Annotated in this window: 62 protein-coding genes (2 of these 62 running past the window's edge); 19 read left to right on the top strand and 43 right to left on the bottom strand. The window is 50.8% G+C overall.

The window, feature by feature from the left end:
* The 14 genes from purF to leuC all read right to left on the bottom strand — a co-directional run.
* On the bottom strand, window positions 1–590 hold the start of the coding sequence (purF, locus tag IR195_RS08425; RefSeq protein ID WP_089038171.1) for an amidophosphoribosyltransferase. Its footprint begins 934 nt before the window's first position; only the first 590 of its 1524 coding nucleotides appear in the window; it begins with the start codon at window positions 588–590; its stop codon lies off the left edge, out of view.
* A 167-nt stretch (window positions 591–757) separates the two neighbouring features.
* Window positions 758–1357, bottom strand: coding sequence for a CvpA family protein (locus tag IR195_RS08420; protein WP_125747437.1), 600 nt, complete (start codon window positions 1355–1357; stop codon window positions 758–760).
* Window positions 1358–1360: 3 nt separating this feature from the next.
* The gene (locus tag IR195_RS08415) at window positions 1361–2008 is read right to left on the bottom strand and encodes an SPOR domain-containing protein (protein WP_125747435.1); all 648 of its coding nucleotides are present in this window, start codon (window positions 2006–2008) and stop codon (window positions 1361–1363) included.
* A gap of 42 nt (window positions 2009–2050) precedes the next feature.
* Window positions 2051–3391 (bottom strand): bifunctional tetrahydrofolate synthase/dihydrofolate synthase, encoded by a 1341-nt coding sequence (gene folC, locus IR195_RS08410; protein WP_206049311.1) that lies wholly within the window; start codon window positions 3389–3391, stop codon window positions 2051–2053.
* Window positions 3384–4403 carry an acetyl-CoA carboxylase, carboxyltransferase subunit beta gene (gene accD, locus IR195_RS08405; RefSeq protein ID WP_206049310.1) on the bottom strand — a complete coding sequence of 340 codons (1020 nt, stop codon included), beginning with the start codon at window positions 4401–4403 and terminating at the stop codon, window positions 3384–3386. The genes folC and accD overlap by 8 nt, the downstream gene beginning before the upstream one ends.
* 90 nt (window positions 4404–4493) lie before the next feature.
* On the bottom strand, window positions 4494–5297 hold the full coding sequence (gene trpA / locus IR195_RS08400; protein ID WP_206049309.1) for a tryptophan synthase subunit alpha: 804 nt from the start codon (window positions 5295–5297) through the stop codon (window positions 4494–4496).
* Window positions 5298–5305: 8 nt separating this feature from the next.
* Window positions 5306–6544, bottom strand: a complete 1239-nt coding sequence (gene trpB / locus IR195_RS08395) for a tryptophan synthase subunit beta (protein ID WP_206049308.1) — start codon at window positions 6542–6544, stop codon at window positions 5306–5308.
* Window positions 6545–6629: 85 nt separating this feature from the next.
* Window positions 6630–7265, bottom strand: coding sequence for a phosphoribosylanthranilate isomerase (locus tag IR195_RS08390; RefSeq protein ID WP_206049306.1), 636 nt, complete (start codon window positions 7263–7265; stop codon window positions 6630–6632).
* Window positions 7262–8224 carry a tRNA pseudouridine(38-40) synthase TruA gene (gene truA, locus IR195_RS08385; RefSeq protein ID WP_206049305.1) on the bottom strand — a complete coding sequence of 321 codons (963 nt, stop codon included), beginning with the start codon at window positions 8222–8224 and terminating at the stop codon, window positions 7262–7264. The genes IR195_RS08390 and truA overlap by 4 nt, the downstream gene beginning before the upstream one ends.
* 24 nt (window positions 8225–8248) lie before the next feature.
* Complete coding sequence (locus tag IR195_RS08380; RefSeq protein ID WP_206049303.1) at window positions 8249–9877, bottom strand: type IV pilus assembly protein FimV; 1629 nt, start codon at window positions 9875–9877, stop codon at window positions 8249–8251.
* A gap of 168 nt (window positions 9878–10045) precedes the next feature.
* Window positions 10046–11158 (bottom strand): aspartate-semialdehyde dehydrogenase, encoded by a 1113-nt coding sequence (asd, locus tag IR195_RS08375; RefSeq protein ID WP_125747420.1) that lies wholly within the window; start codon window positions 11156–11158, stop codon window positions 10046–10048.
* A gap of 128 nt (window positions 11159–11286) precedes the next feature.
* Window positions 11287–12366: a 3-isopropylmalate dehydrogenase gene (gene leuB / locus IR195_RS08370; RefSeq protein WP_038483705.1), complete on the bottom strand. Its 1080-nt coding sequence runs from the start codon at window positions 12364–12366 to the stop codon at window positions 11287–11289.
* Between the two features lie 42 nt (window positions 12367–12408).
* A complete protein-coding gene (gene leuD / locus IR195_RS08365; protein WP_206049302.1) occupies window positions 12409–13056 on the bottom strand; it encodes a 3-isopropylmalate dehydratase small subunit in 648 nt (215 codons plus the stop codon).
* 3 nt (window positions 13057–13059) lie between these two features.
* Entirely contained in the window at window positions 13060–14511 is a 1452-nt protein-coding gene (leuC, locus tag IR195_RS08360) for a 3-isopropylmalate dehydratase large subunit (RefSeq protein WP_206049300.1), read from the bottom strand.
* 158 nt (window positions 14512–14669) lie between these two features.
* Here leuC and IR195_RS08355 point away from each other — a divergent pair, with 158 nt between their 5' ends.
* Complete coding sequence (locus tag IR195_RS08355; protein WP_206049298.1) at window positions 14670–15569, top strand: LysR family transcriptional regulator; 900 nt, start codon at window positions 14670–14672, stop codon at window positions 15567–15569.
* Between the two features lie 90 nt (window positions 15570–15659).
* On the opposite strand, the gene bla is transcribed toward IR195_RS08355, so the two are convergent.
* The 3 genes from bla to IR195_RS08340 form a co-directional block, all read right to left on the bottom strand.
* On the bottom strand, window positions 15660–16556 hold the full coding sequence (gene bla / locus IR195_RS08350) for a class A beta-lactamase (protein ID WP_241006819.1): 897 nt from the start codon (window positions 16554–16556) through the stop codon (window positions 15660–15662).
* A 73-nt stretch (window positions 16557–16629) separates the two neighbouring features.
* Complete coding sequence (locus tag IR195_RS08345) at window positions 16630–17196, bottom strand: GNAT family N-acetyltransferase (protein WP_146943747.1); 567 nt, start codon at window positions 17194–17196, stop codon at window positions 16630–16632.
* A gap of 69 nt (window positions 17197–17265) precedes the next feature.
* The gene (locus IR195_RS08340; protein ID WP_125747410.1) at window positions 17266–18123 is read right to left on the bottom strand and encodes a LysR family transcriptional regulator; all 858 of its coding nucleotides are present in this window, start codon (window positions 18121–18123) and stop codon (window positions 17266–17268) included.
* Between the two features lie 149 nt (window positions 18124–18272).
* Here IR195_RS08340 and IR195_RS08335 point away from each other — a divergent pair, with 149 nt between their 5' ends.
* Together IR195_RS08335 and IR195_RS08330 are read left to right on the top strand one after the other, a co-directional pair.
* Entirely contained in the window at window positions 18273–18875 is a 603-nt protein-coding gene (locus tag IR195_RS08335; protein ID WP_206049296.1) for a glutathione S-transferase family protein, read from the top strand.
* A 358-nt stretch (window positions 18876–19233) separates the two neighbouring features.
* Window positions 19234–19692: a MerR family transcriptional regulator gene (locus IR195_RS08330; RefSeq protein WP_089038152.1), complete on the top strand. Its 459-nt coding sequence runs from the start codon at window positions 19234–19236 to the stop codon at window positions 19690–19692.
* A gap of 311 nt (window positions 19693–20003) precedes the next feature.
* On the opposite strand, the gene IR195_RS08325 is transcribed toward IR195_RS08330, so the two are convergent.
* From IR195_RS08325 to IR195_RS08310, 4 genes are all read right to left on the bottom strand, one after another.
* Window positions 20004–20987 (bottom strand): M23 family metallopeptidase, encoded by a 984-nt coding sequence (locus IR195_RS08325; RefSeq protein WP_206049294.1) that lies wholly within the window; start codon window positions 20985–20987, stop codon window positions 20004–20006.
* Window positions 20987–21493: a DsbA family protein gene (locus tag IR195_RS08320; protein WP_206049293.1), complete on the bottom strand. Its 507-nt coding sequence runs from the start codon at window positions 21491–21493 to the stop codon at window positions 20987–20989. Before IR195_RS08320 ends, IR195_RS08325 begins: the two co-directional genes overlap by 1 nt.
* Complete coding sequence (locus tag IR195_RS08315; RefSeq protein ID WP_206049292.1) at window positions 21450–21665, bottom strand: hypothetical protein; 216 nt, start codon at window positions 21663–21665, stop codon at window positions 21450–21452. Before IR195_RS08315 ends, IR195_RS08320 begins: the two co-directional genes overlap by 44 nt.
* Window positions 21666–21775: 110 nt before the next feature.
* Window positions 21776–22690 (bottom strand): cation diffusion facilitator family transporter, encoded by a 915-nt coding sequence (locus tag IR195_RS08310; RefSeq protein ID WP_206049291.1) that lies wholly within the window; start codon window positions 22688–22690, stop codon window positions 21776–21778.
* Window positions 22691–22944: 254 nt separating this feature from the next.
* Between IR195_RS08310 and IR195_RS08305 the strand changes: the two genes are divergently transcribed.
* The 7 genes from IR195_RS08305 (at window position 22945) to IR195_RS08275 (ending at window position 29616) form a co-directional block, all read left to right on the top strand.
* Window positions 22945–23445, top strand: coding sequence for a cupredoxin domain-containing protein (locus IR195_RS08305; RefSeq protein WP_206049290.1), 501 nt, complete (start codon window positions 22945–22947; stop codon window positions 23443–23445).
* 14 nt (window positions 23446–23459) lie between these two features.
* Entirely contained in the window at window positions 23460–24125 is a 666-nt protein-coding gene (locus IR195_RS08300) for a response regulator transcription factor (RefSeq protein WP_206049289.1), read from the top strand.
* Window positions 24112–25446: a sensor histidine kinase gene (locus IR195_RS08295; RefSeq protein ID WP_206049288.1), complete on the top strand. Its 1335-nt coding sequence runs from the start codon at window positions 24112–24114 to the stop codon at window positions 25444–25446. Before IR195_RS08300 ends, IR195_RS08295 begins: the two co-directional genes overlap by 14 nt.
* A gap of 68 nt (window positions 25447–25514) precedes the next feature.
* Window positions 25515–27338, top strand: a complete 1824-nt coding sequence (locus IR195_RS08290; protein WP_206049287.1) for a copper resistance system multicopper oxidase — start codon at window positions 25515–25517, stop codon at window positions 27336–27338.
* 9 nt (window positions 27339–27347) lie between these two features.
* On the top strand, window positions 27348–28118 hold the full coding sequence (locus IR195_RS08285; protein ID WP_206049285.1) for a copper resistance protein B: 771 nt from the start codon (window positions 27348–27350) through the stop codon (window positions 28116–28118).
* A 125-nt stretch (window positions 28119–28243) separates the two neighbouring features.
* Complete coding sequence (locus IR195_RS08280; RefSeq protein ID WP_206049283.1) at window positions 28244–28660, top strand: hypothetical protein; 417 nt, start codon at window positions 28244–28246, stop codon at window positions 28658–28660.
* A gap of 197 nt (window positions 28661–28857) precedes the next feature.
* The gene (locus IR195_RS08275; protein WP_206049282.1) at window positions 28858–29616 is read left to right on the top strand and encodes a glutaredoxin family protein; all 759 of its coding nucleotides are present in this window, start codon (window positions 28858–28860) and stop codon (window positions 29614–29616) included.
* A 150-nt stretch (window positions 29617–29766) separates the two neighbouring features.
* Here the strand turns inward: IR195_RS08275 and IR195_RS08270 are convergent, their stop codons facing one another.
* Together IR195_RS08270 and IR195_RS08265 are read right to left on the bottom strand one after the other, a co-directional pair.
* Complete coding sequence (locus tag IR195_RS08270) at window positions 29767–30267, bottom strand: P-loop nucleotide/nucleoside kinase family protein (protein ID WP_206049281.1); 501 nt, start codon at window positions 30265–30267, stop codon at window positions 29767–29769.
* 21 nt (window positions 30268–30288) lie between these two features.
* Window positions 30289–31407, bottom strand: coding sequence for an FAD-dependent monooxygenase (locus IR195_RS08265; protein ID WP_206049279.1), 1119 nt, complete (start codon window positions 31405–31407; stop codon window positions 30289–30291).
* Between the two features lie 104 nt (window positions 31408–31511).
* Here IR195_RS08265 and IR195_RS08260 point away from each other — a divergent pair, with 104 nt between their 5' ends.
* A complete protein-coding gene (locus IR195_RS08260) occupies window positions 31512–32420 on the top strand; it encodes a LysR family transcriptional regulator (RefSeq protein ID WP_206049277.1) in 909 nt (302 codons plus the stop codon).
* A 144-nt stretch (window positions 32421–32564) separates the two neighbouring features.
* Here IR195_RS08260 and IR195_RS08255 read toward each other — a convergent pair whose 3' ends face one another.
* The 7 genes from IR195_RS08255 to IR195_RS08225 form a co-directional block, all read right to left on the bottom strand.
* Window positions 32565–32930: an SH3 domain-containing protein gene (locus tag IR195_RS08255; RefSeq protein WP_206049275.1), complete on the bottom strand. Its 366-nt coding sequence runs from the start codon at window positions 32928–32930 to the stop codon at window positions 32565–32567.
* A gap of 244 nt (window positions 32931–33174) precedes the next feature.
* On the bottom strand, window positions 33175–33798 hold the full coding sequence (locus tag IR195_RS08250; protein WP_206049273.1) for a peptidase E: 624 nt from the start codon (window positions 33796–33798) through the stop codon (window positions 33175–33177).
* Window positions 33799–34053: 255 nt separating this feature from the next.
* Window positions 34054–34488 (bottom strand): glyoxalase superfamily protein, encoded by a 435-nt coding sequence (locus tag IR195_RS08245; protein ID WP_125747382.1) that lies wholly within the window; start codon window positions 34486–34488, stop codon window positions 34054–34056.
* Window positions 34485–35882 carry an MATE family efflux transporter gene (locus IR195_RS08240; RefSeq protein ID WP_206049271.1) on the bottom strand — a complete coding sequence of 466 codons (1398 nt, stop codon included), beginning with the start codon at window positions 35880–35882 and terminating at the stop codon, window positions 34485–34487. The genes IR195_RS08245 and IR195_RS08240 overlap by 4 nt, the downstream gene beginning before the upstream one ends.
* 412 nt (window positions 35883–36294) lie before the next feature.
* Window positions 36295–36912 carry a LysE family translocator gene (locus IR195_RS08235; protein WP_241006818.1) on the bottom strand — a complete coding sequence of 206 codons (618 nt, stop codon included), beginning with the start codon at window positions 36910–36912 and terminating at the stop codon, window positions 36295–36297.
* Between the two features lie 90 nt (window positions 36913–37002).
* The gene (locus tag IR195_RS08230; protein ID WP_206049269.1) at window positions 37003–37404 is read right to left on the bottom strand and encodes a GFA family protein; all 402 of its coding nucleotides are present in this window, start codon (window positions 37402–37404) and stop codon (window positions 37003–37005) included.
* A 210-nt stretch (window positions 37405–37614) separates the two neighbouring features.
* On the bottom strand, window positions 37615–38337 hold the full coding sequence (locus IR195_RS08225) for a DUF4336 domain-containing protein (protein WP_125747377.1): 723 nt from the start codon (window positions 38335–38337) through the stop codon (window positions 37615–37617).
* Window positions 38338–38720: 383 nt separating this feature from the next.
* Between IR195_RS08225 and IR195_RS08220 the strand changes: the two genes are divergently transcribed.
* Both IR195_RS08220 and IR195_RS08215 read left to right on the top strand, forming a co-directional pair.
* On the top strand, window positions 38721–39587 hold the full coding sequence (locus IR195_RS08220; RefSeq protein ID WP_206049267.1) for an SUMF1/EgtB/PvdO family nonheme iron enzyme: 867 nt from the start codon (window positions 38721–38723) through the stop codon (window positions 39585–39587).
* The gene (locus IR195_RS08215; protein ID WP_206049265.1) at window positions 39580–40122 is read left to right on the top strand and encodes a carbapenem self-resistance protein CarG family protein; all 543 of its coding nucleotides are present in this window, start codon (window positions 39580–39582) and stop codon (window positions 40120–40122) included. Before IR195_RS08220 ends, IR195_RS08215 begins: the two co-directional genes overlap by 8 nt.
* A 188-nt stretch (window positions 40123–40310) precedes the next feature.
* Here IR195_RS08215 and IR195_RS08210 read toward each other — a convergent pair whose 3' ends face one another.
* The 7 genes from IR195_RS08210 to IR195_RS08180 form a co-directional block, all read right to left on the bottom strand.
* Complete coding sequence (locus IR195_RS08210) at window positions 40311–41084, bottom strand: class I SAM-dependent methyltransferase (RefSeq protein ID WP_146943778.1); 774 nt, start codon at window positions 41082–41084, stop codon at window positions 40311–40313.
* A 132-nt stretch (window positions 41085–41216) separates the two neighbouring features.
* The gene (locus tag IR195_RS08205) at window positions 41217–41720 is read right to left on the bottom strand and encodes a P-loop NTPase family protein (protein ID WP_146943780.1); all 504 of its coding nucleotides are present in this window, start codon (window positions 41718–41720) and stop codon (window positions 41217–41219) included.
* Between the two features lie 110 nt (window positions 41721–41830).
* Window positions 41831–42427: a class I SAM-dependent methyltransferase gene (locus IR195_RS08200; protein ID WP_206049263.1), complete on the bottom strand. Its 597-nt coding sequence runs from the start codon at window positions 42425–42427 to the stop codon at window positions 41831–41833.
* Between the two features lie 122 nt (window positions 42428–42549).
* Entirely contained in the window at window positions 42550–42864 is a 315-nt protein-coding gene (locus IR195_RS08195; RefSeq protein ID WP_206049261.1) for a YdeI/OmpD-associated family protein, read from the bottom strand.
* Between the two features lie 6 nt (window positions 42865–42870).
* Window positions 42871–43083 carry a hypothetical protein gene (locus tag IR195_RS08190; RefSeq protein ID WP_206049259.1) on the bottom strand — a complete coding sequence of 71 codons (213 nt, stop codon included), beginning with the start codon at window positions 43081–43083 and terminating at the stop codon, window positions 42871–42873.
* A gap of 117 nt (window positions 43084–43200) precedes the next feature.
* Window positions 43201–43689, bottom strand: a complete 489-nt coding sequence (locus tag IR195_RS08185) for a GNAT family N-acetyltransferase (RefSeq protein ID WP_125747369.1) — start codon at window positions 43687–43689, stop codon at window positions 43201–43203.
* 31 nt (window positions 43690–43720) lie between these two features.
* Entirely contained in the window at window positions 43721–44218 is a 498-nt protein-coding gene (locus tag IR195_RS08180) for a GNAT family N-acetyltransferase (protein WP_206049257.1), read from the bottom strand.
* A gap of 537 nt (window positions 44219–44755) precedes the next feature.
* Here IR195_RS08180 and IR195_RS08175 point away from each other — a divergent pair.
* Complete coding sequence (locus IR195_RS08175) at window positions 44756–46069, top strand: hypothetical protein (protein WP_206049255.1); 1314 nt, start codon at window positions 44756–44758, stop codon at window positions 46067–46069.
* 20 nt (window positions 46070–46089) lie between these two features.
* Here the strand turns inward: IR195_RS08175 and IR195_RS08170 are convergent, their stop codons facing one another.
* Complete coding sequence (locus tag IR195_RS08170) at window positions 46090–46608, bottom strand: zinc ribbon-containing protein (RefSeq protein ID WP_125747363.1); 519 nt, start codon at window positions 46606–46608, stop codon at window positions 46090–46092.
* A gap of 163 nt (window positions 46609–46771) precedes the next feature.
* Between IR195_RS08170 and leuS the strand changes: the two genes are divergently transcribed.
* The 5 genes from leuS (at window position 46772) to IR195_RS08145 (ending at window position 52454) form a co-directional block, all read left to right on the top strand.
* Complete coding sequence (gene leuS / locus IR195_RS08165; RefSeq protein ID WP_125747361.1) at window positions 46772–49357, top strand: leucine--tRNA ligase; 2586 nt, start codon at window positions 46772–46774, stop codon at window positions 49355–49357.
* Complete coding sequence (locus IR195_RS08160) at window positions 49354–49866, top strand: LPS-assembly lipoprotein LptE (RefSeq protein ID WP_125747359.1); 513 nt, start codon at window positions 49354–49356, stop codon at window positions 49864–49866. Before leuS ends, IR195_RS08160 begins: the two co-directional genes overlap by 4 nt.
* The gene (holA, locus tag IR195_RS08155) at window positions 49863–50930 is read left to right on the top strand and encodes a DNA polymerase III subunit delta (protein ID WP_172420626.1); all 1068 of its coding nucleotides are present in this window, start codon (window positions 49863–49865) and stop codon (window positions 50928–50930) included. Before IR195_RS08160 ends, holA begins: the two co-directional genes overlap by 4 nt.
* Window positions 50931–51088: 158 nt before the next feature.
* Window positions 51089–51502: a PA2779 family protein gene (locus IR195_RS08150; RefSeq protein WP_125747355.1), complete on the top strand. Its 414-nt coding sequence runs from the start codon at window positions 51089–51091 to the stop codon at window positions 51500–51502.
* Between the two features lie 10 nt (window positions 51503–51512).
* Window positions 51513–52454: a PA2778 family cysteine peptidase gene (locus IR195_RS08145; protein ID WP_241006817.1), complete on the top strand. Its 942-nt coding sequence runs from the start codon at window positions 51513–51515 to the stop codon at window positions 52452–52454.
* Window positions 52455–52494: 40 nt separating this feature from the next.
* Here the strand turns inward: IR195_RS08145 and sthA are convergent, their stop codons facing one another.
* The 5 genes from sthA to IR195_RS08120 form a co-directional block, all read right to left on the bottom strand.
* The gene (gene sthA / locus IR195_RS08140; protein ID WP_125747351.1) at window positions 52495–53886 is read right to left on the bottom strand and encodes a Si-specific NAD(P)(+) transhydrogenase; all 1392 of its coding nucleotides are present in this window, start codon (window positions 53884–53886) and stop codon (window positions 52495–52497) included.
* A gap of 100 nt (window positions 53887–53986) precedes the next feature.
* Window positions 53987–54241 carry a (Na+)-NQR maturation NqrM gene (gene nqrM, locus IR195_RS08135; protein WP_009723507.1) on the bottom strand — a complete coding sequence of 85 codons (255 nt, stop codon included), beginning with the start codon at window positions 54239–54241 and terminating at the stop codon, window positions 53987–53989.
* 203 nt (window positions 54242–54444) lie between these two features.
* The gene (gene nqrF / locus IR195_RS08130) at window positions 54445–55677 is read right to left on the bottom strand and encodes an NADH:ubiquinone reductase (Na(+)-transporting) subunit F (RefSeq protein WP_125747349.1); all 1233 of its coding nucleotides are present in this window, start codon (window positions 55675–55677) and stop codon (window positions 54445–54447) included.
* A 68-nt stretch (window positions 55678–55745) separates the two neighbouring features.
* Window positions 55746–56363 carry an NADH:ubiquinone reductase (Na(+)-transporting) subunit E gene (gene nqrE, locus IR195_RS08125; protein ID WP_009723509.1) on the bottom strand — a complete coding sequence of 206 codons (618 nt, stop codon included), beginning with the start codon at window positions 56361–56363 and terminating at the stop codon, window positions 55746–55748.
* Window position 56364: 1 nt separating this feature from the next.
* Window positions 56365–56376, bottom strand: partial view of an NADH:ubiquinone reductase (Na(+)-transporting) subunit D gene (locus tag IR195_RS08120; RefSeq protein WP_125747345.1) — the 3' portion only. 657 nt of this gene lie beyond the right edge of the window; only the last 12 of its 669 coding nucleotides appear in the window; the start codon falls outside the window, past its right edge — the gene reads right to left on this strand; the stop codon is at window positions 56365–56367.

The following is a 56376-nucleotide window of genomic DNA, read 5'->3' as shown; positions in this document are numbered from 1 at the left end:
TCACTTTGGCGAGTACCAAACACTACAGGACGAATGCCATGATGATCCCGAAATGCCACCATACCAAAACCGTTAATGATCGCGACCGCCGCGTAGCCGCCTTTGCAGCGCCGGTGCACTCTACGAACGGCATCAAAAATGTCCTCGGCTTCCAGGTGCAAACCCTGTTTACCCAACTCATGGGCAAATACGTTTAGCAACACTTCGGAGTCAGAGCTGGTATTGATGTGACGAAGGTCCGTCGAGAAAAGTTCTTGCTTTAACTGATCAGAGTTAGTCAGGTTGCCGTTGTGAGCCAGCGCAATACCGTAGGGAGAGTTGACATAAAACGGCTGAGACTCAGCTTCGCTAGAGGAACCTGCGGTTGGATAACGCACGTGACCAATGCCAAGGTTACCTTTTAGGCGAGCCATGTGGCGGGTATGGAACACATCTCGAACCAGCCCATTACTCTTGCGCAGTAGGAAGCGTCCCTCGCTCCAAGTCATCATGCCGGCAGCGTCCTGACCCCGATGCTGAAGTACGGTCAGAGCATCATAGATTCCCTGATTTACCGCCTGCTTGGCCAGAAGGCCCACTATACCGCACATTCAAGTTACCTCGCTTTAGTGCCATGGTTCACCGTAGCAAACCCGTACGTTCATCAAACGAATGTAAGCCACTGCCTATTTCTCGGTCGCAAAAGCGGGCATTGGTAGACAGCAGCTAACTGTATTACTAACTAAACATCACGTCGCGCCATCATTAAACAGCGCACTCACTGGCCAGCATTTTCAGATGTTGGCGTAAAAGGCTGTGGAACTCGCTCTTCCTGAGCGTCCTGAGCGCGGAGGTCAGGCAGCGAAATATCGCGAAGCGAGTCAGGCGCCTGTGGCAGCTCCCGTTCCCATTGATCTAACTGGCTTACCGCCCAGTCGCGCAGCTCAATAAACGTCGGCCGAAGCTCAGCCTCTTGCCAAGCCTGTAGCTCAGCTAAGGGCGTTAGAGTAATCAGCACGGTTGCCACCAATAAAATAACAGCGCCACGCGCAAGCCCAAAAGCAGCACCGGCAAAGCGGTTAAGCAACCCCATACCGACCCACTCAACTGCCGCATGAACAAGGCGGATCACAATCCCACAGAGCAAAATGACCGCAAATATCACCAAAATAAATGCCAACACTAAGCGCGCATCGAAGCTGTCGATGAACCCACTCATTAAGTCCGCCACCGGTTCTGCCAGAACGCGCGCTACCAACAATGCGACTACCCAGGCGGCTAGACCAAGAGCTTCCCTGACGAACCCGCGCATAAAGCCGGCCAGCATGGAAAGTGCCAACACCGCCAGGAAAAGCGCGTCTATCCAAGTAAGTGCCATAAGTTAATTTCTCACTCGCACTAACAAGCCCTGTACATTGGCACGCTGCTTAATAATCGCCATCGCAGACTCACCGTCTTCAGACGTGGCATAAGGGCCAACATAAACAGAGGTAAGGTTATTATCGCGCTCACGTAAGTAGGCGCTAAACCCCGCCTGAGTAAGCTGATCGCTTAGTCGCCTTGCGTTACCCGCATCACCAAAGCTGCCCACTTGAACCGCCCACTCGCCTTGGGAAGAAGATGTTGGGCCAGCAGCATTCGATGATGTGCTTGAAGAGCTGGTAGACGCGTTATTACGGTTATTCGCAGCCATTAACTCAGCGATTGGATCATCGGCTCCAGCACTCTGAGTATTAGAGCTACTGGCTTGACCGGTTTGTGGCTGCCTTGGATTGGCATCAATTGGCACACTGATCGCGCCATCTACAGATCGACCTTCACTTGAAGATGAGGATGTGCTGATGGACGACGGCATTTCAGGATTCGGAACATCTTGCTGTGTTGCCTCAACAGGTCGCTCAATCACAAACGTAGGCTGAGGGCGCTCTTCTCGGGGAGCAGGATCACTCATCAACCACGGCACGAAAATCGCCAGCAACGCGAGCAAGATGACAATACCACTGATGCGTTCCGTTTTACCGTATTTCATATCCCTCTCCATCAAGCTTAGCGAGCACAACGGTTAGGCCGATTAAGCTTGCGGCAGTGTTATTTCCAACAAGGCCGCAACTGTAAAAAACGAGCCAGTCACTAACACCCGGTCGGAGGGTGTCAGCTGCTCAGCTATTATCTGCACTCCGGCCTCTGGGGAACTGGCGCAACCATGCACACGCCCACCCAGAGATGTGATACGCCCCGCCAGTTCGTCAGCTGACCGACCACGCTCCCCTTCCAACGTCACGCATACCCAGTCAGTAATGCGGGGTAGCAAAGCGCTAATAACACCATCAGCGTCTTTATCATTTAGCATGCCGATCAGCGCCCACTGCCGACCACCTGCAGGCACCAATGGGAGTCGTCTAGCGACATAACCGGCTGCATGAGGATTATGCCCAACATCCAGGCACCACTGTCCTATCCACTGCATACGCCCTGGCACTTGCACCTCATGAAACGCCCGGCGACATGCGTCTGCATTCACCACTAACCCACTAAGGATCAGTGCTTGGAGGGCCGTTGCGGCATTGTCAATCGGCAAACCAGGATCAGGAAGGTCAGCGATGGAAATAGCATCTCCCTGACAGCTCAGCCCACTCCAGCTCCATTCAGACGGACTATCTGCGGCATCAGCAGCATTATCATCAATGGAGTGACTAAAAGCCTCACCAAGGCAGTAAACAGGAGCGGCAATCGCATCGGCAGCCGCTGCGACACTACTGGGAAGCAGTCGACTGCCTAATACCGCGGGCTTTGCAGCACGAAAGATGCCGGCCTTTTCGCGGCCGATCTGGGCAATGTCAGATCCCAAAAAATTGGCATGATCCTGAGCAATCGTGGTCACAATAGCAACGTCTGCGTCAATAATATTAACGGCATCTAATCGCCCACCCAGACCAACTTCGAGCAGCGCTAAATCGAGGTCTTCCTGTGCTAGACACCAGAGGGCACAGAGCGTGCCCGCCTCAAAATAGGTCAAGCTAATTTCAGGCGCTTGTAGCCTCGCGTGCTCTACGCAAGAGAAGCCCGTCATTAGCCGCTGGTCGTCAGCGTAGCTACCATTGATCGTGACACGCTCGTTATAGCGCACTAGGTGGGGCGAAGTATAAGTCCCCACATGTAAACCGTGACTGCGAGCGATAGCATCCATCATGGCAAGGGTCGACCCCTTGCCATTGGTACCAGCCACCGTAATTACCTGTGTTGCAATCGGTCGGCTTAGCAACCCCATGCGTTTGGCAACTTCTGCTACGCGCTCAAGCCCCATATCAATCCCTACAGGATGTAGGGTTTCAAGGTAGTGCAGCCATTCGGCTAAAGACCCTGGAGTTACAGCGTCAGAAGCTAAAGAGTCAGGGGCTATAGACTTAGACATTGCGGTTCGAATCGTCGCTCTGAACAGTACTGGCTTCGCTATGCGTTTCAGGCGTATCCGCACCTGCTACATCTACAGCATCGGCTATTGGCGCTTCATCAACCAACGGCTCGTCAATCGATGCATCGTCACTGATATCGCTCTCGGCAGGCAGCGCGATATTATGCGTCAGCTTACGCAGCACACCACCAACACGAGCACGCATATCATGGCGATGCACAATCATGTCAACAGTGCCGTGCTCCAGTAGAAATTCACTGCGCTGAAAGCCTTCCGGCAGCGTTTCACGGACGGTTTGCTCAATAACGCGCGGGCCAGCAAAGCCAATCAAGGCGTTGGGCTCGGCGATGTTAAGATCGCCCAGCATCGCAAGCGACGCGGATACTCCGCCAAACACTGGATCTGTCAGAACAGAAATGTAGGGCACACCCGACTGCTTAAGCTTTTCAAGCGCTGCCGAGGTTTTAGCCATCTGCATGAGTGAAAACAGTGCTTCTTGCATCCGAGCCCCACCAGAAGCGGCAAAGCAGATCAACGGAAGCTGTTCTTCAAGGGCTATGGTTGCCGCGCGGACAAATTTTTCGCCAACAACCGCGCCCATTGAACCGCCCATGAAGGTAAATTCAAACGCAACAGCAACAACCGGTAGCCCGTCTAGCTCGCCACGCATAGCAACCAGCGCATCTTTTTCACCGGTTTCTTTTTGGGCAGCCGTTAAGCGGTCTTTGTATTTTTTAGAGTCGCGAAATTTCAAGCGATCATTAGGCTCAATCTCAGCCGCAATCTCTTGGCGATTCTCTTTATCCAAAAACCAGTCCAAACGTTTACGCGCGGTCAACCGTAAATGGTGGTCGCACTTGGGGCAGACGCTGTGGTGCTTCTCAAGCTCAGGGAGATAGAGAACCGCTTCGCACTTGGGACATTTACGCCAGAGGCCATCGGGCACGCTGGCGCGACGGTCTTTACGCTGGATACGCCCCATGGAGGGCACAATCTTGTCTAACCAGCTCATATCAAAAAGTTTCCGTATACGTCATGCTTAGCAACGCCAAGCTTGATGAGTGTCGTCAGTCAATTCAGTGTAGACGATGAGGGAATGCGCTTAGGCATCCATCGCGTTGCGCATGTCGCCCAACACGCTTTTAAGCTGACCAGCAATGGTTTCAGGTGCGTCAACGCTCTCTGCAATGCGGTTCACTAGCGCACTGCCAACAATCACACCATCAGCAACTTTCGCCACTTCAGCGGCGGTCACACCATCGCGGATACCGAAGCCAACACATAATGGCAAATCGGTCATTTCGCGTAAGGGGGCAAGATGCTCAGCCACATCCTCAGCATTGAGTGTAGCAGCACCGGTAACGCCCTTAAGCGAAACATAATAGAGATAGCCCTCACCGTGGGCGCATATTGTAGCGGCACGCGCATTGGAAGTGGTAGGCGCAACCAAGAAAATCGCTGCTAAATCGCGAGCTTTTAACAGCGGGCCGAGCTCATCAGCCTCTTCAGGCGGCATATCTACCACGAGCACGCCATCAACGCCAACGCTTGCCGCTTTATCTGCAAACGTTTCATAGCCAATCCGCTCTATCGGATTGAGATACCCCATCAACACGATAGGCGTTGTAGCATCCGCTTGGCGGAACTCAGCGACCATATCCAGCAGGTCAACCAAACGAGTACCCTGCTTAAGCGCGCGCTCACAGGCCTTTTGAATCACCGGGCCGTCGGCCATTGGGTCTGAAAACGGCACGCCAAGCTCAATAATATCAGCTCCTGCCTCTACCAGGGCATGCATAAAGCCCACGGTGTACTGAGGCGCAGGGTCGCCGGCGGTAATGTAAGGAATCAGGGCCTTACGACCCTGCTCTTTTAATTCTGAAAAACGCTGGTCAATACGGTTCATGCTAGCCCTTAAAACTCGATGCCATCAATGTTCGCCACGGTCATGATATCTTTATCACCACGACCAGAAAGGTTGACCACGATATGCTGGTCAGGGCGCATGGTCGGTGCCAGCACCTTCGCATGAGCAAGCGCATGGGCGGATTCCAATGCGGGCATAATCCCTTCCATATGCGTCAGTTCACGGAATGCTTCCAGCACTTCTTTATCGTTTGCGGCTACGTAGTTAACTCGCCCAACATCTTTCCATAGCGCGTGCTCAGGCCCAACCCCTGGGTAGTCGAGGCCAGCAGAAATTGAGTGCGTGTCTGACACTTGCCCCGCTTCATCAGACATCAAGTAAGTTCGATTACCATGCAAAACACCACGCGGCGCATTGGTCGAAAGCGGCGCAGCATGTCGGCCTGTTTCGATACCATCACCACCGGCTTCGACACCATACATCGCTACCGCATCATCTTCGACGAAGGGATAGAATAGGCCCATGGCGTTAGAACCGCCCCCCACGCAGGCAATCAGCGCGTCCGGCAGGCGTCCAATTTGCGCTAACGACTGTTGGCGAGCTTCACGCCCCACGACCGCGTTAAAATCACGTACCAACTGCGGGTAAGGGTGCGGCCCCGCCACGGTGCCAATAATGTAGAACGTGCTATCAACGTTGGTGACCCAGTCACGCAAGGCTTCATTCATTGCGTCTTTAAGCGTACGAGTACCTGATTCAACCGGAATTACACGTGCACCCAACAGACGCATACGATAAACGTTCAGCTTCTGGCGTTGAACGTCTGCCGCCCCCATATAAACGTCACACTCCAGTCCTAAGCGCGCTGCCACAGTCGCCGTGGCCACACCATGCTGGCCTGCTCCGGTTTCAGCTATAACCCTGGGCTTGCCAGTTTTTTTGGCTAACAGCGCTTGGCCGATAGTGTTATTAACCTTATGAGCACCGGTGTGATTTAAGTCTTCACGCTTCAACCAAATTTGCGCGCCACCTAGCGACTGAGACCAACGCTCTGCATGATAAAGCGGCGACGGACGCCCGACATAATGGGCAAGGTCACGGTCAAACTCAGCCTGGAAATCGGGATCATCACGCAAACTCGAATAGGTCTGCTCTAACTCTTCCAGGGCAAAGCTCAGGGTTTCCGACACAAACCGGCCGCCGTAGGGACCAAAATGACCACGGGCATCCGGCATTCGGGTCAGGTCGCTGAACTTGGTTTCAGTCGCGGAGACAGTCACAGGCATACCTCACAAGATCGCCAGAACAGGCAAACAATAAATGAACGAACAAAGAGGCGTAGACACCCCGCGGGCACGCTACGCAGTGAGCTTAATGGGCGCTAGCTAACGCCACATTTTGAACAAAAGATGCCATTAACTCGGCATCTTTTATGCCATGAGATATTTCTATACCACCAGAAACATCAATAGCATAAGGCATTACTTGGTTAACCGCAGAAGCCACATTATCAACCGTTAACCCACCAGCCAGGATAACAGGTTTTTCTAAGGTTGCGGGGATTCTAGACCAATCAAACGTCTCTCCAGTTCCCCCTGGGATACCAGGTCGATAAGCATCTAATAGCAGCGCCTGCGCGAGCGAGTAGTCAGCCGCCGCCTGGTGCAGGTCGATATCATCATGCATGCGCAGTGCTTTTATCCAAGGCCGCCCAAACTGCTGACAGAAAGAGGCAGGCTCGTCACCATGAAACTGAATTAAATCCAAGTAAGGTAAGCACTGCTCAATGAATTCAGCAGGCTGATTAACAAACAATCCCACCCGTGTCACAAAAGCAGGCACTGCCACTGCTAACTCTTCCAGCACCGCAGGCGTTATGCTGCGGGCGCTCTTAGGCCACATCACGAAGCCAAGCGCGTCCACACCCAGCGATGCTGCCAGCGCGACATCCTCATGGCGAGTTAAGCCACAAAATTTAATCCGCGTACGACCAGAACACGCGTTCATAATGGGGTCTCCTGCTGCTCTGAAGGCGCTGGCTCTGGCTGATTTAAGGGCGCTTGGCTGTTAAACGTCAGCTTGCGCCTTGCAGCGATGCGTGGATTATCTGGCAACTGACGCTCACCAGTCCACTCACCGGTAAATGCGAGCAAGTTGGGGCCTAACGGCTCTTTTGGCAGATCAAATCGTTCATCATAAAGCGAGTCTACGAAATGAAGGCCGCAGGCTGGCGCTGTGACATCGCCTTTTCGGCGATTCTTCAGTGCCAGCAGGCGCTCAATGTGCCCTTCATCCTGCGAACCGCGCCCTACGCTAACCAGTGCCCCCGCAATATTGCGAATCATGTGGTGCAAAAAAGCATTGCCCTGAATATCAATGACCACTATTGGCCCATAGCGTTTCACTTCTACGAAGTGCATTTGCCGCCAAGGGGTTTTGGACTGGCAGCCCGCCGCTCGAAAGCTGCTGAAGTCATGCTCGCCTACCAGAGCCTGTGCAGCCCGATGCATGGCATCGGCATCTAGCGGATCTCGACACCAGGTTACGTTGTGGCGCTCTAACACCGGACGACTAAGTTGATTCAACAAAATATAACGATAGCGACGCCCAAGTGCGCCCAGGCGAGAGTGAAAGTCATCGGACACAGGTTTTACCCAGCGCACCGCGACATCTCTAGGAAGGTTGGTATTGCTGCCAAAAATCCAGGCTTTTTCAGAACGCTGAACAGGCGGGTCAAAATGGATGATCTGTCGGGTGGCATGCACGCCAGAATCGGTTCGACCACTGGCATGAATACGCACTGGCGCGCTGGCCACTTTCTCTATCGCATCTTCCACCGCTTGTTGAACAGAAGCTGCGTGTTTCAAACGCTGAAAGCCGCAAAAGCGCGTACCATCATATTCAATGCCCATCGCTAGGCGCCCTGTTAGGGGCTTTGTTTCGTCAAAATGGTAAAACAGCGTCATGAAGCCACGTCACATAGAAGATAGTTAGGGTGCACCATTATCCCGACGTCGAGGCTCAAATGCCACCTCTTCGACTTCCCAGCGTTCCTCGACGCTCTTCCCTCCATATTGGTTGCGTCCCACGCCTGGAGGTGAAGACGTCTCCTGCCGTTCGGCCTCAACTATCGGCCCTGGCTCACTGTTAGCAGGTACTGTATCAACCGTCGGTGAACCCCGCATTGGTGCCTCAGTAGTAGAAGAAGGCGTGGTAGTTGAAAACGTAGTAGGTGAAAACGTGGTAGGTGGAGGAGAAGTAGGTGAAGGTTTAGTAGTTGAAGGCTTAGCAGATGAAGGCGTAGCAGGTGAAGGCGTAGCAGGTGAAGGCGTAGCAGTTGGCATCGTGTCAGCGTTATAAGCCGAGGAAATGGGTGCAACATCTTCCCACTGCCGTTCACGACGCCTACGCGACCATACTAGCGCTCCCAACAAAAGCGCTAACGCACTACTAGCGAGCGGCCACTGATAGGCGGCCATGCGCTCAACAATTGTGGCTGACGCACTCTGTGAACGGTTCAGGTTAGGCACCTCGTTAGCCGGACGACTGTTTGCCATCAGCGCGGCACTCCCCGCCAGCATATCTGATAGCTCTTGAGCTTGCTGAAGCTCGCGCTGAGAGGCGCTTAATGCTTGCGTTAGCGAAGCCACCTCTTGACGCAGCACAGCTAGCTGATCATGCATTTCTTCGCGCTCGTCAAGCACCGCAAGAAGCCTATCCTGGCCCTCCAATAACTGTTCAGCGAGCTCTTTTTCGATGGCGACAACACCGGGTGTTTGCAGAGATAGAGCAGCCCCTTGGTCGTCACTTTGCCTAGCTGGCTCGACCACCTGCTCTACGCTCGAACCACTAAGGCCTTCTGGCTTTTCTTGAGACTCAACCTGGCGGCCTACGGGTGAGCGCACCGCCTGAATCGCCTGGGCAGCATTGCTGGACGTTCGTGACGTAATCTGCTGACGGGTAGGGATATTGAGTGTCTGGCCCGCACGGAGTTCATCTATATTGCCAGTGGGAAACGCAGCGGGATTAGCGACTAAGAGTGCCGTCATCATTTGTTGAATGGTTACATCGTCTGGCTTCACCCTTGCGGCAACGCTCCAAAGAGTATCGCCACTGGCTACGTAGGCTATATCACGTGAAGCATCGCGTGCAGCCGATAACACAGAAGCAGATTCCCTACTGGGCGATTCAGCCGATCCGGTGGCGTCAACCGGGCTGTCTAATGCGTAGTCGGGTGGGTCAAACAGCAGCGTTAAAGCGCGTGTCTGTCGCCCTTCTGGTGAAGAAATCGTTAACAGTAGATCCAACCACGGCTCATGAACTGCTTGGGAAGAGCGCAGCAAAAGCCGGTGCCCAGCAGGCTGCTCTTGAACCTGAACACTGATACTTGCGGTAAGGGATGTCCACTCCAACCCCAGAGCCCTAAACGCCGATTCGTTTGCCAGCTCGACACGTAAATCACTCAGCGCGAAACCCTCGCTTTCCTGAAGCGGCACCGTGGCCTCAAGCGGCGCATCTAATGGTGAGTTTACCGTTGCCTGCCCCAACCCCAGCGCCACTGCCAGTGGACTAATAGCGCTTAGCGACAGTCCCAACATCCCTGTTAATTGTTTTCTCATAAAGGCCTCTGCTGCCTTTTATTTGATTGCGGCTAAGCCACACTTTCTTACATTTACTTAGCAAAATCACACTCTGCATCCTTTTTACCACACCCAGAGAATAAAAAAACGGGAAGCTGCGAACAGCTTCCCGTTTTTATCAACGCTTTTATTTAAGCGTGGCGAGCTCTACTGCTCGCGTAAGATCTTCAGCATACGCTTGAGCGGCTCGGCAGCACCCCATAACAACTGGTCACCAACACTGAAGGCTGATAAGTATTCACCGCCCATATTCAGCTTGCGTAGACGACCGACCGGTACTTGCAGCGTGCCAGTCGCAGCAGCGGGCGTTAGGCCAGCAACCGTAGCGTCTTTGTCGTTCGGGATCAGCTGAACCCACTCATTGTGCTTAGCGATGCGATCTTCGATCTCGTCAAGCGGTACATCCTGCTTCAGCTTAATAGTGAATGCTTGGCTGTGAGAACGCATTGCACCGATGCGTACGCAAAGACCATCAATGGGGATCGGGTTATTTTGCAAACCTAAGATCTTGTTAGTCTCAACGCTGCCCTTCCACTCTTCACGGCTTTGGCCGTTATCAAGCTTGGTATCGATCCATGGCAGCAAGCTACCCGCTAGCGGTGCACCGAAATTATCCGTGGGGAAGTCACCACTGCGCATCGCAGCCGTCACTTTACGGTCGATATCCAGAATCGCGCTAGAGGTATCTTTAAGCTCTTCACCTACGCTATCGCGTAGCTGCCCCATCTGGTTCAACAGCTCGCGCATGTGCTTAGCGCCTGAACCGGAAGCTGCTTGATACGTCATGGAGGTCATCCACTCGACCATGTCTGCTTCGAACAAACCACCCAAGCCCATCAGCATCAGGCTCACGGTGCAGTTGCCGCCAACAAAAGTTTTAGCACCCTTCGCTAACTGGTTATCGATCACCTTACGATTGACCGGGTCCAGAATAATGGTCGCTTCATCTTCCATGCGCAGGGTGCTGGCCGCATCAATCCAGTAGCCTTTCCAGCCCGCCTCACGCAAGTCTTTATAAACCGGCTTGGTGTAGTCGCCACCTTGACAGGTAATCACCACGTCCAGTGCTTTTAACGCATCAATATCAAACGCATCTTTCAGTGGAGGCACGTCCACGCCGATATCGGGGCCAGGCTGACCAACTTGGGAGGTGGTGAAAAATACCGGTTCAATACCGTTAAAATCACCATCTTCCTGCATGCGCTGCATCAGCACTGAGCCAACCATGCCACGCCATCCCACGAAACCGACTTTCAACATGTGAAGTCCTCCAACTAAGAATGAGAGCGATATTATACACAAATATTAGACACAACGTCGGCCACCCCCAGGGTGGCCGACTGTTAATACCTTTCAGCGTCAATTAGTTAGCACGCTTTATACATAATTTAATTTTTTGCAAAGGCCGCCAATACGGCATCACCCATCTCATCGGTAGAGACACGGCGCGTCCCTTCAGAGGCGATGTCAGCAGTACGCAAGCCATCATCTAACACACTGCCAACAGCGGCTTCAATGCGCTCAGCCATGGCGGTTTCATTCAATGAATAGCGCAACATCATCGCGACCGACAGCATCATTGCTAATGGGTTAGCAATATTCTGCCCAGCGATATCCGGCGCGCTACCGTGGCAAGGCTCGTACATGCCCTGGCCACTCTCGTTTAGCGACGCTGAAGGCAACATGCCGATAGAGCCGGTAAGCATGGCAGCGGCATCGGAAAGAATATCGCCAAACATGTTGCCCGTCACTACCACATCAAACTGTTTCGGCGCGCGCACCAGCTGCATGGCGGCGTTATCCACGTACATATGGGAAAGCTCAACATCCGGGTACTCCGGTGCCAAACGCTCCATCACTTCACGCCACAGAATAGTGACTTCCAACACGTTGGCTTTATCCACCGAGCAGAGTTTTTTGCCACGCTTCTGAGCCATTTCAAAGGCGACGCGACCAATACGCTCAATTTCGCTTTCAGAGTAGATGTAGGTGTTAAAACCCACCCGCTCGCCGTTGCGCTCTTCGATGCCACGTGGCTGGCCGAAATAGATGCCACCGGTAAGCTCGCGGACAATCATAATATCCAGCCCAGCCACTAACTCCGGCTTCAAGCTAGAGGCGCTAGCCAACTGCGGATAAAGCATGGCCGGACGCAGGTTGCCGAACAAACCTAAGTTTTTCCGCAGACCTAACAGGCCTTTTTCAGGACGCTTGGAAAGGTCTTCGAGTGTATCCCATTTAGGGCCACCAACAGCGCCCAGCAAAATAGCACTGGCTGCCTTGGCTTTTTCTAGCGTTTCAGCAGGCAGTGGCTCACCGTGAACATCGTAAGCAGAGCCACCGACAAGGCCTTCTTCGACGTCGATATCCAAACCAGCTTCCTGGCAGGCCTTCAGCAAGCGGGCCGCCTGAGCCGCAATTTCAGGGCCAATACCATCACCCGGCAGCAGTAATACCTTATGAGTCATGCAATTTCCTTAGCATTTCAAACGTTAAAGGTGAATGAACACTTACGCAGGCTGGCGGAACAACCAAGGACGCTGCTGGCGGTGTTTTTCTTCAAACGCACGAATTGCGTCTTCGTCCTGCAGGGTAATACCAATATCATCCAAGCCGTTCAGCAGGCAGTGCTTACGGAACGCATCCACCTCAAATTCGAGAATTTCGCCACTGGGCGTGATGACCCGCTGGTTCTCTAAATCTACGTCTAATTGATAGCCTTCGCTGCCTGCCACTTCAGCAAACAGGCGGTCAATAACGTCTTCTTCCAAGATAATCAGCAGAATGCCGTTTTTGAAAGCGTTGTTGTAGAAGATATCGGCAAAGCTTGGCGCAATCACCGCTTTGAAACCAAAATCTTCCAGCGCCCACGGGGCGTGCTCGCGGGAACTACCACAGCCAAAGTTGCGACGCGCCAGCAACACTTCAGCACCTTGGTAACGCGGCTGATTCAATACAAAATCCGGGTTCAGCGGGCGCTGCGAGCAGTCTTGTCCTGGCTGGCCTTCATCCAGGTAGCGCAGTTCATCAAACAGGTTCACGCCAAAGCCAGTACGCTTAATCGACTTCAAAAACTGCTTCGGAATAATCAGGTCGGTATCGACGTTAGCACGGTCAAGCGGCGCGACGATTCCTTCTAAACGTTCAAATTTATTCATGGCTTAGGCCTCCTGCGCGTGGCTAGTATCGTTAGCGGGTAAGGAACGTACATCAACAAAGTGACCAGCAATCGCTGCCGCCGCCGCCATTGCAGGGCTCACCAAATGCGTGCGTCCGCCGTAACCCTGACGGCCTTCAAAATTGCGGTTAGACGTTGATGCACAGTGCTCACCAGCGCCCAACTTGTCGGCATTCATTGCCAAGCACATTGAGCAACCCGGCTCACGCCATTCAAAGCCTGCTTCAATAAAGATTTTATCCAAGCCTTCTGCTTCCGCTTGGCGCTTCACCAAACCAGACCCCGGCACCACCATGGCAAGCTTAATCGAGTCCGCGACTTTATTGCCTTTCGCCACTTTGGCCGCTTCGCGTAAATCTTCAATACGCGAGTTGGTACAGGAGCCGATAAATACTTTATCGAGCTTAATATCGGTAATTTTCTGGTTTGCCTGCAAGCCCATATATTCGAGGGCGCGCGCGTGGCTGCGCTGTACGGTGTCATCCAACGCGGCTTGGGGGTCTGGCACTTGGCCGGAAATACCGGTAACCATTTCCGGGCTAGTCCCCCAACTGACCTGCGGTTCGATCTCTTCAGCTTGCAGTGTAACCACTTTATCGAACTGCGCGTCAGCATCGGAAACCAGATTGCGCCAGTCAGCGACCGCGGCTTCCCACTGCTCTGCGGTGGGCGCAAAGGGACGCTCGGCCAGGTAATCAATCGTCGTATCATCGACAGCAATCAGGCCCACACGGGCGCCAGCTTCAATGGCCATATTGCATACGGTCATGCGGCCTTCCATAGAGAGCGACTCAATCGCACTACCGGCAAACTCAATGGCATAGCCCGTACCACCAGCGGTGCCAATCTTGCCAATAATCGCCAACACCACGTCTTTAGCGGTCACGCCCAGGCCAAGTTCGCCTTCCACACGCACTTGCATGTTCTTCATTTTTTGCGCCAGCAAGCACTGGGTCGCCATAACGTGTTCAACTTCTGAGGTGCCAATACCATGAGCCAGGGCGCCAAACGCACCATGGGTCGCAGTGTGGGAATCGCCGCACACCACGGTCATGCCGGGTAACGTTGCGCCCTGCTCTGGGCCTACCACGTGCACGATACCCTGGCGCGGGTCGTTGATTTTGAACTCTTCAATGCCGTACTCAAGGCAGTTATCGTCCAAGGTTTGTACTTGGATTAACGACACCGGGTCTTTAATACCGCTATTGCCTTCCGCACGCTCTTTTACCGTCGTAGGCACGTTGTGGTCCGGCGTTGCCAAGTTAGCATCTAAACGCCAAGGCTTGCGATTAGCCAAGCGCAGGCCTTCAAACGCCTGGGGCGAGGTGACTTCGTGAAGCAACTGGCGGTCGATATAGATCAACGCCGTGCCGTCGTCACGCTGTTTCACCAAATGTTGATTCCAGAGTTTGTCGTAAAGCGTTTGACCTGACATGTTGCTCTCCTGGGCATTGCCCTGCTAGTTCGGTATGGCAGCCTCTACGTGCTGCTTATGTGGCTATGTAGGCAGTGTCACGCGAGTCGCGCATAAAAGCAATTCATGTTATTCATAGATTAGATTCCAAACTGGAATACCAATTCAGGGAGCCGCAAGTGGATACTCAGAGCCTGCAAGCATTTCTGGCCGTTGCCGAAACCCAGAGCTTTTCCCGCGCGGCCGAACAGCTGTATTTAACGCAGCCTGCAGTAAGCAAACGCATCGCTACTCTGGAGGACCAACTTGGCACCCGGTTATTTGACCGCATCGGGCGGCGTATTGCGCTGACCGAAGCGGGCAATGTATTACTTCCCAAAGCACAGCACATACTATTTACCGTGGAAGACAGCCGCCGAGCACTTGCCAATCTTTCCGGCCAAGTAGGCGGTAAGCTAATGCTAGCCACCAGTCACCACATCGGCCTGCATCGACTGCCACCGCTGTTAAAGCAATACACGCATCGCCACCCGGAAGTGGCGTTAGACTTGCACTTTCTGGACTCAGAGCTAGCCTACCAGGGCGTGGTCGATGGCACGCTGGAGATGGCAATAGTCACTCTCGCCCCCCACCCCGTTGAACAGCTTCACGTGGTAGAGCTATGGCGCGACCGGCTGTGTTTTGTCTGCGCCACCGACCACCCACTGGCACAGCGTACCCGCCACACCAGCAGCCCACTCAGCTTGACTGAATTATGTGAATTCAATTGCGTGCTGCCAGGTGCCAAAACCTTTACCCGCACCTTGATTGGCCAACGTTTTGCCGAAGTGGGCCTACAGCTTCCCGTTAGCATGGCAACAAACTATTTAGAAACGCTGAAAATGATGTGCAGCGTGGGCCTTGGCTGGAGCCTACTGCCTGAAAACATGATCGATAGCGAACTCATTGAGCTCAATGTAGACACCGCCCCCATCCAGCGCCCGCTGGGCTATCTCGTCCACACCAGTCGTACGCTTTCTAATGCCGCTAAAAAAATGATTGAAGAACTGGAAAGTACCCGCCAAGTCACTCTCGACTAGCCGCACGCACCAGTGTTGTGGGCACGCACCAATGTTGCGAGAAAGCGATACGCGGGCCTATCAAGCACCCGCGAAGCGATGCCTGAACAATTACAAAGCGCTATTCGTCTCCACAACCTCTCGGATCACACTGCCCAATTCAGCTATTGCGCTATTTCGTTCTTCAAATGATGCGTCCGTTTCGGTGATATAAAACGCCACGATGGTAGGCTCGCGCTCGGGCGGCCATATTACAGCGGTAATCGATCTTGAACCAAAGCCACCGGCTCCCGTCCGATCTCCAATTACCCATTCATCAGGTATTTGTGACCTAAACAAGCCATCAGCCACTTCATTATTAACCAGCCATTCACGCAGTTGGTTTTTAGACTGAGGCGATAGCGCGTTTCCCACTACCAGTTTCTCAAGGTTACTCACCATTGCATTGGGCGTGGAGGTGTCACGCTCATCATGTGGAGTAGCCTCGTTTAGCTCCGTCTCCCAACGATCCAAGCGCGTGACACTATCCCCCAGCGCTCTAACAAATTCTGTCACGGCCTGCGGTCCACCAATTGCCTGTAAGATCAGGTTAGCCGCAGTGTTATCGCTGGTTGTCAGCGTCGCTTCGCAGAGTTCAAACAGCGATATTTCCCGGTTATCGGCATACGCTTCGGTAACGGGTGAATAGGTGACAATGTCAGAAGCAGATACTTTTATTCGTCTTTCGAGTTGCTCACTTCCTTCATCCACACGCTGCAGCAGCGCTGCGCACGCTAAGGTTTTAAAGGTGCTGGACATCGCGAACAGCTGGTCTGCGTTGTATTCCCAGCGCTGCCCAGTTTCCAGGTCATAGGCTGCAAAACCAACGCGTGCATCCAACTGCTCCTCTATACGCTCAACCTCTGTAAGCAACGTATCATCCTGGGCCATCAACACAGAAGGAACCGCTATTAAGCAAATCGACATAACCCAGCGCGAAACTTGTTGTTTACAAAGCACTTTTATCATCCTTTAAACATCATATAATCGATCATAAGGGTAGAGGCATGCTGCTCGCCATATACAGGGCCTGGAAGGTAGATTAATCGCGGGAGGTTGACGACGGGTCACTTATCAGCCTTCCATACAACGCGGAATCAGAGACAACACCATTCACTTCCCATCGCTGCCGAAGCACCCCTTCTAGAGTAAAGCCAAGCTTCTCAAGCGCTTTCGCTGAAGCGTGGTTATCTGGGTCAATTTCAGCTTCAATACGACGAAGCCCCAGTGCATTAAAGCCATACTGTATCAAGGCTTCACCCGCCTCATTAATATAGCCTTTGCCCCAATAGCGTTGGCCTAAGCCAAAGCCGACCTCAGCACGCTTAGACTCTTTGTCATAACTAAACAGCATGCACTTACCCACCAGATCACTTGTTGACTTTAGATATATCCCAAGCACCAGTGACTCTTCACGCAGCATCGAAGCGTTGCTGACATCAACAAAATCCAAAGCGTCCTGAATATCTGACCAAGGTGCCGTATTCCAATACTTCATCACTTCAGGGGAAGAAAATATGTCTAGCAGGCTTTCTGAATCAGCGGCTGCTAATGGCTGCAGTGTTAGCCGTTCGGTTTCGATCACTGGGAAAAACAACTCTTCTGACATTCATAACTCCTTTTTTGCACGACGCCGCCAACCCGTGCAGCTGCACAGCCCGCACGACACAACGACATTCTATGTCTCGTGCAGCCTAAGCGATAACGCTTTTGCCAACTCACCCGCCCAACTCACCGACACCAAAGGATGCCCAGAGGAAGAGCTGACCAGCACAATATCAATACTAGGCAGTGCCGGCATCCCATGAACAGCGCCGACTTCGATCAAACCACGCGGCAAGGAAGCTGTCGCTGCCGCCGTGATAGCCTTGCCCTGCCGAACCAGCCCCATCAAAGCTCCGGTATTGGCACTGAGCGCCTTTATACGGTAAGCGCGGCGTGTTTTATTTAGGCCATCCAGAGCAGCACTGTGAAACTTACAGTCGGCTTCATACAGGGCCAAAGGCAACGTTTCATGCTGCTGCCAGTCAAATTCCGGGTGCTGTATCCAAATTCCCTTATCAAGCATCAGCACATGACCTTCATCACTGTTAGCCGCTCGCGTCAGGATAGCCAAGTCCAGCGCCCCCTCATCCAGCTGCTTTCTCAACGTGATGGTAGGCGCGCATATCAGCTGTAGTTGAACATTGGGGTGTTGGTCATGAAGGGTATCTACCAACAAAGGTAGCAGGCTCTGGGCGTAGTCATCTGGGCTGCCAATACGCAACGTCGGTAAAGCGGCGCTCGATCTCAGTTGAACTAGCGCCTCATCATGCATTGCCAGTAAGCGGCGAGCGTAGCTGACAAGACGTTTGCCCTCGTTGGTGAGCTCTAGATTGCGGCCTTCTTTAAAGAACAAGCTGCAGCCGACCTGCTCTTCCAGACGCTTCATTTGCATACTAAGTGCGGCCTGGGTTCGGTGAACCTGACGCGCGGCTCGGGTAAGACTACCGGTATCAACCACGGCGATATAGGTGCGCAGGAGATCCATATCCATGTAACGAGGCCTCTATCCATCAGCCCCACTGATGGCTGATATCAGTACTATTCGTTTGTCGAACTTCGCGGAAAGCGAAACACTGTCCTCCGTGGCTTGGGTGTGGATTCAGACCCGCAACCCTTGCGTTCAATTCACTGGAGAAGACGATGATCTTGCACGACTACCGACCTTCCGGCAACGGCTACAAAGTACGCCTATTACTGAATTTGCTGGATAGACCCTATGACTATCGCCATTACGATATCGTGCATAGAGAAACGCGCACCCCGGCATTCCTGCAGAAGAACCCCACTGGCAAAATTCCAGTACTGGAGCTCGACGACGGCCGTTTTCTATGCGAGTCGAACGCCATTCTCTACTACCTAGCCCAAGGGAGTAATTATTGGCCAGAAGATCGCTGGAACCAAGCCCAGGCCCTGCGCTGGATGAACTTTGAACAGTACAGCCACGAACCCAACATCGCCACACCGCGCTTCTGGCTAACTCACCTTGGCCTGAATGATGAACGCCAAGCTCAGCTAGCGGGTAAACAAGCATTGGGGCGCGAAGCGCTAGCGGTGATGGACGATCACTTGGCAAAGCAGGAGTGGTTCGTAGCAGGCCGCTACACCATCGCGGATATTGCCCTCTTCGCCTATACCCATGTAGCTGAAGATGGCGGGTTCACACTGGCGGATTATCCCAATGTTTGCCGATGGCTGGATCGGGTAGCGTCTCACCCGAACCACATTGCGATCACAGCGGAGTAGAAACGTTTCCATGCTGACAATTGCCAAGCTTAAAACTGTATCAGCTCAACTTCATTAAGCTTTCTCTTGGCTGACGCCGCCACGCTGTTAAAAATCGGGTTTTCGGCGATACGTTCAGTAGATTTCCTGTGATAATGACCAAGCGCTTTTTAGCGGTTTGCCGCCAAGGGGACAAAAAACCAGCTGCGCGTGCTTGGCCATCATGGGAAATCTCTTGATAGCCTAGCTCGCTAGGGGTGCCCTCTATGGCCTGTTGCGAGGGGTCACCATGATCGTGGTACCGCTCCCAATGAGCGATGGTTTTGAAGTGCAAACTTTATAGCAACTATAGCTTCAGCCCTGCATAAGGGGTTTTACCATGTCGATGATCGGCCAAAGTATCAGCATTGGTGAGCTAGCACGACGAACCGATTGCAAACCTGAAACAGTTCGTTATTACGAGCGCATTGGGCTACTGCGCGATGCGACACGAACCAACGGAGGGCAGCGCCGCTATGGAGACGACGCGGTGCGGCGTTTGACCTTCATTCGTCATGCCCGAGACTTTGGCTTTTCGGTGGAATCAGTGCGAGAGCTTTTGGCCATGTCAGATCAACCTGAGATGCCTTGCCAAGAAGTCGATGCCATCGCCACACATCACCTAAAGAAAGTGGAATCCCGCCTTCAGCGACTGTCCGCACTGCGTGAGGAGCTTCAACGAATGGTCACGCAGTGTGCCGGTGGCAAAGTGGAAAGCTGCCGAATCATTGAGGTCATCAGTGATCATCAGCTCTGTATCACTGAAAACTCGCACGGAGGTGCTAACGACTTGAGTTAGAACTAACGCTACGTCCCACGCCCAAGAAGAAATAAGCCGCTAGCATGACATCAGCGGCGGTCCCAAAGCTAAATCGCCAACACCAAGATTTGGTGCTTAAGTAAACAAGACGTGAAGCACACCAACAGCCGTCATCAAGCCTGCCACAAGGCTTACCAAACACCGCATGGTGGCAAGAGAAACCTCTTCCACACCTACTTACCTGTGTTGCAATAGGTGAGTGATTACACGGCTCGGGTTCCAAAACGAAGCAAGCACACGTTCACATTACTTACAGACCATGCAACGTTGCTAAGCACAGATGGTTATAACTAGTTATACGAGATCGAGTCATACATAGACGCCGTACCGATAGCTTGTTCCAAGCGATTTCTTGCCTCGTAAAGTGATGTTTGATATTCACTTTGAGTCAGTTGCTCGCCTAGCATGATGCGTTGACCTTGGCCAAGGGGATCAACAGGTTGGTTATTGATCCTCACTTCATAATGCAGGTTGGGGCCAGTGGTGACCCCAGAGGCACCTACCTCTCCAAGCAGCTCTCCCGCGTTGATTAAATCCCCAACCACTAACTGGGAGGAGAATCGGCTAAGGTGTGTATAGCGACTAACGACTCCTGTGTCGTGCTCCACCTCAACCACCTGCCCATATCCCCCCTGGCGACCCATAAAGGATACGCGCCCAGGTGCGATGGCGATAACTGGCGTCCCCGCTGGTGCAGCCAAATCAATTCCATTGTGAGGGCGGACTCCTCCATACACAGGATGTCGTCGATTGCCAAAGCGAGAGGTTAAGCGAGCACTTAGCACGGGTAACCGCAACGTGCCTAGTAGGGTATTGCTTTTGAAAAGAGCAACATCACTCTTTGGGGTTTCCGGCCAGATAACCTCTAGGGGCTCTGCCTGGTCAGGAAGAGCAGCATAATTGAGGCGTGGTGGCCCAACACGGGCGCCGTCCTGGCGTCGATCTTCCTCCCACACTAATTGAATACGTTCGTTGCCTGAAAGCTCCAGCGGCGCTGCGATAAACTCGCTGAGCAGTATTTCTAATTTACTGGCGAATCGCGTAGGGACATCTTCTGCTGCTAAAGCCTCGTAGAGGGTGGTATCAATGATCACATCACGACCAAAGGTCAGGGTATCAACGCTATCAAGCGGTAAAAGACCTTCTTGCTCGCTAGCCTTTTGTAAACTGACAAGACTATGTTCAGACGGTGGCAATGAAAGATGCTCTTGCCAATTAGCTTCGACTAGCAAGGGGTAAAAACCCATCAAGCTTAGTAAATACCAGCGCTGCATCACTGACCACCCTCTTTCTCAGAATTTTCAGCTACTTCGCTCTCAACGGCATCAATCAGCTCTTGCATACCAAAGGGGTCTAAAGGTTGGTCATTGACAAAAAAGGTTGGTGTTTGGCGAATCTGATTAGCTCTGACATCCGCCATGTCTTGATCAATTACCGCCTGCACCTCAGCAGAGGTCAATTGTTTTTCCGCAGCCGCTCGATCAAGGCCCGCTTGGCTAGCGATATCGAGGATAGCAGATTCATCAAAGCTGCCATGCGAAGCCCATTGGTCCTGGTGAGCTAGCAGTCTCTCCAGTACCGGCTCAAAGACGCCCTGCCGACGGGCGGCTTCTAATACCCGAATGGCCTTGTCCGATACGTCGCCATGAAAAGGAGTGTAGCGCACGATCAGTCGCACTTTTTCTGGGTAGGTCTCCAGAATGCTTTTTGTCAGGGGATAGAAAGCACGGCAGGCTTCACAAGCTGGATCGAAAAACTCCACAATCGTCACCGGCGGCATCTTCTCGCCCCAAGATGGGGGAATGTGAACGCACCAAGGAGTTGTCGGCCTGGTCGCCGCTCTCATTTGCTGCCTGAGCCTGTATGTCTAAGAGCGCAGGTTTCGATACAGCGACGATGGCAGTGGCCAGCATTAACGTGCTGGCCAAGATAAAAGACGCTTTCTTGAACATTTTTTCTCTCTTTTTTAGCAATCGGTGGAAAGCCAAGTTGAAAAATAAGCTAATTACGCTGGGAGTAGGCCGCCCGCTACCAACTTGAGCCCAGAGCCCGCCTCGGTCTATCACTCATGCCCATATAGATTGGCATTTTGATGCGCGTGGTCGCTATGCTCAAACTCTAGGCTGGAATGAGCAATGCTGAAGCGCGTTTTCAACTCCTCCTTGATCTCTGCTTTGACGGATTCAAGCTGCTGCCAACCGGCTTCTGTCAGAACCACGTGGCAGTCAAGGGCTACTGTATTTTCCTGCATCTGCCATAGATGCACGTGGTGAATATCCTGGACTCCGTCGATATCTTGCACCGCTTCAACGACAGCCTGCCCGTCAATGTTCGGGGGAGAACCCAGCATTAGCGTACGGATAGGACCACCAATTTCAGAGAAAGCGAGGTAAAGAATATATAGCGCAATTCCTATGGTGATCGCGGGGTCTACCCAGCGCATGTCATACAGCAAAATAAGCGACCCCCCGATAATCACGGCGATGGAGGCAAACGCATCCGATAAGTTATGCAGAAAAAGAGCGCGGATATTGACACTCTCTTTTTGCATTGACCAAGTGAGCACGGCGGTTAGAGCATCAACGACAAGCGCGACGCCGCCAATAATCACGATCGTCCACCCCTCTATCTCAGGAGGATCGATCATCCGCATAGCGCCTTCGTAAATCAGGTAGACGCCGACAATAATGAGGGTGGTGTAGTTGATGAGTGCTGCCACTATCTCGATGCGGCCATAGCCAAAGGTCATGTGCGCATCGGCGGGCCGCCTGGCGATTTTACGAGCGGCAAAGGCAATAACTAGCGCTGCCATGTCAGATAAGTTATGTAATGCATCCGCAATCAGAGATAGGCTTCCCGCCATAACGCCACCGACAATTTGAGCGATGGTTAAGAGTCCATTGGCCCATATGGAAATGCTGACGCGCCGGTCGCCAGAGGCAGGATCAATGTGGGGATGATCATGATAATGTCCCATCGGCTACTCTCTCTAGAACTATCTGTTCTTGGTACTATAAAACCTCTAGCAACTAAAGCTTCAACCCTTGCGCACTGTTTATCTGCACCGCTGGATTGGGAAGAACATCCGCTGCCTCAAGATCACACCTTGTAACCCATTGAAAAATTAAAAAAAGTTACTAGGGATCATATTCTGTCCGCTGGATTCAGGCTCGTTTCAGGTTAATACCGTATAAGAAAGCAGTGACAACAACTCTTTTAAGGTAAATGACCATGCGCAACACCTTTTTAACAACGTCTTTTCTTGCTCTTTCACTAAGCCTAGCAACAAGCGCGACATGGGCTGCACCCGGCCATAGCGGCGGTGGCAGTGGCCTGAACGATGCTGACGTTGACCGCACGATCACTCTTGATGCTGGCGACATGTGGTTCGACCCTGAAACGTTAGAAATGGCGGCGGGTGAAATTGTCAAATTTGAAATAACCAACACCGGCAATTTAGAACATGAGTTCGTGATTGGTAGCAAAGAAGCCCAAGAAGAACATCGTCAAATGATGCTAAACATGGCCAACGGCGGAGGCCATGATATGTCGAATATGTCACATGGCGACGGTCACGATATGGCCAGCATGAACATGGCAGGTGTCTCCATTGCGCCTGGTGAAACCGGGACTTTATTATGGAGTGTCCCTGGCAATGTTAACGAACTAGAGTATGCCTGTAATATTCCCGGTCATTATGAATCCGGCATGTACGGTAATTTTTCTCTCTAATCTGACATAGACCCATGAAACTGTTGCTACTCGAAGATGATGATTTGTTAGCAGAAAGCTTGGCAGAGAGTCTCAAGGACAACGGTTACCTGGTTGATTTGGCCGCTTCATTGAAAGCGGCCAAGTCGCTGATGGCAACCGAGCATTATGAGCTGGCTATTTTAGATGTCGGTTTGCCCGATGGGTCGGGGTTAGATCTTCTCGCCCATTGGCGCAAGCAGAAGTGCAGTACGCCTATTTTGATTTTGACGGCACGCGACACCTGGGAAGATAAAGTTATTGGGCTTGAAACGGGAGCCGATGACTATCTCACCAAGCCCTTCCACGAAGCCGAACTCATGGCCCGCCTGAAGGCCTTGTTGCGTAGGCAGTCTGGTCAGTTATCTCAGGTGATTACGCTAAACGGTGTCTCGTTGGATGAGGCGGGTCAACGCGTGTGCTTAGAAGGAGAAACGTGGCGTTCGCTAACGGCAACGGAGTTTCGATTATTGCGCTACTTAATGCTTCATCCAGACCGTATTCACTCGAAAGATCAGCTACTAGAGCAGCTCTACGCCTTGGAGCAGGACGCTGCCGCACCTAACTTGGTGGAAGTCTACATCGCTCGTCTGCGTCGTTACCTCGGTAAATCAGTCATTCAAACGCGACGCGGTCAGGGGTATTTCTTTGCTTCACATTGATAGACGCAGTTTACGTATTCGACTACTCGCATGGCTAGGCTGCGTCGCGCTACTGGTGGTAGTCACCACGTGGCTATTGCACGGGATCTTTTTACAGAGTCTGGCAAGGGATTTTTTAGGTGAACGCTTACAACGTGAAGCAAACCACGCGGTCGCGCAGCTAGAGCAAGACCAAACGGCTGTACCGACTGCGCTCGACTCGGTTAGCCAAGGCTATCAAGTTTTTCATCATCTCTACGTACTCCGGTTCAATGGCTCGGTCAGCGCTTCTGACCCGCAATGGCAGCAACAGCTGGCTCCGTTGCTAAATGAGAACGGCGATGCCCTAATAGATGTAAATCGCGGAACACAGCACATGCTCGTCTATCGCCGCCACTTTGAGTGGCAGGGCACACAGGGTGTGCTATTGGTAGGTGAAGATTTTTCCCAAGTAGAATCAGGGCTTGCAACTTTACACTGGTGGGTCGGTGGGATCGCCGCCGTGCTTTTAGGGATGCTCATCATACTCAACATGCTAGCGGTTAACCGTGGACTCACGCCACTCTGGCAACTGCGCCAGCAACTTGAAGCATTGCGATCAGGTAAACGGGATCGCTTGTCATTAGTAGCCCCTTCGGAGCTAGATGACTTAGTCGACCAGTTGAACTGGTTCATGGACGACATTGATCTTCGTCTGAAGCGCTCGCGAGAATCGGTCGCCAACCTATCACATGCATTAAAAACACCGCTGGCAGCCGTTACTCAAGTACTGCGTGGCAACCGGCCTATTGATGACAACCGACGCCATAAACTACTCAGCCGTATTGAAGACATTAACGCCCAGTTGGATGCAGAGCTGCGTCGTTCACGTATTGCAGGCCCTAATGCGGGACGAATGGCCAACGTTACTCGTGATAGCTTACGGCTGATTGAGATGTTCCGTAGCCTTTATCCTGAGCGTATGTTCGAACTGACTCACTCAGCACGTGAGGAAGAACAAGTTTCCATTGAATCTCACGACTTTTCAGAAATATTAGGCATCGTGCTTGATAACGCAGGAAAATGGTCGAGCAGGCGCGTTCATTGCGATGTTGCCGTCACTGTAACTGCACTCACGCTAACGATTAATGATGATGGGCAAGGCGTTGCAGAAGAGGAACTTTCGCGCTTGGGAGAGCGTGGTACACGACTAGATGAGCGCCGTCCTGGCTACGGCTTAGGCCTTTCGATTCTTGCGCAGTTAATTGCCCGCTACTCAGGGCACTCGCAGTTTGAGCGAAGTCCACTGGGTGGACTGCGCGTTACAATTACATTGCCTCTAGCGGTTGAAGTGACTAATTAATCATCATTCAGCTTTGATTCAGCTTCTTCCATCAAGATAGTGCTATTCACTATTGATGGGAGTTACGCATGGCACGCTCAAGTATCATTTCTCACCCTCTTTCTCGTCGGCAAGTGTTAAAAGGAGGCGCTGCCTTAGGCTTAGGCTCTGCTGCGGCAATGGGATTAACTCCCGCTTGGGCAAACCCCTGGGGCCGTACCAATGTCTATGCACAAGGCGTCGAAGACGGGCCCGAGGTATCGCTGGCTATCCGCCGTGAATCGTTGCCTATTAACGGACAAGAAGCCCAACCCATCACCATCAACGGTACCAGTCCTGGCCCGCTAATTCGTCTGAAAGAAGGTCAAGACGCAGTACTACGTGTCACTAACCTGCTGGACGAGCCCACCTCCATCCACTGGCATGGTCTCATTCTACCGCCGGAAATGGATGGTGTGCCTGGCGTTAGCTTTGCAGGTATCGCCCCTGGTGAAACCTTTATCTACCGTTTTCCCGTCCGCCAGAACGGTACCTACTGGTACCACAGTCATTCCGGTATGCAGGAGCAGCTTGGCCATGCAGGGCCATTGATTATAGACGCTGCCGAGCGTGAGCCTATCCGTTACGACCGTGAGCATGTGTTACTGCTCACCGACTGGACTTTTGAAGACCCGATGTCGGTGTTCCGTAATTTGAAAACCATGGAAGGCTATTACAACTTCCAAGAGCGCACGATTGCAGACTTCTTTGCCGATGTTCGTAATAATGGTTTTGCTCAGACCGCTGAAATGCGTGGCATGTGGGCTCAAATGCGCATGAGTTCGCGGGATATCGCCGATGTCACCGGTAGTACTTATACCTATCTTCTCAACGGCCATTCTCCTCAAGAAAACTGGAATGCCTTGTTCAAAGCCGGTGAGCGGATACGACTACGCGTGATTAACGGCTCAGCCATGTCATTCTTCGATGTCCGCATACCCGGCCTGAAGATGACCGTGGTGGCCGCTGATGGACAGCCGGTGCAACCCGTTCCTGTTGATGAGTTCCGTATTGGCGTGGCTGAAACTTACGATGTGCTGGTTTCACCTGAAGACGACCGGGCATACACCATCTTCGCCGAAGCCATGGATCGGAGCGGCTATGCACGCGCCACGCTAGCTCCACGTGAAGGTATGCAGGCGGAGATTCCTGAACGCCGTCAAATTGCAGACCGCGGTATGGAAGCTATGGGTGCCCACGGGATGGGCGGTATGGATCACTCCAACATGGCGGGGATGGATCACTCTGACATGTCGAATATGGAAGGCATGGATCATTCCAGCATGGCTGGGATGGATCACTCCGGTATGTCCAACATGCAAGGCATGGATCACTCTACTATGGGAGGGATGGCAGCCGAGCAGGCCAAAATAGGCGCAAACGGTTTGCTTCTCGCCGGTGAAGCTCAGCCGGGTTCTCGCTATAACCAGGCGGGAATCGGCATTGATCCCGATGAACGACGCGTATTGGTTTACCGGGATCTCAAAGCGTTCACACCATGGCCTGATCGCCGTGAGCCAGGCCGTGAGCTTGAGCTGCACCTGACCGGCAACATGGAGCGTTATATGTGGTCGTTCGACGGTAAGAAGTTTAGCGAAGTGACCGGCCCTATTCATTTTGAGAAAGATGAGCGACTGCGCCTAATCCTCATTAACGACACCATGATGGAGCACCCTATCCACCTCCACGGTATGTGGATGGAGCTGGAAAACGGCCAAGGGGAATTGATACCACGCAAACACACCCTAAATGTGAAGCCCGGTGAACGCGTGTCTGCGTTGATCACCGCAGACGCAGAGGGCAGTTGGGCGTTCCACTGCCACCTTCTCTATCACATGGATGCTGGCATGTTCCGCGTTGTGCAAGTTTCTTAAGGAGGCAGTATGAAAATTAAGCGCTACTTAACCCTCGCCAGCGCCGCCCTTGGCATGGCCGCCGCCGCGACTGCTCAAGCCGAAGATGGCTATGCGGCACCAGACAGTTGGCCAGCGCCCACTGAGGAACATAATATGGGCATGGCACTGTTTGATCGGCTCGAATACAGCGTGCCTGATAAAGGCCCAGAAGCCGTGGTATGGGACTTTCAAGGCTGGTATGGCGGAGATATCAACCGCATTTACCTAAAGTCAGAAGGCGAAAATGTCCAGGGCGACGGTGAAGATGCTGAATTTGAGTCTCTGGAACTACTCTATAGTCGTCTAGTGGCTGATTTTTGGGAGTTACAGGGGGGGATCGGTTATCAAGGCGGTGTTTTCTCCGATGATCACGCCGAACGCACTTATGGCGTGGTGGGCCTGCAAGGCGTAATGCCCTACGGCATTGAAACCGACGTGGCATTACAAGTGAGTGAAGATGGCGACGTGGCCGCCAGTTTTGAAGGCGAATACGATCTGCGCCTGACTCAGCGGCTCTACCTACAGCCGCGTACCGAAATTGCTGTGGCTGCCAGCGAAGTTGAAGAATTTGGCGTGGGCGAAGGGCTTAACTCCGTTCGTGCTGGCCTACGGCTAGGCTATGAAGTGACCCGACGCTTTGCCCCCTACGTCGGTGCCTATTGGGAAAAAGAGTACGGCGACACTGCAGATCTCTCCCGAGCCAGTGGCGACAACACTGAAGATACGGGAATTGTTGCCGGTGTTAAATTAATGTTCTAACGAATTTGACAATGGGTAACTTTTAACGTCACCAAATGGTGGCGTTTTTTATTATTTTTAAATTCAGCTTCATTTCAAAAACCGCAGCTAATATAACCATGTAACCAACCACTGGAGTAGTTATCATGAACGTTAAATCAATTCTCTTTGGGGCGCTTGTAGCTAGCATTTTTTCAACGCCAGCATTGGCTAACTTTGGTACGACCACCCAAGAACTGCCACTACTTGAAAGAGGCATTTCTTCTACACAATTGCTGGCCCAAGGCCAATCAAAGCGTTTCAATATTAATATTCAACAAGCGACTACGCTGAAGATAGCAAGTGAGCACTTTCCAGGCGCAACCAGCACTGGCAACCGTATCTCTGCTGTGCTTTACAATGCAGATGGACAGCAGGTAGCAGAAGCATCCAGCCCACGTGGTCATTTTGAAATGGTTCGCCAACTGCAGTCTGGCAACTATCAGCTTGAAGTAAAAGGCAATGCACTGGGAGGTACTAAAGAAAATGACAATAACCGCTATGAGTTACATGTTAACTATTAATATATAGTCACTAATTTAAGATGCAGGGCCAGCCTTTATGCTGGCCTTTTTATTTAACATATATGTCTATCGTTGCATAATCCTATTTGTAACCGTAGCTAGAATTTTAAAATAAAATAGTAGGGTGTACTTGCCTGTGTGTGGCACATAGGTTCTATACTTTTAGTTAACATCACGTTTTTAGCAAAGGAGGCACAATGCCAAGGTCAGCACCCACTACCTCTGCACGGGTTTACCGGATGAAAACCGCCGAGCATATGTGCCCGTTCGGTTTGAAAACGGTTGATCTACTCAAGCGTAAAGGCTTTGAGGTTGACGATCATACGTTAACCTCCCGTGATCAGATAGAAGCGTTCAAGGCTCAAGAAAACGTCGACACCACGCCCCAGGTATACATCGGTGATAGCCGCATTGGAGGCTATGAAGAACTACGCAAACACTTAGGTTTGAGCGTTTCCAATTCAAAAGAAAAGACTTATCGACCCGTGCTAGCGATTTTTGCCGTCGCTATACTAATAGGTCTATCGATTAGCTGGGTCGTCCAGGGTTCGTTTCTCACAGCGCGTATGCCGGAATATGCGGTGGCTACCGCTATGGTGCTACTTGGCCTACAAAAACTGCAGGATGTCGAAAGTTTCAGCAATATGTTTTTGAACTACGATTTGCTGGCTCAGCGCTATGTGCCCTACAGCTACGTTTACCCCTACGCCGAAACACTAGCTGGCCTGCTTATGCTGGCCGGGGCATTAACTTGGTTCGCCGCGCCGCTTGCCCTATTTGTTGGTACGGTAGGTGCCGTCTCTGTGTTTAAAGCCGTGTATATCGACAAGCGGGAGCTGAAGTGTGCCTGTGTAGGCGGAAACAGTAATGTACCGCTGGGCTTTGTATCGTTAACCGAAAATCTGGTAATGATCGCCATGGGTCTGTGGATGCCATTACGCATGTTGTTAAGTTAAGCCTACCTTTCTTACGCTAAAGCGTAATCTGGGGCAGATAATTAACTGGACTATATTCAGATTGTATTCAGCTAATTCAACCAAGGGGGGCGTCGGCCCACGAAGGCAGATAAAGTGGCACCAAACGCATCTAGATAAACAGTACGCAAGTTATGACAACGCCCGCTCGACAACCTGGACATTGAATCCCTCTGATTCTTCGGGTGACTCAAAGTAGCCCATTACCATCCTGAAAACCTCCTCGGTATCGAAGCTCGCCCGCTCAGGCTGCTCCCTTTGGCGCTGTTTAAGCTGCTTTAGACAAACCTCGTCTTCGGCCATCACATAGTACAGTTCGTGGGGTATCCCGCGTGGCGAGTAGATATCCTTAAACCATGCCCTTTGCTTCCTGGTGTTGCCGGGGAAATCTAGAACCACAGTGGTGCCTGCCAAAAGCATTTGCTCAACGTGTTCCCTAAGCAATGGTTTAAGGCGCGACGAGTAACTGATGTAGTCGTTGAAATCGTTGATTTCGCCAGGAAAAAGAGCAGCTAACCAGTTATCCTCTGAAAGCAGCACGGCGCCGCGCTCACGCGCAATGCTGGCAGACAGCGTGCTTTTTCCAGCGCCCATCTTGCCACAGAAGAATATCAACGTTCCGTAAGAACTCATTATCTGCTCCTTTAATTACGCCTACTGCGTTTCTAATCCCTGCATCCATAACAGGCTTAATTGCTCAGCAGAAACGCCTAAAGTCGCTGGCTGAGACGCAAGTTGTGTTCCAAAAATCCTCTCGGCTACCTGTCTTCCAACGGTTTGAGCTGAGGACGCCTTAACGATTCGCTGCTGATAAAAACTTGTCAGAACGTTTTCCAACTCACCTTGCTCTCCCAAAAGCCTGACAAGATGCCACGCATCTTCCAGCGCCTGACACGCTCCCTGCCCTGATGTTGGCAAAGACGCATGGGCTGCATCTCCAATAATGACAACATTGTCTTGATGCCAATAAGGCAGAGGGTCAAGATCATGAACAAAAATGCGATTGAGCGATGCTGCATCATAGAATTTCAGCACGTTGCGTACCGGGTCAGGCCAGCACCGAAAACGCTGATGCAGCTCATCATACCAAGCAGATAAGGGCCGTTGTTTATCAATATCAGCATTCCATGCGCCAGCCCAGAAACATAGCCCATTATTCACAGGGACAATTCCAAACCGCTCACCCAAGCCACGAAAATCATGGATGGCGTTATCTAAAACCCCCTCATTCAACTGACTGATACCAATGATATTAATGAATCCTTGATAACGGGGACTCACCTTTTCGGCATATAGCATGTGACGCACCACCGAATTCATTCTCCCATCGGCTCCTACTACCACGTCAAACTCTTGCTTTAATCGGTCAATATCCTGCGTCGTCATTGGCCAGCCAAGGTGTATTTCCCCCCCCAAATCATCCAACCTCTCGGCCAGTATGCTCATAAGATCACGGCGCAATATTGTTATACTGGGGAAACCACTCAGCAGATTCACTTCCTCAAGATCAAGCTCACCCTGCCAAACACCAAATTGATCAAACTGACGCATTAAACGGGGAGTACCACCCAGACGTTTTAGCTCTTTTTCCAACCCCATCTGTTGCAGAACAAAAATTGCATTTGGCCATAAAGTCACGCCAGCACCAATGGACGAAACCTTACTGTCACGCTCATACACGTTCACTTGATAGCCTTGTTGTGCGACGAGTATCGCCAGCGCTATTCCTGCAACCCCTGCACCAACAATGGCAATACGATTGGTATTCTTCATCGGCCCTACCTAAATAATTAAATTCGGCAGAGATTGTCACAAAGCCACCCTGAAGGATAAACACGCTATTATTGCGTTATTAATCCCATTTTTTGAGATAATCTATGATTGAGAAAATCGAGCTTCAATGGTTACTTAGCTTTCAGGCGGTATATCAGCAACTGAGCTTTAAGCGCGCAGCGGAGCAGCTTCAATTGCCAACATCCAATGTCAGCCGCCATGTCGCGTTATTGGAGCAACAACTTAGTTTGCGACTATTGGAACGTACCACTCGTAAGATGATTCCAACCGCCGCAGGCAAGCAACTTTATCAGGCTATCACGCCGCTCACACGAGCAATGAATGACGCACTAGAAGAAGCCTCACTGCATGGTGACTTTTTATCCGGCCACCTTAAGATCATCATGCCTGACCTCCCCTTTCTGGCCGAAATCACTGCAAATTTTTGCCTCCAGCATCCTCAAATACAACTAAGCTGCGACACCCAATTAAACCCTTCGGAGGGCTTGTTAGAAGGGTTCGATCTAGTATTACGCTTCGGTAGAGGGCCATTGGAGGATTCTGGCTGGGTCGCTAAAGAAATCCAGCGCTGGCCAAGTTGCGTAGTTGCCGCGCCGCAACTTCTTAAACAACACCGAGTGCCTGACTCACTGGATGAACTGAGCAAAGCGCCCTGCATTACCAGCCTGTCCGTCCTACAAGGCATGCCCTGGCGGTTCAAGCATAACCAGACCATTCAGGTGCAATCCAGCTATAAGGTCAATAGTGGCTATATGGCTAAAGCTGCCGCGCTGAAAGGACTTGGCTTTGCTATTTTACCCACTCATGCATGCCAAGCAGATATAGAAAATGGATCGCTTATTAAGATTGATCTTAACTGCCAGCCAGAGGATCTCGTCTTATACGCGTTTTACTCGGGAAAAAAATACCCACTGGAGAAAGTGAGAGTATTTTTGGAATACCTGAGATTAGCAATTATGGATCTTGATTCAGGTGGAAATAAAGTCTCGTGATTACCTCCTCCATATCAGCTTCCACCTGTTACTCAACGCCAGACTGAAGACATATGTAGGTGGTGACGTAGACTGGGCTGCCATCACAAACGGCGCGTGGAACAGGCATCCGGCGGCGAATTGATTGCATTGCCAACACTGCGACTACTCTTCAACCTCTTGCAAATTCTCTAATGGAACCCACCCTGATTCTTTGCTGGTAGACTTTTCACACCATAGCCATCCATTCAAAATTCTTGCGCCAGTTAGACGCTCACCCGCCAGCACATTAAGCTCTCTAGCGGTGTAGTCATCAAGTGCACGCCCCTCTGAACCTTGCAATCGCTCAATAACTTGCCCAGGCACCCAACCTGGTTCCTGCCCGGGAGAACTGCAGAAAAACCAGTTATCCCACTCTTCAGTTCCCTTATACTCCTCGCCAACAACAAGAGGATCACCTTTTCTGAAAGTGATTGGGTTAGGAAACTCACTTTCATGTGAACTAACAACGAGATATTTCTTGGTGCTCATATGACTCTCTAGCTCTGGTTAACACCCGCATGCAAACTTTTGGGCTTATAATGACTACAGGCCCATCTTAACTCGTTCTGCTATGACTCACTCACCCACTTTGAATAACTGGACAATGGCTTTCAGATCAGCTTCCCTAGCTTTACGGACAGGCAATTTACGACCTCCTTATTCTTCTATAATAAGCTTAGCGGCGCGGGGAATGAGTACCTCGTAACCATAGTCCGCGAACTGCTGTGTCTGGTTAAGTTTCGGCCGTCCAAACTTCAAACTCATCACCATTGATGATAATTGCTTGCGTATTGCTAATTGGGCAAAGATCTATTTTGTCATCATAACTAGTGATAATTTTTTCAACGACTTGCTTGAAAGGAACGTTGGTATGGTGTGGCACTGGATAAAAATCAACCATATTTAATGATGAAAAAGAGTCTAAATTAGGTGCCGCCGTGAAATCGTCCATGTCTTTCACATACTCAATGTAAGGCGACATAACAATGGAGCCAGCAGACTCTCCGATATACATTTTCCCTGAACTTATTTGCTCCTTTATGAATTGATCTGCACCAGTTCTTTTCAACTCTTGAAGTAAAAAGAAAGTATTTCCACCAGTGACATAGATATAGTCATTTTTTTGAAGCTTGCTGTTTACCTCTTCACTTGGAGCAGTTGAAATCTCAAGCTCATCAACAATTAGCCCACACTTCTCGAGTGTTTCTCTGCCTGCGGCCACATAAAAATTGACATCTTCGACTAGACTTGCAGTAGGAATGAACGTAACCGTTTTTCCTACACATTTTTCGCTGGTAAACTTCACAAATAGATCGGCAACATCTGCGAAAGATGAAGTTAAAAACATGTTTTTCATTCGACTTCCTTACTGTCTAAATGCTGTCATTATAGAGGCTTAACAGGCTGTAGAAAATCCATTTCCGAGCCCTATCTACCACCTTCCATGTTGGTAAGTTTTGAGTAAAGATCATTGCGATACTTCGGATGGAAAACCGATAAGTCTAACTTGTATTCGATCAGGTAATGTAGCGTGCGCTCAAACATACCTAGGTAGAGGTGTGGACGGTTCGCAACTCCCGCCCACATTCCCTGGTTGAAGTGCCGGCGCTATTTACCTGCGGCGCACTAGGGGCTCGACGATTAGTTGCGGCGTGCCATCCGACGTCTTTTGTGGTGACCGACCTTCTTGATCAATGACGCCCCTAATACGACGGCGCATGTTGGAGAAGCTCGCAAATTGGACGGTATCGATCGGCTGGTCCAGCTGTATCGAAAGCCTATAGCTTTTTCCTACCTTCGATATCGCAACAATCCGGCCGCTAAAATTTTGCCCCAGGTACTGGCCACGAACCTCATCATGGATATTGAAGGGCGTTGGTTCGGCACCTGACAGCCGAGCATAAAGCGTGTTCCAGTCCCGCACCCCGTTTTGCTGGGCGATGAGCTCCAGCGATTGAGCGTGGCTAATCTGTGTTCCTTTGGCGACAAGCGCTTGACGCAGTGATTTTGCCTGCGCCTTGGCTTCCGCAAGTGTTTGAAGGGTCATGTTGGCTCTCCCTGTATTGCCAGCCCAAATCCGGAGCCGGTGGTATGCCGTTTCAGGCTGGCAATCACGATGACAATTGCAAGACTAGCCATGAGGCCATCGGCAATTGGGAACGCGAACCAAATCGCATCGGCGTCTTTGATGAGCGCGAGCGCAACAATCAGTGACGGACTCAGTAAGAAAGGTTTGGTTAACGTCAGAATCGCTGCTCTCCCCGGCTGTCCCACCGCTTGAAAATAGAGCGCTAGTACTAGAAGCGGGCCAACGACGAAGTAAAAATACATCATCGGACGCAGGATCGCCCCCACCTGGGCCACTACGACGGGGTCCCTGACAAAGCCCGCCCCAATATAGTGGCTGCTGCCGAGCAGAATGATCTCAACTGCAACGCAATAAAACAGTGCTGTGCCGAGTGCGAGTCGCAGTACAGCATCCGACCGAAGGAAGAGCCCCGCGCCGACATTGTTCCCGACTATACTCTGGGTTGCGAGCGCGATAGCCATCAAGGGCAAGAAGCTGAAACTGAAGATCCGAGTGACGATCCCGTAGGCCGCGATAGTGTCGGCATAACCAGCCTCTGCTGTCAGCCGCAGGGTTGCGATCAGAGTCGCCGAGACAAGCGCGATACCGATGAAGCTGAGACTGAGAGGTGCCCCAAGGGCTAGTATAGGGCGCCAGTCTCCAGACCAGCGGTATCTACCGAGCGATGAAAGCGGCAGTAATCCGTCTCCACGCACACGCAGGCCAATTAATAGCCCTAAGCCCAGGCCCTGGGCTAGCACCGTGCCCCAGGCTGACCCGGCGACGCCGAGGTCAAAAATAACGATCAGCACATAGTTCAATGCAATATTAGCAAGCGTCACCCCAACCGACATTAGCGCAATGAACCCCGCCCGGCCCTCATTGCGCAATGCATCCGCATGCAGCCCAAGCATGAACTGTAACGGCGTCGCATAAATCATGATCGATAGATAGGTGTGGGCCATCCCAGTGATGCCGTTCTGCCCATCCGTCAAGTAGCCAACGGCGGCACGCCCTCCTACCAGGAAGATCACGATCAGAGTGAGCGAGATACAGAGTGCCAACCCATGTGCTCGAGTAAAGACTGCCGTAGCCTGATCTCTTGCGTCCGCGCCCAGGTGACGGGCCAGAAGACTCGACATACCACCGCTGACAAGAGTCGACAGGGCAACGGTGATCATAAAGGCCGGAAAGACGATGCTGACGGCAGCTAAGGCATTGGTGCCGACGAAGTGCCCTAAGAAAGTGGCGTCGACAACATTCAGCAGCCCGTTCATTGTCATGACGAGCATCATTGGAAATGCATTGGCGAAGAAGGTTCGGCCTATGGGGGCAATCAAAAAACGATTGTTAGGTGAGTGTCGGGACGACATTATTCACTCCTCAAATGAGGCATTTCGTTCTTGATGGGGGCCTGCATTGCCCACCTACGAAATGCTTCGAGAGTGAGTATGTTCGTACCGTCGGGCTTCACCGTGACTTGCGTCTGCAGGCGGCAGGTGCCCGATACCTTTAGCCGCAGACTTTAGGACCTTACCAACGCATATGTCAAGCAGGAAGGCACTAGCCTAGTCGTAACGAGATACCTGACTTTGAAGTGTTTATAGCCCTACCTCCTCAAGGGTTAAGGGGCAAATAATAACGCCCGAAGTATCCGCCTGCCTTTGCTTGTTATGTGTTTTTCAACTTCTGATACGCGTAGAAGTAGATTGAATCACCCACAAAGTTGATCATGTTTGATGGGGCCAAAAGACGGTATGACGCCATTTACAGCTGGCGCCTTCCTTAAGCCTTTGCTATTAGATACGATCCGGCTCCAACCATTAAACCACCGGCCGTCACCTTAACTGCTCGCTCTGCTCTATGGTTAGTGCCAAATGACGCAACGGCCCCCGCGAAATATGCATAGCCTAATTTGACACCACCAACAGAGACTATAGTTATCATCGCAATTGCTGCGATATCCCATGTCCGGATAGTGGCCAAATCAACAAAAGTAGGGAATAAGCTCGCGTAGAAAAATATAGCTTTTACATCACCTAGAGTGAGAAGCAGACCAGAGAAAAAGCTTGCTGATAATTTCGCTGCTGACCGGCCGGAATGCTCCACCTGCAATGGCGCTTTCGATCTCATAAGACATATACCAAACCAGATCAAATACGCGCCTGCCAAATATCTCAGTATCAAGAAAAAACTACCCACGACTTCTGCCAGAGCAGTCATTCCTAAAACAGCTAGCAATACAAAGATAAGATCACCGACTACAATCCCCGCTGCAACGGCACAGCCGTTCGAGAATCCGGCAGAAGAAGCGCGAGCAACGACCAAGGCGACACTAGTGCTGGGAACTAGCGCTAAAGCTGACATCACTGTAAACAGAGCTAATATTTCGACTAAACTCATAGTAATTCCTGGGCTTAACGCTTGGCTCTGCGGCGTGCAAAAACGCAGCATAGGTACATCCGCAACAGCCGCTGGTTATGTAATAGTCGCTCAATCTGGCAGCCCCTCAAACTTTGGCACCTCCCCCAACTCCCAATCCCAAGCAGCTTTGCTAGATAAAAAGATGTGTGCAGTTGGCAACATAGTGATTTCAGTGTCCAAACACCCAGCAGGAACAACGAGCAAACCCGCGATCTGAGTATTCGGTAATGCTGAACCACACAACTTACAAAAACTCTTGTTATGACGAGAGCCTGGAAGCGCAAAGCAAGTTACAGCATCTGTACCTGACTGCCAGATCAATTTAGCTGAACTTGAGAATAGATTTGCCGCATGAGCCGAGCCTGTATCTTTTTGACAGTGCTGACAATGACACAGGTAAAAGCTGTCAAACTCGCCTTCTACCTTAAATCTCACGGTGCCACACAGACAAGAACCAACATGATCAGTCATCAGAATCGCCTTCCCAAAGAAATCGCTGAGTCTTCTCTTGACTACTAAGCAGGTCATTTGTAAGCAAAGCTACAAGACTCTCCAAATCTTCATATTTAGCTGAACGATACTTTAAGTCTATTGAAAGTTCCTTTTTACCGCTGACTGCTAATGCCCCAAGCTGCGGCGCGAAGCCTCCGGCAGCCTTGACTTATCATCTGTGGCTATTGATTATTTCACCCATCGAAAAGCACGCTTTAATTCGGCAACGCCATTCGTTTCATACCAACGGCCATGGGCAATGATTACCTTATCAGGACTCCATTCGAGAATTTTATCAATCGCCTTTTTTAATTGCTTATGGCGTCCTAAATATGCCATTCGCAAATCAATTGGAAGCTTGCCGTCAGGATCCAAATTACCAGCAAGCCACATGAACATCCTTATAATCAGTGATTTTTCCATTTGAGCCTCAAAATTCTCGATTAAATCAGCAAGGATAAGCGTATTAGAGCCTTTATGGTAAAAGACGACCTCTTCTAAAATCCTACTCCCTTTAACGATCAACTGCTCTATATCCCCTCGCCATTCGTTTTCTGGTTCATCTGAAAGATCCTTATCAAATTCCCAACCAGCTTTTCGCGCGGCGTCACGAGAACCAGGAGATGCCCATGATATTGCGTTTGGATATAGTGCTTTCCATTCACCAATCCACCAGTAGTGAATTCTGTTGGGAGACACAAGATGTTTAACTTCTCCTAGCTTTTCAACTTCTTCTTTCAAGTACTGAGTAAGCTCGACTGGAGAATGTATAAATAATGCCCCAGAAGATAACCGAACAATCGTCATCCTAGTAGGAAAGCTTACCCCTTTAAACTTTATGAGTGGCCCATCCACAATCCAAATATCTTTTGCAACAGGTTTGAGAACCTGTATAGGCTTATATGTTTCCACTGCTTTACTCCTGCATCTTTAACTGTTCCAACCAAGATAAGTAACGCCTTGCTACTTACTTTCCTTGACCGATTTTACTTTGAAGGTAACGGTGCGAACGCCTGCATAGGCTGCGTCGGCGGCATTCTCCGCATCAATTGTTGTCAACGCCATCGATAATGTCAGGTCGGTCGCTGTTCTGCTCAGTAGCGAGGCCTTGGTCAGAGATACCTTTTTCTGCTTCCCCAAAAACTAGTCCGCAATGCGACGAAAGGTCTGCTTCCGCCATGAATTAGCGATAGCTTTTAAAGCAGATTATTAACTACAATAAGCATAACGTAAAATCGAAAAATTTATATTTCCCAAAAAATAATTAGTCACTAGTAGACCTGAGGTTTTGGATTTTGAAAAATGTCACCGGGATTTTGTGTTTTCTTTTTTGTACACCTGTGTTTGCGCAGAATAGTTTTCATTTGCCAGACGAAGCTAAAGTAGAGGGCGGCAGCTTTTACGTCGGCACAGTTTTTGGCGACCAAGATTATGCTGGCAATGCCAATCTTTCTACCCCTTCATTCTTAATCATGAAAACGGAAGTGCCGTATCGGCTCTATCAGGAAGTGCAGTCCTGGGCCTTCCAACATGGTTATTCATTGGGCGACGCCTGTGATGGCGCCACAATTGACGGCTGTCGGTCAGACAACCAGAGTAGCGGTCAGCACCCTGCCGTTAATGTCACCTGGTGGGATACCATTTTGTTTGCCAATGCCCTAAGCGAATACCAAGGGCTGACTCCCTACTACCTAGACACCGAAGGGGCGCCGCTTAAAGCCATACCGGAAATCGATGATAGCTCCGGCATACGAAGGGAGCCTAAAGCATCGGGATACCGTTTACCTGATATGGTTGCATGGCAAGTCGCGGCTAGAGGTGGCTATGAAGGTATTGCAGACGGCTCCTATGGCTACCCTCATTCAGGCAGTCCACAACCGGAAGCAGTCGCCAACTTCCCCTCTGAAGATGGCACCATATTGGGTACATTGCCCGTAGGCTCTAAGCTTCCCAATGCTTTGGATCTTTACGATATGAGCGGTAACGCGGCGGAATGGATTGATGAAAGAAACCATTACGCTAAGGGAATCCCCATGTATTATTTTTGTGGCGGCAGTTATCAACAAGCCGTCACTAACGTGCTATCAGGTTGTGATGTACATTCTCCGGGGTTTGGAATGCCCGATATCGGTTTCCGGTTAATAAGAGCGGTCGATGAGTAAGCACCTATTCTTCCTGCTGGTTTACTTTTTTAGCACTAATGCCATGGCGTTTTCTCAGCTTGAGTTAACTGATGGCGTAAACCGTATTGATCTCAACAGAAACGGTATGGAGGGTTATGTCATTGCCTCGATATATGACAGAAACATGTCATATAGTAATAATTCGCTGACCTTCTTCATTCGCTTGCCTAACGGCGAGCTCAGCATTATACCAGCAGCCAATCGAGATACATTCACTTGGCTAGATCATCGTATTTTCTCCGGCGCCATCACGATTCGGGACAACCGCCTTTTCGAGTCCGATAATGGCGTTTTTCTAGTGGTCGCCAAAAAGCATACTGAGAATAGGGATTTGTTTGGTCCTGGGCCTTTTACGTTTGAGGTTTACGGTATCCAACAATCCAGCCAACACCCCGGCGCCCCACTTTATGAGTGGTCACTATTGAAGACTTTTGAGTCGACTGGGCAACATGCGTCTTCCGAGCAGGCTTTCTTGGAAATCGACGCAGAGGCACTGAAGCTGGGCAATAACTGAGCGCCCTAATCATTTGAGTAACGGTTAGCATTACTTGGTTGATGCTTACGTGTCACGTAAGCATCAATGATGCCCGTCAAACAGTGTCTTCTTCTACTTCTAGTATGCTGGATTTTTCCGCCTCACCTGAACCAGCCCAAGGTACACACGAAACCGAGAAAATCACGTAATAGCTTTCGAGCAGCATGTTAGGCGATTCTTCGTGCTTTAATTGCGTACAACAATGGAACCTGTTGTCCCTTATATAACATTTGATACCCTAAGCCTGGCACCAACTCTAAACCATCAAAGCAATTATAAGGGCTATAGGGATGCTCAGAGAAAGACTCTATAGCTAACCCTGCACCAATTAAAGCGCTTATAACCTCACTCATTGAATGGGACCAAGTTACCACCGTTGATTTAGTACCATCGCAGTTTTCGGTATAAGTACCTTCCTCTTCAACATCAGGGGCATCGCTGGAGAAGTATGAGTAACCTGATAACAAGTCGTTAAAAGCATGAAACTCAATCAGATGAAATTCACCACCAATTTTTAATGATTTAGCGACTGTTTGTGCCCAACCTTCTAAATTAGATAGCCAGCACAAAACTCCGTATGAAGTAAATACAACATCGAATTCCTGTGTATTTTGACGACCAAATTGAACAACATCACTTTCGATAAAATTTGCTTTTAAGCCTAAAGACTGCTTCAGTAAGTTTGCCTGTTCGATTGCATCAGCAGACAAATCTACACCCGTGACCTCTGCACCTAAACGAGCCCAAGACAGAGTATCTTGACCAAAATGACACTGTAGATGTAATAAGGATTTCCCCTCTACATTTCCAAGCTGTTTCAGCTCTACTGGGTTTAACGAGCATTTACCATTTCTGAATGACTCAACATCGTAGAATGACGATTCAACATGCACTTTGGTTCTTTTGTCCCACGCCTCTTTATTTATGCTCAAATAATCCATTTTATACCCATATAGTATATTTTTTCGCCTAACGAGACGGTAGAAAAACCGATTTCGAACCGTCTACATCGCCTATCATCCTAATTTATTTACTCAGCAAGTTATCTGCCCGAATCATTCTAACATTGGCATTCAGCCATTAACTGCTCGCTCTACCTCAGAGAAGCTGCTGCAAACTACTATTTTATCAGCCTGAGCTTTCGAAAACGCATAAAATCGTACCAGATTGTCTCGGTCGTACTTTTGGTTCCAAGACATCAGCTCAATAAGATTTGCCAACGTTTCATTTTTCTTGCGGCTGCGTGAAAGCTTGTAGCCCAAATAGCGCCGCAGTATCCTCCATTGCCTCAGCAATACTGGTGTATTGAGAACAATTATCTTATCGGCTCCTTCAAAGGACTTCTCTAGCCACTTATAGTAAACCCCTTCAATTATCCAGGTGTCGTTCGACAGGATAGACTCTAAGTTTTTTTGCCGTGCCTCGTCGCCAGACCTGATGTAATCCGTATGGTTTCGATCCCAAAATATGTCATCTAAATCGTGTTGAGGCAGACCATATTTCTCTGAAAGCTTCCTAGCAATATATGATTTCCCGCTTCCCGGGCCACCAATTATATGCAGTTTTTGATATTTCATAGCATGACGCCGCGTTAAGTAGTGAGAAACGCTGCCATTCTACCAAAATCGCTGTGGTGTAAACATTAAAGTCAAAATATCGAACGTTGCGAATCTGTCTTAAATGCTTTTTATATTCGTTTCACCGCGACAACAGAATAGGTGTGCCAATGCTTCATTCTACCCAATGCAGTTTTAGCTTTTTCGTCCCGTTCATAGAATCTGACTATTTCAAACTCATTGAACAACCTCTTTATCTCAGATTCGGATAAATAGGTAATTGGACTACGATAATTTTTAGCCCAATTGTCTTTGACACCCATAAAGTCGCCTGCAAATACCCCACCGACTTCAATTGATGACTTAATATTTCTCCAAGTCGTTTCAAATCGATCTGGGTCTGCGAAGAACAAGCTTGAATTAGCGAAAACTACGCCAGATGTAGGATAGTCGAAGGACTCAAACGAAGACTCTGAAATTTTGACTAATGAGTTTGACCCAAACCTATCTCTACAAATAGCAACTGAGTCAGAATTAATGTCAAAGCCATGCACTTTAAAACCCTGCTGCTCTAAATACTGAATATCACTTCCTGTGCCACAGCCACAATCAGTGGCTACTTTGAGATTTGACTCATTGAACTGAACAGCAAACTCGGTGCGTTTTAAATGAGGGCGAGATAGTGCCTTTCCGTAGTAATGACGCCAGATTTCAGCATTTTTATCCATATTTCTCTGACTTTCCATACAAAAACATATAAAACGCCTTGCTGTGTTGCGCAGCGGTGAGAGAAGAAAAAGTACAAAGGAGCGTAGGCCACTGAGTCGCATATGGCCATTTGTTATTTATTTCATTTTTTTCCTGGCTTTTTCTTTTTATCTATCAAAACATCCTGTTGCCATTTACTCGGTTTTTTGTCCGTGCGATGTATACACCCTACCCAGCAGCAAGGTCTTTTTTTCCCTTCTAGAAGCTCTTTAGTAGCCCGAGCTATCCGTTTTACTCTAGTTTTCTCTTGTTTGGCGTCTTCAACCCAACAAATAAATTCATTACGACCAATTGCCGATAAGGCTTCCCAAGTATTAATGAGGCCTTTTTCAGTTAATGCTACGGCCAAATCAACGGGCAATTCATGCACTAGGCCTCCGGAAAGTTTTGGCTTCATATTCAATCACCTAATTTCTGGTTTTGCGGGCCAACGCTCGAAATACATCACGCTGCTTTCGATTTCCATTTCGGCCATACCAACAGTATCGCCAACAAGCATTATCAGAACCCATGCTTCCTCGATACTCCTGGCAACTGGGCAGGTATATGCTGTCAGCATGGGGAGAGTTTTAGTCCATTCATCTCGATAAAAGCTTGCGGTTTCACCTTCATACATCCTTTCTCCTTCGGCTACGGGAGAAGCTAACGCCATTTTAAGGCGCGACGAAATGCTTTCCAAAATGTAAGCGAAGCGATCCTGATAAGCATTGAGAAATCGTTCACAAACACTTTATTATGTACCGACGTACGCAAACACATGGTTACGGTGCAACTCCCCCTCCAGATTGAAATTGAGTTCACCAATGATGTTAAAACCTAATTTATCATAAAACCCAATTGCGCCATGATTATTAACCCAAGTGGATAACCAAAAAGGGAAACCATGAGCATTTTCTATTTCCCTTAGGAGTTGGCGACCAACACCTTTGCCATGAAAATGTTGTGATACATATAGCGTTACAATTTCGTAGCCTAAACCATCTTCAAGCTCTGAATTCAAATCAGCAACAATAAAACCAATAAGGTGCGAATCCTCTTCGAAAACCCTAACATCAATACATTCTCTTTCAAGTAACTTAGCAAAATATTCCTCATTGAAAGTAGACAAGGCATATTTTGATATTTGAGAACGCACACCTTTCACCGCATATGTGTGCAACCAAACTTGAAGTGACAACGCTGCTAAATCTAAACAGTCACGTTTCAATGCTTTCCTAATCATTGACGAACTCCTTTAGGCATATGGCAGTTCACTATGACGCATGCGCGTTATCATCAAGTACTCGTTTCATTAGCTGCGCACTATTACCATAACTTTTACACACTTCTTGTTCTAATGGTGTAAAACCTTGTTTTTGCCAAAATTGCATTGAATTCTGAACAGACACTAGCCGAATTTCTCTGTAGCCTGAGACGATAGCAATATTCACTAAATGCGCCATCATTGTTGAACCAATACCTTTGCCAAACGAATTACTCGATACAGCTAAATCGTGGAGGAACAAAATTGATCCTTCTGTCCCCTTCGGTAACTTGTTGAACAATTTTGGTGGCTTCTTACTGTTCCAAGAATGCGCTAACGCATATCCTACTAGTTGTTTATTATCTCTATAAATAAAACAACTGTTTGGCGACCTCAGCCACTTATCCTGCAACACTTCTAGGCTCTCTGGTTCAACCAAATGGTAGACTTCTGCTTGCAGTTTCAATATCTCAGACCAAGTTGTTTCCGCGATAGATTCTATTGACATACTCTGACCTAACATACGTTGGGTGTAACAGCTCGCTCTAGCTCATTAGCCCTGGGATACGCACTTGATGATTCTGCTCAGACACAGTTTCGAGCTACGGTAGACCTTTCGACTAGTGACAAAAAAGCACGCTACCGCCCCGGTACATCAGGGCTGAATTAAACGCTCCGCTGGCGACCGTCTGGGCTTTTCTTGTTTGATATTACGTTAAGCAAACTATCTATTTTTTACATTACTCAGTTTTCTTCGGCATGGCAAAGTCCTTTCGCGGGTGCCTCATTCACTCGTTCCTCGCGATATTCGTTACCGCGCGCTACAAGTTGCTTTGATTGGTTATAACGGCGCGGCTAGTGTTGGCGGCATTATCATCGCGCGCTGAAGCGCCCTCCCACAATAATTCGAGGCCTATGGGCAGCAGCACGCACCGCACTACATGAATGCACTTATTGTTACGTTTATGCGAAGTTTCCTGCGCCTTCTGCTAGCCAATTGTTGAAAAGCCGATTAGCCTGCTAACTCAACCAGCAAGGGATTGAGATGCAAGAGACAACGTTGCGGCAGCGGGTGGCGGGGGTTTTGATTCTGCTTGGGCTGGTCGCTCAAATTATTGGCTTTATCGGCGTGATACCGACGGCACAGGCGGTGAGCTATGTGTTGTGGGTGGCGGTGGCGCTGCTGTGGCGAGATATCCCGCGCCGTTCGCGCATACAGGCGGGGGTATTAATTACCCTTGGAGCGCTGATGCTAATAGTGGCACGGGTGATGTATGGTGCCAACGTAAGTTGGCCTGCCATGCTTCAGGGCAATGTGTTTGTGGCCACGATGCTGGTGGGCGTTAGCTTTATTTCGTTGATTGGTACCCAGGGTAATAAGCGCCCGCCGGGTAAACGAGTGACCGGAGCAGATGGCGTGCTGCGCACGTGGCTAGGGGTACACTTTCTCGGCACCATTCTAAACCTTTCGACGATCTTTATGGTGGGCGACCGCTTAGCCAGGCGCTCTCCGCTAACCATGCCCCAGTTATTGGCCTTGAATCGTGGACTTTCCAGTGCCGCACTATGGTCGCCCTTTTTTGCCTCTATGGCGGTGGTGATTGCATTGGCGCCCGACGTTCAGTACGGCCAGATTGCGCTGATTGGGTTTCCGTTAGCGCTACTATCCGGGCTATTAACCACCTTAGAGTTGAGCCGTCGGTTCGATTTAACCGAGGTCGACGGCTTTTCGCTTTCGCCACGCAGCCTGTTAATGCCGGCGAGCATGGCAGTACTGGTAATGCTGTTTCATTTTTGGCTGACGCCATCGCTCACCATTGTCAGTATTATTACCTTTTTACTGCCAGTGGTAGCGGTGCTGAGCAACCTACGTGAAGGCACGCGTTTTACCCTGCGGCGCATTCGCCAACACACCACCACACGGCTACCCGCTATGCGCGGGGAAATCTCGCTGTTTTTAGCGGCGGGCTTATTAACGCTGGGGCTTTCTACTCTGGTAGCGGCCGCAGCCGGTGACGACTGGACGCTATTTGCTACGTTTGGCATGTGGCAAGCCATGGTGAGCTTTGCGGCGATTACGCTGAGCGCGCTGGCGGGATTACACCCGATCATTGGCGTTTCCGTGCTGGCATCTATTTTGAATTTAGCAAACGGTGAACAAACGCTGTTTGCCTTTGTTGCACTGAGCGCTTGGGCGGTAGGTACCAGCGTTGGGCCGTTATCTGGCATTAACCTTTCTCTGCAGGGGCGCTACGGGGTTAGCGGCTACCGCATGATGAAAAATAATTTACTGTATGCCGCGATGTTGAGCCTGCTCTCGCTGGGTGCGATCGCAGGCCTGAGCATCTGGGTCAATTAAGTGATGAGTGCGCTAACCTCTTAAGTTTCGACGATTTTACTGGGAAAGCGGTAGAAATAGCGGTGGCCACACTGGTGACAAGGTTCCAGGCGTGAGACGCTTTCTAGCATCACCTGAGCATCGCAGTGTACGCACGCCATCAGGCCTGGCGCAGCAACTTCACCTTCACAGTAGTCGGCACGAGCAGCTTCCAAGTCATCTTCGAAGCGTTCGCGCTCCACCACGCTGCGGTCGGCAATTGAAAGCAGTGATTCCGCTACCCGCCGTGAAAGGCTATCGATATCAATACCCAACCAGCTGGCCACCTGCTTACCGGTATCCGCCATGTAGTAACGCATATCTTTCAGGTCACGCTCTACCCAGGCACGCAGCAACGCGAGCTCGTCTTTGGTGTACTCTTCCAGCTCCGCTTCAAAAGCAACGGCGTCGTCCAAATCCTTTTGTAGATTATCCCAGGTAAGATCGTTGGCCCCGTCCTGCAAGCGTTCTAGCAGGCGCTCGTAGCCTTCTCGCAAACGGTGATCGTTATGTTGTTCCATGGTACCTCTCCTTTTGTCGACCCAAGGTGCGGCCTATCATCGCCTAACCGTTCAAGGATACACCTGCATAGGATACAATCGACGTTACTTATCTGACAGCCGTCATCCATTATTCACTTTGCGCCCTTTTTGGGCGAATTACCCCAAGGCATTGAAAACACCGATGGACGCACATTACAGCCCCCGTGAGATTGAACGTGACGCTCAGCAGTACTGGGATAAACACCAGTGCTTCAAAGCAGTAGAAGACGCTAACCGCGAAAAGTTCTACTGCCTATCCATGTTCCCCTACCCCAGCGGCAAGCTGCATATGGGTCACGTGCGTAACTACACTATCGGCGACGTTGTGTCCCGTTTCCAGCGCATGCAGGGTAAAAATGTCATGCAGCCCATGGGTTGGGATGCATTCGGTATGCCTGCGGAAAATGCCGCGATTCAAAATCAGGTGCCGCCCGCGAAGTGGACCTATCAAAACATTGATTACATGCGTAATCAGTTGAAAGCGCTTGGCTTTGCCTACGACTGGAGCCGCGAATTCGCTACCTGCGACACCAGCTATTACCGCTGGGAGCAGTGGTTCTTTACCAAGCTGGTCGAAAAAGGCTTGGTCTATAAGAAAATGTCCACGGTGAACTGGGATCCGGTTGACCAAACGGTACTGGCTAACGAGCAGGTAATTGATGGCTGCGGCTGGCGTTCTGGTGCACCGGTAGAGCGTAAAGAGATCCCGCTGTGGTTCTTGAAAATTACCGACTACGCCGATGAGCTGTTGGCAGATCTTGATAATGTCGAGTGGCCTGAACAGGTCAAAACCATGCAGCGCAACTGGATTGGTAAATCCCGCGGCGTTGAGATGACCTTTGATATTCAGGCGGCAGACGGCAGCGCCTGCGAGCCGCTGGCGGTGTATACCACCCGCCCGGATACGCTGCTGGGTGTCACCTACGTGGCCGTCGCCGCTGGTCACCCGCTGGCTAAGCAGGCTGCCGCGCAAAACAGCGAACTCGCGGCGTTTTGTGACGAGTGCGCCAAGGGTGGCACGTCAGAAGCCGAAATGGCCACAAAAGAAAAGCTGGGCATGCTCACTGGGCACAAAGCGATTCACCCGCTCACCGGCGATGAAGTCCCGGTGTTTGTGGCCAACTTCGTCTTAATGGAATTTGGCACCGGTGCGGTGATGGCGGTACCTGCCCACGACCAGCGCGACTGGGAATTTGCCACCAAGTACGGCGTAGAACTTAAGCCTGTGGTGGCCGATGCCAACGGCAACCAGCCGGATATTTCCGAAGGTGCTTATGTTGAGCACGGTACGCTGATTAACTCTGGCGAATTTGATGGCCTCGAGTTCCAAGCGGCGTTTGATGCGATTGCCGCAAAGCTTACTGAGCTTGGCCGTGGTGAAGTAAAAACCAATTACCGTCTGCGTGACTGGGGTATTGCTCGCCAGCGTTATTGGGGTGCGCCAATTCCTGTGAAATACGGCCCGGAAGGCCAAACCGTGCCGCTCTCCGATGATGAATTGCCGGTAGCACTGCCCATGGAAGTCACCGTGGATGCTTCTGGCTCACCGCTGAAGAAGATGCCCGAGTTTTCTGAGCTGGGCGATGGCTGGGTGCGCGAAACCGATACCTTCGATACCTTTATGGAATCGTCCTGGTACTTTGCCCGCTTCTGCTGCGCGGATAACCACGAAGCCATGTTGGACGAGCGCGCCAATTACTGGCTGCCCGTTGACCTGTATATCGGCGGTATCGAACACGCGATTCTGCATTTACTCTACGCCCGCTTCTTCCATAAACTGCTGCGCGATTTCGGCATGCTGGATTCCGATGAGCCGTTCCAGCAACTGCTCACCCAGGGCATGGTCATTGCGGAAACCTTCTACCGCGTTAAAGATAACGGTGGTAAGGAGTGGTTCAACCCCGCCGACGTAGAAGTCAAACGCGATGAGAAAGGTCGGCCGTTAAGCGCTGTTCTGATCAGCGATGGCCTTCCAGTAGAGATGGGCGGCATCGAGAAGATGTCGAAATCGAAAAATAACGGTGTTGATCCTCAGTCGATGATCGACAAGTTTGGTGCCGATACCGTCCGCCTGTTTATGATGTTTGCCGCACCGCCCGAGCAGTCGCTGGAGTGGTCGGATTCTGGCGTTGAGGGTGCGCATCGCTTCTTGAAACGGATTTGGCGCCAGGTGACCGAGCACTTGGCTGCGGGTACGCCGGGCAAATTGGCCGTTGATGCGTTAAACGATGACCAAAAAGCACTGCGTCGTAAAACCCACGAGACAATCAAGAAAGCCAGTGATGACATTGGCCGCCGCACCACCTTTAATACCGCCATTGCCGCAGTTATGGAACTCTCTAACGCAGTGGCCAAGTTCGACGACACGTCGGAGCTCGGCTTAGCGGTCAGCCGCGAAGCGCTTGAGGCGTGCGTGCTGCTGTTGGCACCCATTACACCGCACTTGTGCCACGCACTGTGGCAACAATTAGGCTATGACCAGCCTGCCATTGAAGCCCAGTGGCCACAGGTAGATGAAGCCGCCCTCACCCGCGACAGTATCGAACTCGTCGTGCAAGTGAACGGAAAGCTGCGCGCGCGCCTAGAAGCCCCGGCCAGCGCAGATAAAGCCGCCATCGAGCAACTGGCGATGGAGAACGAAAACGTCCAGCGCCATCTAGAAGGTAAAACGGTTCGTAAAGTCATCGTTGTACCCGGCAAGCTGGTTAACATTGTGGTGAGTGGATGAAACCATCCCAACACGTTACGCGCCGTCGTTTCCTCGCTACCAGCATCGCCGCCTCAGCGGCGGTGTTGCTCAGTGGCTGCGGGTTTCGCTTGCGCGGCTCAGATTCGATGCCACGCCTGCCTGCCCTATCACTTGAGGGCGACGACAAAAGCGCCTTGGCCCAACAGCTACGCATCCGGCTGCTGCAGCGAAGCAGTGAGGTTTCTGATGGCGCTCCCTGGCGGGTCACGCTGGGCTCACCGACGCTTCGCCAACGCCGTATTGGCAGCGAAGGACGTGCCAGCCAAGAGCATGAGCTAACGTTAAGCACGTCTCTCTCCGTACAGCAGCGAGAAGACAATGCTTATGTGCTTAATAATGCAACGATAACGACCGATACGCGCATTCGGGTCAGCGATGATGATCTACTCAATCGCGAAACCCTCTTTCAAGAAGCGGAACAAACGCTAACACGGCAACTGGCTGAGCGCATTGTCGAAAGACTGGCGAACCTTGAGGCCATTCAGTGAAGGTATTTTCGGATCAGCTTCCCGCGGCCTTAGCAAAAAAACTGCCCAAGGTCGTGATTGTTGCCGGTGATGAGCCACTGCAACATCGTGACGCCTGTGATGCCGTGCGCTCAGCCGCGCGGCAAGCGGGTGTTGAAGAGCGGGAAGTGCTTGATGTAGAGCCTAACTTTGCCTGGAGCCGACTGCTAGAAACCGCCAGCAATCTATCATTATTCGCCTCTAATAAGCTTCTGGAACTTAGGCTAGGAACGCATAAACTCGGCCAAGATGGCAGTAAAGCACTGGCACAATATGCTGAATTGATGGACGGCAGCGACGACTTGCTGCTGATTAGCATGGGCAAACTAGACGCCAAGCAACAAAAAAGCGCTTGGTTTAAAGCACTCGACAAGCACGGGTTATTTGTACCTGTATGGCCCGTCGATGCTTCGCGGTTAGGCTACTGGCTACGGGATCGCGCATCGCTACATGGTTTGCAAATTGACCTAGAAGCGGCTCGCTTATTGGGTGAGCGCACCGAAGGTAACCTGTTGGCCGCTGATCAGGAGCTGCAAAAACTGGCGCTGATTCATCCACCTAACACTCGCCTTAATGTTGAAAGCATTGCCCAAGGTGTAGAAGACAGCACTCGCTTTGATGTGTTCAACCTTGCGGATGCCTGTTTAAAAGGAGAACTAAGCCGTGCCTCGCGTATCGTTAATGGGCTACGCAGTGAAGGAGTTGAAGCCCCCATTGTGCTTTGGGCACTCAGTCGTGAGTTACGTACCCTGCTATCACTTCACCAGCATTTAGATCAAGGGCAAAGCTTTGAGCACGCATGTAAAACTCAAAAACCAATGATTTTTGATAAACGTCGCCCTGCTTATCAAAAAGCGATCAGTCGCCTATCAATGAAACGTTTACACAAGCTCCTGCTGATGGCCCAACGATTAGACCTGGCGGTGAAAGGGGCTTCTGCGGTGCCCTTATGGCCAGGACTTCATGACTTAGCTATGACAATGGCGGGTGGTAAGGGACTGTTAGCTGAGTCCGCTTGGACCTACCGCATTAGTGCAAATAATTAGCACTTTTCGTTTTCGCCTTAAATCTACCACGGTTTATTTTTATACTATTGCTTCAGGTTACATATTAGCTTGAAAAACCTCTGATTAACTATTGCACTTGCCCATACTGCATTAACCAGAGGCTCCCTTGCTCCCCGATACGTCTAAGGATGAAGACAATGAAAAAAGTGCGTGCTTATCTCTCAAGCTTACTGATCGCGGTGCTAGTCGTTACCAGCCTACCTGTTGCCGCTGCGCCCACGGCCCCGCAGAGTATGGACGCTGCCGCGACAGAATTAGTCTCTACGCAATCTGTATTAGCCGGCGACCGCGCAGGTGCTGACCGCGAACGTATCAATGAAATTCTCTCCCGTGCAGATGTGCAAGAAGAGCTACTCAAACAGGGTGTCGACTTAGATGACGTTGAAGCTCGCGTTGCCGCACTCAGCGATGCAGAAGCGCAGCAAATGGCCGAACAGCTCGAACAGCTACCCGCCGGCGCTGGCGTGGTTGGCGCCCTGTTTGCGGTATTTGTGATCCTGCTAGTGACTGACATTCTCGGCCTGACCGATGTTTATCCGTTCACTCGCTGATTTGACCACCATGATGAAACAGCTTTTAAACGCCCGCTTTGCGGGCGTTTTACTGCTTACCCTGCTGATCCCCACTCTGCTTAGCGGCTGCGCCAGAAGCCCAGTGCTGCTAGAAAGCACTAAAGCTAGCCTGGCACCGCAGACTGAGCTTACCGAGGTACCGTTTTACGCCCAAACGGCGTATCAGTGTGGCCCTGCAACGCTGGCAATGGTACTCAATCACCAAGGGGTCGACACAGAGCTTGAGCAGTTAATCCCACAGGTATTTCTGCCTGGGCGAGAGGGTAGCGTTCAGCCTGAAATGCTAGCCACTGTGCGCCGTTATAAACAGTTGGCGATTCCCATTCGTGGCACCATGGATGCATTGCTTAGCCACCTGGAAGCAGGTAACCCTGTAGTGGTGATGCAGAACCTCTCCTTACCAGCTTTCCCGATGTGGCACTACGCAGTAGCCATTGGCTTTGATTTGCCTAATCAAACGCTGATTCTACGTAGTGGCGAAATCGAGCGGCATACAATGTCGTTTAGCCGCTTTGATGCTACCTGGGCGCGCAGTGAGCGCTGGGGGTTTGTGGTTAGCGAACCTGGCAGCCTGCCCGAAGGCGTTACCGCTCACAACGCACTGGAAGCCATTAGCGCTTACGAGGAACAGCATGGGCCTATAGCAACACTTTCCAGCTGGCAAGCCTTTGCAAAACGCTTCCCTGCTCATCCGCTAGGTCAATTTGCACTCGGCAATGCGCTATACGCCGCTCAACAGCCTCAAGCCGCGCTTGAAGCCTTTGAATCAGCCACACAGCTTGACCCTGCCATGGGCTCAGCATGGTTCAATGTCGCCATACTCAGGCTTCAGCAGGAAAATAGCGCGGGCGCGCGGGAAGCACTCATTCAGGCTGCCGCTTTAGACGGTGACTGGCAGCTACGCGCTCAGCAACTGTTGGATGGTTTGTGAGGTGTAAGCATGGGGGCATAGCCCCCATGCTTAAAATATTTTAAAACACTCGGTTTAAGCCATTCTGCGCCGCCACCCGGTACGCTTCTGCCATCGTTGGATAATTGAAAGTGGTATTAACGAAGTACTTCACGGTATTCGCCTCACCTTCCTGCTGCATAATCGCCTGGCCGATGTGTAGAATTTCCGACGCCTGGTCACCAAAGCAATGGATACCCAGAATCTCCAGCGTGTCTTGGTGGAACAAAATCTTCAGCATGCCCACCGTATCACCGGTAATTTGCGCACGCGCAGTATCTTTAAAGAACGCCTTACCCACTTCGTAAGGCACTTTGGCTTCGGTCAGCTCACGCTCATTGGGTCCAAAAGAGCTGATTTCGGGAATGGTGTAGATCCCAGTGGGTACATCACTAACGAAGCGATACTCTTTTTCCAGTAGCTCGTTACACGAGTTTAATCCCTGGTCGTAGGCAGCACTGGCTAGACTCGGCCAACCAATCACATCGCCTGCAGCGTAAATATGCGCAATCGCGGTGCGGTAGTGCTCATCAACGCTAAGCTGACCTCGGCTGTTTGCCTCTAAGCCAATATTCTCAAGTCCAAGGCTATCGGTATTACCGGTACGGCCATTCGCCCAAAGAAACGCATCGGCGCGGATTTTCTTGCCCGACTTCAGGTTTACGGTTACCCCGGCGTCGTCACCTTCGACACTTTTATAGTCTTCGTTATGGCGAATCAGCACACCGTGTTTACGCAGATGGTAGGAAAGCGCATCACTGATCTCATCATCCAAAAATGACAGCAGGCTATCGCGGTTGTTGATCAAATCAACCTTAACCCCAAGACCCGAAAAGATAGAGGCGTACTCGCAACCGATTACACCAGCCCCAAAGATCACCAGTGTCCGCGGAGTATGGGAAAGGCTAAGAATCGTATCGGAGCAGTAGATACGTGGATGACGAAAGTTAATATCCGCCGGACGATAAGGCCGCGAGCCGGTAGAAATAACAATTTTCTTGGCTACCAGCTCTTCCACACCTTCCTGCCGGTCTCGCACCACCACGGTATGCTCATCTTTAAAACGCGCCACACCATGAAATAGATCAATGCGGTTGCGCGCATAAAACGTCGTACGCATTTCGACCTGTTTATCGATGGTGCCACGCGAGCGCTCCATCACTTTAGGAAAAGAAAACCAGCGGGGTTCACCGATATCGCGGAACATACGGTTGGTATTGAACGCCATGATCTGTTTGACCTGATGGCGCAGCGCTTTTGAAGGGATCGTGCCCCAGTGGGTGCAGTTACCCCCCACCTGGACCTGCTTTTCAATAATCGCCACTCGCTTGCCATGCTTGGCGGCGTTAATAGCAGCGCTTTCCCCAGCGGGACCAGTGCCTATCACCACAACATCGTAATTGTGAACGGCCATACGACTTGGATCTCCTTATTGCTAACTTAAAAGCGCTCTCAACAATGGCAGTTACATAAACGCTCGCGGTTAGCGAGCGTCTGAATGGCCAATGGCTAGATTAACGACGCGTTGCGTCATAGCCTAGGTCAGCTCCACGGCTTTCATCGCTACGCCGACGTACGCTTCCACGCTTGCGGTTTTCTTCTTCGCAAACCTCATCTTTGCCGCCGCAGATGTCGCAGCCTTCTTTTAGGCCTAACTGATTTAATCCACCGCAGGAACCCGCAATGGGCTTGCGGCCCATTAAGACACCAACGGCCATTGCCGTCATTACCAGCGCCATAAAACCAAATACCAGTAGCCAGATTGTCATGTTCACCTCCCAGCATTGCGTTAACTGCTCACCTGCCGACAACGGTCATGTCGTTAAGTGCCGTAGAATTTTACTGCCTATTGTACCTCAGCCACTTCAAAATGATCAGACAACGCATCGTTTTTCAGTCATCTACATACAAACGGGGCTGACCAAAAGGCCAGCCCCGCTTATGCCCGAAGGCAGCTTACGCAATCACATTGTTAACCGCCGAAGTCATCCAGCAGGATGTTTTCCGGCTCCACGCCCATATCGAGCAATAGCTTGATAACAGACGCGTTCATCATGGGTGGCCCACACATGTAGTACTCACAATCTTCCGGAGCTGGGTGGTCCTTCAGATAGTTTTCGTACAGTACGTTGTGGATGAAGCCTGTCGGCCCTTCCCAATTATCTTCTGGCTGCGGATCAGAAAGCGCCAAGTGCCACTCAAAGTTCGGGAACTCTTCGGCTAGCTGATCATACTCTTCGTTGTAGAAAGTCTCACGCCAGGAGCGCGCACCGTACCAGAAAGTAATTTTACGATCTGACTTCAAGCGTTTGAGCTGATCGAAAATGTGGCTACGCATTGGCGCCATACCCGCACCACCACCGACAAAGATCATTTCAGCATCGGTGTCTTTGGCAAAGAACTCACCAAACGGCCCCATTACGGTCACTTTGTCGCCCGGCTTCAAATTGAAGACGTAGGTCGACATAAGGCCCGGCGGGTGGCTTGTACCCGGAGGCGGCGTCGCGATACGAATATTGAACTTGAGGAGGCCTTTCTCATCCGGGTAGTTAGCCATGGAGTAAGCGCGGATAACTTCCTCGTTATTCTTATGGGAAATTTTGAACATATCAAATTTTTCCCAATCGCCACGATACTCTTCTTCGATGTCAAAATCGGAGAACTTAATATCGTAAGGCGGCGCCACCAGCTGTACATAACCACCGGCGCGGAAGGCAACTTCCTCACCTTCGGGCAGCTTCAGGTTCAACTCTTTAATGAAGGTCGCGACGTTGGGGTTCGCGGTAACTTCACACTCCCACTTCTTAACGCCGAAGACTTCTTCAGGCACTTCTACTTTCATGTCCTGCTTCACAGGAACCTGACAAGAGAGGCGCCAGCCTTCTTTCTTCTCACGCATAGTGAAGTGAGACTCTTCCGTCGGCAAAATAGAGCCGCCGCCCTCTTCTACTCGGCACTTACACTGAGCACAAGAACCACCACCACCACAGGCAGAGGAGAGAAAGATTCCGTTTGCAGCTAGGGTGTTAAGAAGCTTACCACCAGCCTGAGTCTGCAGGGTATGCTCGGGGTCGCCGTTGACTTCAATCGTCACGTCCCCGCTACTCACTAGCTTGCTGCGCGCTGCCAGAATGATCGCCGTTAAGCTAATAACGATGATCGTGAACATGACAACACCGAGCAAGATGACAGATGTATCAACCATGTCGGTTTCCTATTGCTGAAGGTTTTCTGTACCTCGGCAGCCTAAGCTGCCGAGAAAACCGGCTCCGATTAAAGCTGAATGCCTGAGAAGGACATAAAGCCCAACGACATTAAGCCAACGGTAATAAACGTGATGCCAAGCCCCTGAAGACCGCCAGGCACGTCGCTATACTTCAGCTTTTCACGGATACCAGCCAACGCTGTAATCGCAAGCGCCCAGCCAACACCAGAACCGAAACCGTAGATTACGGACTCACCGAAGTTGTAGTTACGCTCAACCATGAACAGTACGCCACCTAAGATGGCGCAGTTAACGGTAATCAGCGGCAGGAATACGCCCAGCGCGTTGTATAGCGCAGGAACATATTTATCGAGGAACATTTCCAGAATTTGAACCAGCGCGGCAATAACGCCGATGTAGCTCAGAAGACCCAGGAATGAAAGATCGATGTTTTCAGCACCGCTTATGCCAGTCCAAGACAAAGCGCCTTCAGCCAGCAGCAGGTTGAACACGAGATTGTTGACTGGAACCGAGATTGTCAGTACGACAATAACGGCAATCCCGAGGCCAAATGCAGCGGAAACCTTCTTAGATACCGCCAGGAATGTACACATCCCTAAGAAGAAGGCCAGTGCCAAGTTTTCAACAAAAACCGAAGCAACGAAAAGGCTTAGATAGTGTTCCATGTTACACGGCCTC

Origin of the sequence: Vreelandella venusta, from assembly GCF_015689495.1 — a bacterium.
Classification (GTDB): Bacteria; Pseudomonadota; Gammaproteobacteria; order Pseudomonadales; family Halomonadaceae; genus Vreelandella; species Vreelandella venusta.
The sequence above is the reverse complement of the archived record's forward strand: the minus strand, read 5'-3'. Positions and strand labels throughout refer to the sequence as shown.

Excerpts from the sequence above, each read along its gene's own strand:
- IR195_RS08300 (WP_206049289.1), top strand. The coding sequence starts at position 23,460 with ATGAAACTGTTGCTACTCGAAGATGATGATTTGTTAGCAGAAAGCTTG.
- IR195_RS08290 (WP_206049287.1), top strand. The coding sequence starts at position 25,515 with ATGGCACGCTCAAGTATCATTTCTCACCCTCTTTCTCGTCGGCAAGTG.
- trpB (WP_206049308.1), bottom strand. The coding sequence starts at position 6,544 with ATGCCTGTGACTGTCTCCGCGACTGAAACCAAGTTCAGCGACCTGACC.
- IR195_RS08265 (WP_206049279.1), bottom strand. The coding sequence starts at position 31,407 with ATGAAGAATACCAATCGTATTGCCATTGTTGGTGCAGGGGTTGCAGGA.
- IR195_RS08200 (WP_206049263.1), bottom strand. The coding sequence starts at position 42,427 with ATGGATAAAAATGCTGAAATCTGGCGTCATTACTACGGAAAGGCACTA.
- IR195_RS08315 (WP_206049292.1), bottom strand. The coding sequence starts at position 21,665 with ATGTTCAAGAAAGCGTCTTTTATCTTGGCCAGCACGTTAATGCTGGCC.
- IR195_RS08325 (WP_206049294.1), bottom strand. The coding sequence starts at position 20,987 with ATGCAGCGCTGGTATTTACTAAGCTTGATGGGTTTTTACCCCTTGCTA.
- IR195_RS08340 (WP_125747410.1), bottom strand. The coding sequence starts at position 18,123 with ATGGATATGGATCTCCTGCGCACCTATATCGCCGTGGTTGATACCGGT.
- nqrE (WP_009723509.1), bottom strand. The coding sequence starts at position 56,363 with ATGGAACACTATCTAAGCCTTTTCGTTGCTTCGGTTTTTGTTGAAAAC.
- IR195_RS08275 (WP_206049282.1), top strand. The coding sequence starts at position 28,858 with ATGCCAAGGTCAGCACCCACTACCTCTGCACGGGTTTACCGGATGAAA.
- IR195_RS08240 (WP_206049271.1), bottom strand. The coding sequence starts at position 35,882 with ATGTCGTCCCGACACTCACCTAACAATCGTTTTTTGATTGCCCCCATA.
- IR195_RS08380 (WP_206049303.1), bottom strand. The coding sequence starts at position 9,877 with ATGAGAAAACAATTAACAGGGATGTTGGGACTGTCGCTAAGCGCTATT.
- IR195_RS08310 (WP_206049291.1), bottom strand. The coding sequence starts at position 22,690 with ATGGGACATTATCATGATCATCCCCACATTGATCCTGCCTCTGGCGAC.
- IR195_RS08420 (WP_125747437.1), bottom strand. The coding sequence starts at position 1,357 with ATGGCACTTACTTGGATAGACGCGCTTTTCCTGGCGGTGTTGGCACTT.
- IR195_RS08195 (WP_206049261.1), bottom strand. The coding sequence starts at position 42,864 with ATGAAGCCAAAACTTTCCGGAGGCCTAGTGCATGAATTGCCCGTTGAT.
- IR195_RS08415 (WP_125747435.1), bottom strand. The coding sequence starts at position 2,008 with ATGAAATACGGTAAAACGGAACGCATCAGTGGTATTGTCATCTTGCTC.
- asd (WP_125747420.1), bottom strand. The coding sequence starts at position 11,158 with ATGTTGAAAGTCGGTTTCGTGGGATGGCGTGGCATGGTTGGCTCAGTG.
- IR195_RS08305 (WP_206049290.1), top strand. The coding sequence starts at position 22,945 with ATGCGCAACACCTTTTTAACAACGTCTTTTCTTGCTCTTTCACTAAGC.
- IR195_RS08320 (WP_206049293.1), bottom strand. The coding sequence starts at position 21,493 with ATGCCGCCGGTGACGATTGTGGAGTTTTTCGATCCAGCTTGTGAAGCC.
- IR195_RS08210 (WP_146943778.1), bottom strand. The coding sequence starts at position 41,084 with ATGGATTATTTGAGCATAAATAAAGAGGCGTGGGACAAAAGAACCAAA.
- IR195_RS08250 (WP_206049273.1), bottom strand. The coding sequence starts at position 33,798 with ATGAAAAACATGTTTTTAACTTCATCTTTCGCAGATGTTGCCGATCTA.
- trpA (WP_206049309.1), bottom strand. The coding sequence starts at position 5,297 with ATGAACCGTATTGACCAGCGTTTTTCAGAATTAAAAGAGCAGGGTCGT.
- bla (WP_241006819.1), bottom strand. The coding sequence starts at position 16,556 with ATGATAAAAGTGCTTTGTAAACAACAAGTTTCGCGCTGGGTTATGTCG.
- IR195_RS08190 (WP_206049259.1), bottom strand. The coding sequence starts at position 43,083 with ATGTATGAAGGTGAAACCGCAAGCTTTTATCGAGATGAATGGACTAAA.
- IR195_RS08150 (WP_125747355.1), top strand. The coding sequence starts at position 51,089 with ATGAAAAAAGTGCGTGCTTATCTCTCAAGCTTACTGATCGCGGTGCTA.
- IR195_RS08185 (WP_125747369.1), bottom strand. The coding sequence starts at position 43,689 with ATGATTAGGAAAGCATTGAAACGTGACTGTTTAGATTTAGCAGCGTTG.
- leuD (WP_206049302.1), bottom strand. The coding sequence starts at position 13,056 with ATGAATAAATTTGAACGTTTAGAAGGAATCGTCGCGCCGCTTGACCGT.
- IR195_RS08270 (WP_206049281.1), bottom strand. The coding sequence starts at position 30,267 with ATGAGTTCTTACGGAACGTTGATATTCTTCTGTGGCAAGATGGGCGCT.
- IR195_RS08330 (WP_089038152.1), top strand. The coding sequence starts at position 19,234 with ATGTCGATGATCGGCCAAAGTATCAGCATTGGTGAGCTAGCACGACGA.
- sthA (WP_125747351.1), bottom strand. The coding sequence starts at position 53,886 with ATGGCCGTTCACAATTACGATGTTGTGGTGATAGGCACTGGTCCCGCT.
- IR195_RS08235 (WP_241006818.1), bottom strand. The coding sequence starts at position 36,912 with ATGAGTTTAGTCGAAATATTAGCTCTGTTTACAGTGATGTCAGCTTTA.
- IR195_RS08180 (WP_206049257.1), bottom strand. The coding sequence starts at position 44,218 with ATGTCAATAGAATCTATCGCGGAAACAACTTGGTCTGAGATATTGAAA.
- IR195_RS08175 (WP_206049255.1), top strand. The coding sequence starts at position 44,756 with ATGCAAGAGACAACGTTGCGGCAGCGGGTGGCGGGGGTTTTGATTCTG.
- IR195_RS08280 (WP_206049283.1), top strand. The coding sequence starts at position 28,244 with ATGAACGTTAAATCAATTCTCTTTGGGGCGCTTGTAGCTAGCATTTTT.
- IR195_RS08335 (WP_206049296.1), top strand. The coding sequence starts at position 18,273 with ATGATCTTGCACGACTACCGACCTTCCGGCAACGGCTACAAAGTACGC.
- IR195_RS08285 (WP_206049285.1), top strand. The coding sequence starts at position 27,348 with ATGAAAATTAAGCGCTACTTAACCCTCGCCAGCGCCGCCCTTGGCATG.
- IR195_RS08215 (WP_206049265.1), top strand. The coding sequence starts at position 39,580 with ATGAGTAAGCACCTATTCTTCCTGCTGGTTTACTTTTTTAGCACTAAT.
- IR195_RS08260 (WP_206049277.1), top strand. The coding sequence starts at position 31,512 with ATGATTGAGAAAATCGAGCTTCAATGGTTACTTAGCTTTCAGGCGGTA.
- truA (WP_206049305.1), bottom strand. The coding sequence starts at position 8,224 with ATGACGCTGTTTTACCATTTTGACGAAACAAAGCCCCTAACAGGGCGC.
- IR195_RS08230 (WP_206049269.1), bottom strand. The coding sequence starts at position 37,404 with ATGACTGATCATGTTGGTTCTTGTCTGTGTGGCACCGTGAGATTTAAG.
- IR195_RS08255 (WP_206049275.1), bottom strand. The coding sequence starts at position 32,930 with ATGAGCACCAAGAAATATCTCGTTGTTAGTTCACATGAAAGTGAGTTT.
- accD (WP_206049310.1), bottom strand. The coding sequence starts at position 4,403 with ATGAGCTGGTTAGACAAGATTGTGCCCTCCATGGGGCGTATCCAGCGT.
- IR195_RS08170 (WP_125747363.1), bottom strand. The coding sequence starts at position 46,608 with ATGGAACAACATAACGATCACCGTTTGCGAGAAGGCTACGAGCGCCTG.
- IR195_RS08160 (WP_125747359.1), top strand. The coding sequence starts at position 49,354 with ATGAAACCATCCCAACACGTTACGCGCCGTCGTTTCCTCGCTACCAGC.
- leuS (WP_125747361.1), top strand. The coding sequence starts at position 46,772 with ATGGACGCACATTACAGCCCCCGTGAGATTGAACGTGACGCTCAGCAG.
- folC (WP_206049311.1), bottom strand. The coding sequence starts at position 3,391 with ATGTCTAAGTCTATAGCCCCTGACTCTTTAGCTTCTGACGCTGTAACT.
- leuC (WP_206049300.1), bottom strand. The coding sequence starts at position 14,511 with ATGTCAGGTCAAACGCTTTACGACAAACTCTGGAATCAACATTTGGTG.
- IR195_RS08205 (WP_146943780.1), bottom strand. The coding sequence starts at position 41,720 with ATGAAATATCAAAAACTGCATATAATTGGTGGCCCGGGAAGCGGGAAA.
- nqrF (WP_125747349.1), bottom strand. The coding sequence starts at position 55,677 with ATGGTTGATACATCTGTCATCTTGCTCGGTGTTGTCATGTTCACGATC.
- IR195_RS08390 (WP_206049306.1), bottom strand. The coding sequence starts at position 7,265 with ATGAACGCGTGTTCTGGTCGTACGCGGATTAAATTTTGTGGCTTAACT.
- IR195_RS08245 (WP_125747382.1), bottom strand. The coding sequence starts at position 34,488 with ATGACCCTTCAAACACTTGCGGAAGCCAAGGCGCAGGCAAAATCACTG.
- IR195_RS08145 (WP_241006817.1), top strand. The coding sequence starts at position 51,513 with ATGATGAAACAGCTTTTAAACGCCCGCTTTGCGGGCGTTTTACTGCTT.
- leuB (WP_038483705.1), bottom strand. The coding sequence starts at position 12,366 with ATGACTCATAAGGTATTACTGCTGCCGGGTGATGGTATTGGCCCTGAA.
- IR195_RS08345 (WP_146943747.1), bottom strand. The coding sequence starts at position 17,196 with ATGTCAGAAGAGTTGTTTTTCCCAGTGATCGAAACCGAACGGCTAACA.
- nqrM (WP_009723507.1), bottom strand. The coding sequence starts at position 54,241 with ATGACAATCTGGCTACTGGTATTTGGTTTTATGGCGCTGGTAATGACG.